The following is a 56,788-nucleotide window of genomic DNA, read 5'->3' as shown; positions in this document are numbered from 1 at the left end:
TGCCATGTTGAGGATGGCGGCAACGGTGTGCGCATTATGCGTAGCGAATTGCGGATAGATGCGGTCCGTCATGCCGAGCAGCTTGCGTGCACAGGCAATGTAGGAAGCGTCGGTGTTGGCCTTGCGCGTAAAGACCGGATAGCCCGGCAGGCCCAGAACCTGCGCACGCTTGATCTCGGTGTCCCAGTAGGCGCCCTTCACCAGACGCACCATGATGCGGCGGTCTAGCTTTTCGGCAAGCGCATGCAGCCAGTCGATGACGAACGCCGCGCGCGGACCGTAGGCCTGCACGACAACGCCGAAACCCGCCCAGTCCGCAAACTCCTCGTCGGACAGAACCTGCTCGATCACGTCCAGCGAAAGGTCAAGCCGGTCGGCTTCTTCGGCGTCGATATTGAGTCCCATGCGCGCATTGTGGGCGGCATGGCAAAGCGACCTCAGCCGTTTGACCATGACCGGCAGCATGGTCTCCTTCTGCGCCAGCTCATAGCGCGGATGCAGCGCCGAGAGCTTGACCGAAATGCCCGGATTTTTGCGGATGTCGTTGCCTTCTGAGCCGCTGTCGAGTTCGGCAATGGCGTCGGCATAGGCCTTCCAGTAGCGCTTGGCATCAGCCTCGGTGCGCGCCGCCTCACCCAGCATGTCGTATGAATAGAGATAGCCCTTGGCGCGCGCCGACGCACCGTTCTTGCGCGCCTCCTTGATGTTGCGGCCAAGCACGAACTGCTCGCCCAATTCGCGCATCGCGGTCGCGACCGCGCGGCGGATGACCGGTTCGCCGAGACGCCGCACAAGCGAGCGCAGCGTGCCTTCGATGCCGGCTTCACCCTCTTCCAGCACGCGGCCGGTCAGCATCAGCGCCCAGGTCGATGCGTTGACGAAAATCGACCCGGAATCGCCAATATGCTCCGACCAGTCGTGTGGCGCGATCTTGTCCCGGATGAGCTCGTCCACCGTCTCCGCATCAGGCACGCGCAGCAGCGCTTCGGCCAGGCACATCAGCGCCACGCCCTCACGGGTGGAAAGGCCATATTCGGCAAGGAACGCCTCCATGAGCTGCGGGTTGGTCGAACCGCGCACCGCGCGCACAAGGCCTGCGGCATCGGCCGAAATCGCTGCTCTGTCCTCGGCTGAGAGCGCGGCCATTGCGGCGAGCCGTGCCACGGCCTCCGTCTCGTCGGGCAGCGTGTTAGCGCGGATTGTCTTGCGCAGCTCGTTCAGGGCGGCAGTCATGGTGCGAAGGCTCCGGATTTGGGACTGACGTAATCTACCACGAAGCAGGCAAGCCATATGAACCGAAGCTCTGGTACCATGGCGCGTTTCGCGCTAAATATTCCCGCCCATCCGGAGCAAATGAACTATGAAGCTGTCTGAGGCAGTCCATCTGGATCGCATCGACCGGAATATCCTTGCCGCTCTGTCTGCCGACGGCCGCCTCTCCATGGCCGAACTGGCCAACCGGGTCGGCTTGACCAAAACGCCAGTGCAGGCGCGCGTGCGGCGGCTGGAGCGCGACGGCATCATCCGCGGCTACACCGCCCTGATCGACCATGAACGCATGGGTGAAGGCCACGTCGCGTTCGTGCAGGTCACGCTGTCCGACACACGCTCAGCCGCCCTTTCCGCCTTCAACGATGCAGCTGCGGCAATTCCCGAGGTCGAGCAATGCCACATGATCGCGGCGAGTTTCGATTATCTGCTCAAGGTACGCACCAGCGACATTGCCGCTTACCGGCGCGTGCTGGGCGAGCGCATTTCGTCGCTGCCGCATGTCGAGCACACATCGACTTTCGTGGCGATGGAGACGGTAAAGGACGGCTAGGGTCCGAGCGTTTTCAGAAAAGCGATCAGCGCGGCGCGACCCCGGTCGGTGAGGTCGAGCGGCCGCAGCTCGCTTTGGCCGGACGGCGCGTCCGGCGCGTTGCGGTAATGGTCGACCGCATCTTCGAGCGTCAGAATCTGCCCGGCATGCATGAACGGCGCGCGATCGGCCACACCACGCAGCGAAGGCGTCTTGAAGGCCCGCTCCAGCGCCTCCCCCGCTGGCACCATAAACTCAAGCTCCTCACAATCGGCTTGAGACCCGTCGCTGTAAGGCCCGAGACAGTTGAACGGATCCGAAATCACCTGCCTGACCGCACCGGCGCGCCCCCGGTCGCCGGGATTCGCAAGATCGGCCGGCACACCGGTGTTGTGAAACTGACCGTCTGTTAAAAGCGGTCCGTTGTGGCAGTCGATGCAGCCTGCGCTGCCGATGAAAAGCTTCAGCCCCTCGCTTTCCAGCGCGGAAAATACGGCATCGCCGGCTGGATCTTCTCCTGCCGCAAGTGCGGACACATGGCGGTCGAACCGCGTTTCGGACGGCAGCAGCGTGCGCTCGAAGGCAGCAATCGCTTTTCCGATATTGGCGAAGGCGGTGTTGATCGCCTCCTGCTGCCCGGCCGGAATCGCGCGCCAGGCTGCTTTTTCCGCCAGTGTGCCCAGCGGCCCGGCATGCTCTGGCAGGCCGGTCAAATCCGGTAGTGGCCCGAATATGCCCTCATAACGCTCCCGGTACCGCTCGGCGATCAGGCGCACATAGAAGAGCCGATTGCCGCCATGTTCGCGAATATCCTCAAGTGGCGTGATCGCCTGCGCCCACAGGCTGTCACGCCGGCCGTCCCAGAATTGCCAGGAATTGTATGCGATGCCGGCCAGCGGCATGGTGCGCCGGTCTGTAATGCCGATCGCGTGGCCACGCGGCAGGTCGTCCTGAAACTGGCGGTCGATCTTGTGGCAGGTGCCGCACGAGACCTCGCCATTGATACTCAAGGCCGGATCGAAAAACAGTGATGCGCCGAATGCAGCGGCACGCGGCTCGCCTGCAACACGGTTCGTCGGATCGGATGGCAGTGGCGGCAATGACGCGAGCGTCAGCGATACGGCTTTGGTTGTCTCATCGGGGCCGAGTTCGGAAGGATCGCAGGCGCCAAGCACCAGGGCCGCCACCGAAGAGATAGCGGCTTTTGCAATCCGGCCGCGGAAGTGGCTAGAGTTCGATATTGAAGACAACCTCATCCTCGCCGGCGGGCCCGTCGATTGAAAGACGCAGTTCCCACAATCCGCCCATGTTGAAGCGCACGCCCTCGATCCGGTAGACGCCATCGCCCGCATGCGAGGCTTTCGGCGCGGTCGGCAGCCCATGTCCGTGCGCCGGCATGCCGCCGTCGACACCGATCCGAGCATTCACGACCGGCGTACCATCGGGCAGCTTCACGCTGGCCAGCCAGGTGTGAAGCGGACCCTGTTCCACCGGCTCGGCCTCAGGCTCGACGCTCACCACATACGCACCGCCCGCACTTGATTTGCTGCGCATAAGATCGGCGCCGTCGGGCGGCGTATGACGGCCGGCCATAACCAGCCAGCCGGCGACGACGACAACCACGATTGCGGCAAGTACCGCATAGCGCCCAAGCGAATGTTTCAAGCTGCTTCTCCGGAATCGAATTGGCCGCAGCATCGCGCAGGCCGCGTCGGAGCCGCAAGTTACAATTCGCTCATCCGTGCCGATGGGCGCGCGCGCCCGTCTGTGCTATGCGGCCCTCCGCAGAAAAGGAGAGCGCATTGATCAAACAGATCGGGCTGGCCGCAATCGGTGAGTGCATGCTGGAATTGTCGGCATCACAAAACGACGCGTGGCGTATGGGAATTGCGGGCGATACGCTTAACACTCTGTGGGCCCTGCGCGCGCTCCTGCCGGACGCGCGATGCGATTACGTTACCGCTTTCGGGGACGACCATTTCTCGCAGCGGCAGAAGGCGTTTCTCGACGAGAACGGCATCGGCACGGCATCCAGCCCCGTGATTCCCGGAGCCAGGCCCGGCCTCTACGCAATCACGCTCGACGGGGTGGAGCGCTCCTTCACCTACTGGCGTTCCGATTCTGCCGCCAGGCAACTCGCATCGAGCCCTGCCGCACTCGAAAAAAGCCTTTCGGGTCTGCGGCTTGCCTACGTTTCCGGAATCACTTTGGCAATTCTGGATGAGCCCGCACGGCGGACTTTGATCGACGCGCTGGGCAAGGCCCGTGACGGCGGCACGGTGATCGCCTTCGACCCGAACTACCGGGCCCGGCTTTGGACCTCGCGCGACTATGCGCAGCAGGAAATCAGCGCCGCGCTCGCGGTGTCTGACATCGTTCTTCCGACCTTCCCGGACGAGCAGGAGCTATTTGGCGACACAACGCCGGAAGCGACCATGCAGCGCATCGCCGGTGCCGGCGTTGCCGAAATCGTTGTGAAGAACGGCACCGAGGACGCACTCATCCTGTTCGACGGAAAGGTCGGAACCTCACCGGCGTCGCGCGCCGAAGGCGCCGTCGACACCACTGGTGCCGGCGATGCCTTCAATGGCGGATATCTTGCTGCGCGCATGAAGGGCACCGAAGCGCCTGCCGCGGCGCGGCACGCGCACAACACCGCAGCTGCTGTTGTATGCGTGCGCGGTGCACTTGCGCCCTTCGACCTGCTCCGCACCGCCTTTGGCGGCGGGGCAGCGACCTCAGTCGCCTAGGCCGCCGATGCAGACATATTTGGTGTCGAGGTAGTCCTCGATACCCTGATGTCCGCCTTCGCGGCCAAGGCCCGATTCCTTCACACCGCCGAACGGCGCCTCCGGCGTGGTGATGAGACCTTCATTGACGCCGACCATGCCGTATTTGAGCTCGCCCATCACCCGGAACGCACGACGAAGATCGTTGGTGTAGAAATAACAGGCCAGCCCGTAGTCGGTGTCGTTCGCGAGCGCGATCGCTTCCTCCTCGGTCTCGAAGCGGAAGACAGGCGCCACCGGGCCGAAAATCTCTTCCTTCATGAATTTCATCTTCGGCGTCGCTTCCGCGATCACGGTCGGTTCGAAGAACGAACCGCCGAGCGCGTGACGTTTGCCGCCGACCACGACCTTGCCGCCCTTCGCGGTCGCGTCGGTTACGAACTCTTCCACCTTGGCGAGCGCGGTTTCGTCGATCAGCGGACCCTGCTGAACGCCATCCTCTACGCCGGGGCCGACTTTGAGCGCACTCGATGCCTTGGCCAGTTTCTCGACAAACGCATCATATACGCCGGCCTGAACAAAGAAGCGGTTGGTGCATACGCAGGTTTGCCCGGAATTGCGGTATTTCGCGACCATCGCGCCTTCGACGGCTCGGTCGAGATCGGCATCGTCGAACACCAGGAATGGCGCGTTGCCGCCAAGCTCCATCGAGACCTTCTTGACGGTCGCCGCGGCTTTGCTGAGAAGCAGCTTGCCGACGCGCGTCGACCCCGTAAACGTGATCTTGCGCACCAAGGGGTTGGCGCAAAGCTCATCGCCGATCTCGCTTGCCGTTCCTGTTACGATATTGATGACACCGGGCGGAATGCCGGCCTCTTCCGCGAGCAGACCCCAGGCAAGGCCGGAATATGGCGTCAGTTCTGCGGGTTTTGCGACGCTGGTACAGCCGGCAGCGATTGCCGGTGCTATCTTGCGGGCAAGCATCGAAGACGGAAAATTCCACGGCGTGATTGCCGCGACGACACCAACCGGCTCCTTGTTTACCATCACGCGCCGGTCTGCCCACGGCGAAGGAATGACATCACCATAGGTGCGTCGGGCTTCCTCCGCGAACCACAAGACATTGGCAGCGGAGGCACCGATCTCGCCCTTGGCCTCCGCCAGCGACTTGCCCTGCTCAAGCGTCAGAAGTTCGGCCAGCGCGTCCTGGTTGTCCATAAGCGCGGCATGCAACCTGCGCAGCATGTTGGACCGTTCCAGTGCGGTCGTCTTGCGGAAGCTCTCAAACGCCTTCTGCGCAGCATCGATCGCGCGCGCTGTCTCGGCCTGTCCGCTTTTCGGCACAGTGCCCAGCACCTGACCATTGGCCGGATTGACAACATCGATGGTCTCGCCGGAGTCAGCCGCAACCCACTCGCCGCCAATCAGGTTTGCCTGTTTCATGAACGGGTTGGATTGCTTGAGCATTTCGGACACCTCCACTTTGCGCACGTCGAGAAGACATGGTTCTGAAATTTCGGACCGCGACATTGGCCGGGGCCGGTTGGCGCCTGTCTATAACCTGCAATCCCGCGCCGCAATGGCGCAGGTGGACGCGCGCCGCTGGCCAGACCTAATTTGCGGCCTCGGCAAACTTCATCGTGATGCGGTTGCTTTTTTCAGGCGCTGCTGGACCTATATTGCCATCAGTCCGAGGTGTTTGATGTTTCGTATTTTTGCATTCCTGCTCGCCCTTCTCTTTGCTGCGCCCGCGGCGGCGACGGAAGCCGGCTGGGCGCTGCTCAGAACCGGCGGTCAGGTTGTGCTGCTGCGCCACGCATATGCGCCGGGTGTTGGCGACCCGGCCAGTTTCGACATCGAAAATTGTGCCACGCAGCGAAATCTCTCCAGCCGCGGCCAACAGCAGGCGCGCGAAATCGGCGCTCTGTTTGGCGCCCGAGCCGCCCCGATCGATCATGTAGAGACAAGCCGCTTCTGCCGTTGCCGCGACACGGCCAACATAGCCTTTCGCGACGAAGAGTTACGCGATAACGAAGCGCTCGACTGGCTGCCCGATGAGGAGAACCACGAAAGCCTCCTTACAGTACTTCGCGAGCAAATCGCGGCCTATAGCGGATCTCGCAATCTGATCCTCGTCACCCATGAAGAAATCATCATGGAACTGTTGGGAGCGAAAGCCCGCGAGGGTGAAGCCGTCATCGTGTCGCGAGGCGGCGACACACTCGGCGTTGCGGGCCGTATCCGCTTCAATTGAACGGTATCTAGCGGTAGTAGTTCATCACCGCATGCCGCGCTTCGGCAAAAAACAGCCAGCGCTCGACCAGCATGCCCACCATCAGCGACAGCACCGCCATAAGCGCGACCAGGACCGAAGCAACGCCCGCGGGCTCAGGAAACACTGCCAGTCCGGCAAGCAGAGCAGCTGGCACGCCGCACCCCATGACCAGCGCGATCAGCCACAGCTTGCGAGCATGTTTGCGGGCGACACGAAATCCCATCTCGCGGATCAGATAATTGTCGGTCATATGCGGCGGCTCGAGCTGCCTGACCTTGCCGATATGCCCGAGGCCCGTCGCGCTCTCAGGCGTCGACAGCGGCGGACGCACGGCCTGCTTCCGCCATCCATGCTTGATCGCCCAGGCAATAAGAACGAGCACAGCCGCGCCACCCGCAAGCGGCCACAGCGGCGAAGCTCCCCCCGCCGCGCCAAAAGCGGCCAACGCAGCCAGGCCGGAGGCAGCGGCAAATCCCAGATATGATGCGGGCGTCCAGGGCGTGTGCCAGCTGTCCACCGACTTAAGCGAGGCATAGATCATCGAGGTGGAAAAGACGGTGACCGCACAAAGCGCCGTCCCGATAATGCCGATAACCGGATCCCACCGGCTTTCGAAAACAGCCAGATAGGCCGACCAGGTCAGCGGCATGAACGTGACTATCGCCAGAACCCCTTCCCGCGAGAGCCAGCTGGAGCGCCACTGCGAGAACGCACGCCAGGCGCGCTGCGGATTGCCGAGATGAAGCGTCGATGAAACGAGCCCGCCGGCGATCAGGGCCAGCGCCGCGACATGCGCCACCTTTGTCGCCGGTTGAGCCGGGTCGAGAAGCCCAAGTCCCAACCAAGCCGCAAGCCCGTATCCGAGGCCGGAAAGCGTTGTGAAGATGATAATCGAGAACGCCGGATGCATGGGATCAGATACGGTCCAGCATACGGTCGACCCAGCCGAAGAAGCCGGTGGCATCGGTCGTGTCGTCCGCAGCTGGCGCCATGCTTGCGGCCAGCGGCGTGCGAGGGCGCGGCGGCAGATATTTGTTGACCGGGCGGGTGCCCTGCTCCGGCATCAGGTCGAACCCACCGCGTTCCGCGACCATGCGCGAAACCTCCGACGCTGGATCTGCAAGATCGCCGAAATGCCGCGCATTGGTCGGACATGTGCGTACGCAGGAGGGAACCCGGTCCACTTCCTCCAGCGTCTCGTTGTAGATGCGGTCGACGCAGAGCGTGCATTTCTTCATCACGCCGGCGGCGAGGTCCATCTCGCGTGCGCCGTATGGGCACGACCAGGCACACAGGCCGCAGCCGATGCACTTGTCCTCATCGACAAGGACGATGCCGTCTTCCTCGCGCTTGTAGGACGCACCCGTCGGGCAAACGGTCACGCAAGGCGCATCGTCGCAATGCAGACAGGATTTCGGGAAATGGACGACACGCGCATCACCGGCCTCGCCGATTACAACGCCGTCACGACGATCCGGCGTAACTTCGTAGCTGTGCACCCTGTTGAGCCACGCACCCGAAACCTCGGCGCCATATGGCTGCTGGTCGGACAGTGCAGCGCCGTAGCCGCCGGTATTCCATTCCTTGCAGGCGACAACGCAGGCGTGACAGCCGACACAGACATCGAGATCGATGACGAGACCCAGCTTTTTCCCGGTAGGTTCGGATGGCAGGCTCGTCAACGCGACCACTCCTGTCCATAGCGCAACTCCGCGGGGGCGGCTTGATTTTGGCCGCCGACTGGACCGAATTGCGGCTCGCTGTGAGCGCCAGGCTCCGCTTTTTCGATACGCACGCGCAGATCGTACCAGGCCGCCTGCCCCGTCACCGGGTCGGAGTTCGACCAGCGGCGGCCATCGCCTTTCGGCGGCAGCAATTCATGAATCAGATGGTTGAGCAGAAAGCCGCGTTCGGCTTCCGGAGCATCCTTGTCGAGCCCCCAGCTCCCCTTGCGTTTGCCGATCGCGTTCCATGTCCACATTGTAAGCGGGTTCACGGCTTCGGTACGCTCAACCTCTACCTTGATGCGGCCATGATGCGAAATCACCCATGCCCAGTCGCCGGTTTCAAGGCCGTGCGCATCGCAGATCGCGCCCGGCACCTGCAGCCGGTTGCGGGTGTGGATCTGGCGCAGCCAGGCATTCATCGACCCCCACGAATGATACATCGCCATCGGGCGCTGGGTGATCGCGTGGTAGGGGAATTCATCCCTGTCCACGGCCGCCTCTTCCAACGGACGGTACCATTCGGGCAGCGGCGTGAAAGCGGAGCGGATGCGCTCGCGATGTTGTTCCGGCGCAACCGGCTCGCGCAGTCCCTCGGCCGACAGCCGGAACTTCTGCAGCGGCTCCGAATAGAGCTGGAAGGTCACTGGCTGCGGCGTATCGAAAAAGCCCATCGAAACCGCGAAATCCTGATAGGCGCGGTTGGCGTGTTTGAAAAACTGCGCCTGAGGCGGAATGTGCACGCTGAAGAATGAGCCGTTTTCGATATACCGCTCAAGCTGGTCGGCATTTGCCGCACCGCGACCAGTGCGCTTTCCATCCGTGCCGCGAAACCCTGCCAGCGGGCCGATCCCCGGCCGCCTTTCGTGGTTGACGATGTAGTCGGCATAATCGCGGTAGAGCGGCTGGCCGCGGCTGTCGGCGAAACCCGGCAATCTCAGCCTTGCGCCGAGATCGAGCAGCACCGACTGGAAACCGCGCACATCGCGGTCCGGTTCCACCACCGGCCACCGGATCGCGTCATTGACACTGTCAGGCTCCGAAATCGGCCGGTCGAGCAGCGAGATGCAATCATGCCGTTCGAGATAGGTGGTGTCAGGCAGCACCAGATCGGCATAGGCGACCATCTCCGAGGCATACGCATCCGAATAGATGATTTTCGGGACACGGTATTCGCCGGTTTCGGGATCCTTGTCCTCCAGCATGCGGATCGTGCCGGCGCTGTTCATGGCCGAGTTCCAGGCCATATTGGCCATGTACATGAAGAGCACATCGATCGGGTAAGGATCGCCGGCGTGTGCGTTGGCGATCACCATGTGCATCAGCCCATGCGCGGCGATGGGCGCATCCCAGGAAAACGCCTTGTCGAGCCGCGCTGGATTGCCTTCATCGTCGACAAGCAGATCCTCCGGCCCGAGCGGAAAGCCGAGATGCGGACCGGCGAGCGGCTGATTGGAGCCGAAATGCTCCGCCTTGCCATGCGGACGCGGGTGCGCTGCAAGCGGTTTCGGGTAAGGCGGCTCGAAGCGGAAACCGCCGGGGCAGTCAATAGCGCCGATCAGCACCTGCAGAAGATGCAATGCCCTCGCGGTCTGAAAACCGTTGGAGTGAGCCGAGATGCCGCGCATGGCATGAAACGAAACCGGCCTGCCGACGAAAGATGAATGCTCTTCGCCGTGCATATCGGTCCAGCGTTCGAAAATCTCGATCGTCTCATCGAACGCGACCCGGCCGATCTCGGCGGCGAGGCCTTTGATCGTTGCGGCATCCACGCCTGTCTCCGCCGACACGGCGTCGGGCGAATACTGTGCATCGAGATACTTATCCGCGAGCAACTGGAACACTGGCACCGCACTGCGGCCGTCGGCAAGCTCGGCCCGGCCCGACAGCGCCGGTCGCGCGCCCTTCGTACCTTCCGGCACGACGCGCTCGGTAACACTCTCGAAGATCTGCGCCTTGCCGCTCTCGTCACGCGCAAAAAGCCCGTGATCCGAGGTTCCGGGGGCATCGATCACGAGCCAGGCCGCGTTGGTGTAGCGGACGAGATAGTCGATATCGATGCGCCGCGCCTTCAGAAGCTCGTGAATGACCGCGAGGATCAGCAGCCCGTCCGTACCCGGCCGGATACCGATCCAGTTGTCGGCGATTGCCGAATAGCCGGTTCGAACGGGATTGACCGAGACGAAACGCGCACCGCGCTTCTTGAGCTTCGATATGCCCATCTTGATCGGGTTGGAATCGTGATCTTCCGCCACCCCGAACAGGACGAAAAGCTTGGTACGGTCCCAGTCCGGCGCGCCGAACTCCCAGAACGCGCCGCCGATCGTCATGATCCCGGCTGCCGCCATGTTCACCGAACAAAAGCCGCCATGCGCGGCATAGTTCGGCGTACCGAACTGCTGCGACCAGAAACTGGTCAGCGACTGCGACTGGTCGCGGCCCGTAAAGAAGGCAAGCTTCTTGGGGTCGTCGCGCCGCACCTCGCTCAACCATTCGGTGGCCAGCGCCAGTGCCTCGTCCCAACTGATTGTCTTGAACTCGCCGGAGCCGCGCGGTCCGGTACGCAGCAGCGGTGCACTAAGCCGGGCCGGCGCGTAATGCTGCATGATTCCGGCGGAACCCTTGGCGCACAGCACGCCCCGGTTCACCGGGTGGTCGCGGTTGCCCTCGATGTAGCGAACCTTGCCGTCTCTGATATGGACGTTGATCCCGCAACGGCAGGCGCACATGTAGCATGTCGTCTTGCGAACCGTGTCACCGACAGGCTGGCTCAACGCTTCGGCTGAAAGGCGGGACATTGAAACCTCCGGCTCACTTCATAGGAGCCGGGTCCGGAAATGAAAATACCCCTGAACCGCTATTCAGGGGTATGATGTTCTATGCCGCATCTATTGCCGGCAATTCGATGCCAACAAGTGAGCGGCGTCAGTTTCTGACGACCACCTTCATATTGCCCGGCCCGACCTCACGCGCGAGCGAAAAGAGTGTCGCTGCGTTGGGCGTATCGAGCCGGATGCAGCCATGTGAGGCTGGCCGGCCAAGTCGGCTGACGGCGTTGGTGCCGTGAATTGCATAGCCGCCATCGTAGAAGATCGAATACGGCATCGGCGACATGTCGTATTTGCGCGAGTACCACATCTTGTGCATTCGCTTGGGCCGCCAGGTGCCTGTGGGTGTTATGTAGCCGGAGCGGGCCGTGGAAACACGCCACGTATGGATCACCTTGCCATAATGGATGACCTGCATGGTCTGTGTCGGCAGATCGACTTCCGCGACCAGAACGGCCGCGTGAGCGGCAGCTGCCATGCAGCTTGCGAATATCGAACCCAGAACAGCTGTAACAACTCGTCTCATACGCCCAAACCCCGAGATAGCCCTTCGCGGACAGGGTAAAACGCATTTCGTGAACGCGCAATGAACGCGGGCCGCCGGGCAAACGTCGCTGCGCCCATCTGGCCGCTTGCCAACAGGTCGGCTGCTCTGCTCAATACCGCAATGAACGATGCGCTCTATAAAAACGTGGAAGGCCGAACCGAGGAGCTCGTTGCGCTTACGGTCGACCTGATCCGCTTCCCCACCGTAAACCCGCCTGGCGATGCCTATACGCCCTGCGCCGAGTTCATCGCCGGCCTGCTTGCCAAGCGCGGATTCGAAACCAGGCTCATTCGCGGCGAAGGCGCCCCGGGCGACAGCGATACATATCCGCGAACCAACGTCGTGGCGCGGCGCGAAGGCCGCGGACCGGGCCCCACGGTACATTTCAATTCGCACATCGACGTTGTAGAGGCGGGCGAAGGCTGGACGCTCGACCCGTTTGCCGGCGTCGTGCGCGACGGTCGGGTCTATGGTCGCGGCGCCTGCGACATGAAAGGCGGTATGGCTGCGTCAATCGTAGCCGCCGACGCTTTCATGGCCGTCTATCCCGATTTTCCGGGCGCAATCGAGATTTCCGGCACGGTTGACGAGGAATCCGGCGGCTTCGGTGGCGTTGCGCATCTCGCCAAGATGGGCCTCTTTTCGAAGCCCCGCGTCGATCACGTGATTATACCCGAACCGCTGAACAAGGACCGTATCTGCCTCGGCCATCGCGGCGTATGGTGGGCGGAAATCGAAACCAAGGGCCGCATCGCTCACGGCTCTATGCCGTTTCTCGGCGATTCCGCGATCCGCCACATGGGCGCGGTGCTGCACGCCTTCGAGGAGGAGCTGTTTCCCGCCCTCGACCGCAAACAGACCGCGATGCCTGTGGTACCGGAAGGCGCGCGGCGTTCAACCATGAACATCAATTCAGTCCATGGCGGACAGACCGAGGACTTCTTTCCCGGTCTCCCCTCGCCCAATGTGGCAGACGCCTGCCGAATGGTGATCGACCGGCGCTTCCTCATCGAAGAGGACATTTCGGAAGTCAAAGGCGAGGTGCGCTCGATATTGGAGCGGCTGAAACGCGAACGCCCGCGCTTCGACTACGCGATGCGCGACCTGATGGAAGTGTTGCCGCTGATGACGCAGGAGGATGCGCCGGTCCCGAAGGCCGTCGCGGAAGGCATTCGCAATGTGTTCGGAAGGGAGCCCGAATACGTCATTTCACCCGGCACATACGACCAGAAGCACATTGCCCGCCTTGGCCACTTGCATGATTGCGTTGCCTATGGGCCGGGCATTCTCGATCTTGCCCATCAGCCGGACGAATGGGTCGGCATCGACGACATGGTGGAGTCTGCCAAAGTGATGGCAACCGGTCTCGACGTGCTGCTGCGCGGCGGTACCGGAACATAAACACAATTTACTCGCGCGGCATTTCGCGCTTTGATCGCAAAAAACCTCAACCGCTGGGAGAGTGAGCATGAAAATGTGGAAATCCGTATTGGCCGCCACGGTCATTGCGCTGTCGGCAAGCGCTGCACATGCAGCCCGTACCGATCTGGTGCTGGGTGTCGTTCTGGAGCCGCCGCATCTCGATCCGACGGCGGGCGCAGCAGCGGCCATCGACGAGGTTGTTTATGCAAATGTGTTCGAGGGCCTGACCCGCATTGGTTCCGGCGGCGAGGTGCTGCCCGCGCTCGCCAAGAGCTGGGAGATATCCGACGACGGCAAGACCTACACCTTCCATCTCCAGGACGGCGTGAAATTCCATGACGGCAGCGACCTTACGTCTGAGGATGTCGTCTTCTCGCTCGACCGCGCGCGCGCCGACGATTCCACAAACGCCCAGAAGGCGCTTTTCGCGGCAATCAGCAGCGTTGAAGCCGTGGACGCCACCACCGTGAAGGTGACGTTGAATAGCCCGCAGGGATCTTTCCTCTACAATATGGGTTGGGGCGACGCGGTTATCGTTGCGCCGGAGACCGCCGACGGCAACAAGGAAAACCCGGTCGGCACCGGCCCGTTCAAATTCGCCAACTGGGCCAAGGGGTCTTCGATCACAATCGAGAAGAACCCGGATTACTGGGGTGAAGCGGTAGCGCTCGACAAGGCGGAGTTCCGCATCATCCCTGATGCCGCAGCCGCGATTCCGGCGCTGCTGTCAGGCGACGTCCAGGCCTTTGCAAACATGCCGGCTGGCGACGCACTGGCACAGATCCAGGCGGATTCGCGCTTTGAGGTGGTGATCGGCTCGACCGAGGGCGAGACGATCCTGTCGACCAACAACAAGAAAGCGCCATTCGACAATCTGAAGGTGCGCCAGGCAATTGCGCACGCGCTGAACCGCGAAGAAATCATCGCCGGCAACGGTTCGGGCCTCGGCACGCCGATCGGCTCGCATTTCTCGCCGGGCAATGCTGCCTATGTCGATCTCACGGGCACCTATCCCTTCGATCCTGACAAGGCGAAGGCACTTCTCGCCGAAGCCGGCTTCCCGGATGGCTTCAACGCAACGATCAAACTGCCCCCGCCACCTTACGCCCGCGACGGCGGCCAGGTAGTGGCCTCGCAGCTGCGCAATGTCGGCATCAATCTGGAGATCGTTCCGGTGGAATGGGCCGATTGGCTGGATCAGGTGTTCAAGAACAAGGACTACGACCTGACGATCGTCTCGCATACCGAGCCAAACGACATCGGCATCTATGCCCGCAAGGATTATTATTTCCAGTACGACAATCCCGACTTCGACGCGGTAATTGCGGAACTCGATGTCTCGTCTGACGAAGCCAAGCGCACCGAACTCTACCAGAAGGCGCAGCGCATTCTCGCGGAAGATGCAGTCAACGGCTTCATGTTCCAGCTGCCGAAAGTCGGCGTGTGGGACGCGAAACTGGAAGGCATGTGGGCCAATTCGCCTGTACAGGCGACAGATCTGACCGGCGTGCACTGGGAAGACTGACCTGATCTACAGCTCCAGACGGAGCTAACGGGGGCGGCGCAAAAGTGCCGCCCCTCTTCCAGGGGCGCTGAAGACGTGCCGGCTGCAGCAACACGGAATTCATGACCGCCTTCATCCTCAAGCGTCTCGGCATTGGACTGGCCACACTGGTGCTGGCGTCGATCGTCGTATTCGCGGTGATGGAAATCCTGCCCGGCGATCCCGCCCAGCTGATGCTCGGCCTGAATGCCACCGACGATGCGCTACAGGCTCTGCGCAACCAGATGGGCCTGAACGATCCCGTATTGTGGCGCTATTTCAGCTGGGCCGGCGGCATGTTGGTCGGCGATTTCGGCAATTCCTACACCTACTCCTCGCCGGTCATCGAACTGATCGGCGAGCGCGCGATTGTCTCGCTCCCACTCGCGGTCATCTCGCTGCTTTTGTCGACGCTGATCGCAATTCCCGTCGGCATGTTCGCTGCTGCGCGTCGCGGACGCATGGCCGATACGTCGGTCATGGGCGTCACACAGCTCGGCGTCGCGATCCCGAATTTCTGGTTTGCGCTGCTGCTCATCTACGTTTTTGCGGTCTGGCTGCGGCTTGTGCCTGCGGGCGGCTTTCCGGGCTGGAGCGGCGGCATCTGGCCGGGAGTACGCTCACTGCTCTTGCCTGCAGTTGCTCTGGCCCTGCCGCAGGCGGCGATCCTGGCGCGTGTTACCCGGTCGGCCATGCTGGAGGTTCTGGGCGAGGACTACATTCGCACGGCGCGCGCCAAGGGCATGCCACGCAGGGTCGTGCTTTGGCGGCACGCGCTGCGCAATGCGCTCATTCCCGTTCTGACCATCATGGGCCTGCAATTCGCCTTCCTGCTTGCGGGCACAATCATCATCGAGAACGTGTTTTACCTGCCCGGGCTCGGGCGGCTCGTTTTTCAGGCGATCACCCAGCGCGACCTGATCGTGGTCGAGGGCGTGGTAATGCTGCTCGTTGCGAGCGTCGTCATAGTCAATCTCGCGGTCGACCTGACTTATGCGCTTGTCGACCCCAGGCTGAGGGCGCGGGCATGAGCATCGAGGCCCCGCTGCCCGAAAATGCACCGGAGCACTGGCTGCGGCTGGCGCTCAAGAACCGCTCATTTCTCACCGGCCTTCTCATCACGGCCCTCATCGCGGCGATGGCGCTGATTTCCTACGTCTGGACACCCTACGACGTAACCGATCTGATCGTCGCCGACCGCATGAAGACAATGTCGTCGGAACACCTGTTCGGCACCGACCATTTCGGCCGCGACATATTTTCGATGATCATGGTCGGCGCCCGCAATTCGATTGCCGTCGCCATCGTCGCCGTCGGCGTCGGCATGGGTATCGGCGTGCCGCTCGGCTGCTGGGCGGCCGCGCGCGGCGGCTTTGTCGACGAGGCGCTGATGCGCTTCAACGATCTCATTTTCGCCTTCCCCGCCCTGCTCTCGGCGGTGATGATCACCGCCATCTTCGGCCCGGGCGCCATCAACGCCATCATCGCCATTGGCATTTTCAACGTACCGGTTTTCGCCCGCGTGGCGCGCGCCGGCGCGCTGGCATTGTGGCCGCGCGAATATGTGCTTGCCGCACGCGCGGCGGGCAAAGGCAAGGCGCTGATCACGCTGCAACACATTTTGCCGAACATCGCTTCAATGCTTCTCGTTCAGGGCACGATCCAGTTCGCGCTTGGCATTCTGGCGGAGGCCGGCCTCTCCTATCTCGGCCTTGGCGCGCAACCGCCCATGCCGAGCTGGGGACGCATGCTGTTCGACGCGCAGACCCGCATGATGGTCGCGCCGCACCTGGCAATTTTCCCCGGTCTGGCCATCGTCATTACGGTGCTTGGGCTCAACCTTCTTGGCGACGGGCTGCGCGACGTGCTCGACCCGCGGCTCAGGCGCGAACGATGAGCCTGCTTGAGATAGAAAACCTGCAACTGTCGATCGGCGGCACGCCGATCCTGAAGGATATCGACCTGACGCTGGAAACCGGCGAGGTGATGGGACTTGTCGGCGAGTCGGGCTCCGGCAAGTCGATGACGGCTCTGACCGTGATGCAGCTCCTGCCGCATGCCGCAAAAGCGTCGGGACGCGTCACCTTCGACGGCATCGATATTCTGGCCGCGCCGGAAGATGCCATGAACAGCTTGCGCGGCGACGATATCGGCATGGTCTTTCAGGAACCTATGACCGCGCTGAACCCGGTCAAGACGATCGGCGAACAGGTCGCCGAGGGCATTCGCTGGCACACGGGCGCAAACCGGGCGGACGCGGAGGCACGCGCCCGCGCCATCCTCGACCGCGTTGGCCTGCCGGAAAAGCAGTTTCCCCTCACCCGCTACCCGCACGAACTCTCGGGCGGCCAGCGCCAGCGCGTAGTGATCGCCATCGCCTGTGCGCTCAAACCCAAACTGTTGATCGCCGACGAGCCGACCACGGCCCTGGACGTTGTGCTGCAGGCTCAGATCCTCGAACTCCTGCGCGATCTCGTGCAGGAAGACCGCATGGGCCTGCTGCTGATCTCGCACGATCTGGCGGTGGTTACCGACATGGCCGACCGCGTGACGATCATGCGCCATGGCGAGGTCATGGAAACAGGCGAGACGGCGCGCACCCTCTCGCAACAGAAGCACCCCTACACCCGCCAGTTAGCTGAAGCATCCGTGCACATACCGGAGCGTCGGACGAAAGCAGGAGCCGACGACGACGCCCTCCTTAAGGTCGAAGGCGTGGTGAAAGACTACCCGATCCGGAGGGCTTCGCTTTTCGGTCCGCCCCGGCACTTCAGGGCAGTCGATGGCGTCAGCTTTTCGCTCGCGAAAGGCCAGTCCAAGGCTCTGGTGGGCCGTTCGGGATGCGGCAAGTCAACACTCGCCCGCATGATACTGGCGCTCGATCGTCCGACAGAAGGCTCGATCCTGTTCGACGGCACGGAGCTGACCGGCAAGACGGAGGCTGAGCTGAAGGCTTCCCGCCGTAACATGCAGGTTGTGTTTCAGGACCCCTACGGCTCCTTCAATCCGCGGCATAAGGTCGAGCGGCTTGTCGCCGAACCGCTGCACCTCGTCGAACCGCAGCCCCCGCCAGCGGAGCGGCGCGAACGCGTGGCACAGGCGCTAGTCGATGTAGGCATGAGCCCGTCGGACATGGACAAATATCCGCACGAATTTTCCGGCGGGCAGCGCCAGAGACTGTCCATTGCGCGCTCCGTCATCACCCGCCCCCGGCTTATCGTGGCCGACGAGCCGGTGTCGGCGCTCGACGTTTCGATCCGCGCTCAAATTCTCGACCTGTTTGCAGACCTCAACCAGCGACTTGGCGTGGCCTATCTGTTCATTACGCATGACCTGACGGTCGCCCGCGCGATCACCGACCAGGTGCTGGTCATGCACGAGGGGCGGATCGTCGAAGAGGGCGAGACCGATCGGGTTTTCGACCACCCGCGGTCGGATGCCGCCCGTGCGCTGGTGGACGCTGCGCCCGATCTGGAACGCGCGATTTCACGAAAGCTTGCTGCCGCGCAATAGCGCCTGACCTATTGTGGCCTGTCGGTCGGCTGCGCCGTCACGATGCGCTGCGGATCGATCTCCAATATCTCCACAACCCGGGCCAGAAGACGCACCTCGTGGCGACTGAGCTCACCATCGGCTTTTGCCAGGGCCGCCATATTCCGTGCGAGTGTTTCGCGGCGGTCCATTTCCAGCTCGCGAAATACGGATATCGCCTGCACCGGCGTGATTTCGTATCCAAACGCACTCAGGTGATCGAGAACTAGGTCGAGGTCACCGCCATCGATGCCCAGGCTGTTGGTCGCAATTCGCCGCAGCGCCTCGAGCTCGCGCCCATGCGCCTCGCCGTCTGCAAGCACCATACGCACCAGCAATAGCAGTTCGGCGGTCAGCGCCGGATCGTCGGCGACCTTTCTCACGGAGGGGTTCCCTTGCAGCAGCTGCCGAATCTGTGCCAGCAGATTTTGCGGCATTCTCATACCCTCGCCCCTATGACCAAACATTTTACCCCCAAATGCCGCTTGTGCAAAAGTCGGCCATATGGATGATGTGGCGGCTGTTCACCCTAACCCATTAATTCTCATGCAGGAATTCGGCTTCGATCTCATTTTGATACTGGTTCTTGTGGCCTTCCTTGCAGGCTTCATGGACTCAATTGCCGGCGGCGGCGGCCTCATAGTGATTCCCGTTTTGCTGATCGCTGGCTTCTCACCCGTCGAGGCACTGGGCACAAACAAGTTGCAAGGGCTGTTCGGCTCAGGCTCCGCAACCATCGCCTTCGCGGCCAAGGGGCATGTCGATCTGAAGCGCCAGTTGCCATGGGCGCTACTGGCATTTGTCGGCGCTGTGCTCGGCGCAGCGCTGGCAACCGTTCTGCCGGGTGACTGGCTGGCCGCGGTGATGCCATTCCTGCTGGTCGCCATCGCGGTCTATTTTCTGATGAAGCCGAACCTGGACGATGTCGATCGGGCAAGCCGGATCACGCCGTTTATGTTCGGCCTGACTGTGCCGCCGTTGATCGGCTTTTACGATGGCGTATTCGGGCCAGGCGCCGGATCCTTCTTCATGCTCGCCTTCGTCGCGCTCGCCGGTTACGGCGTGCTGAAAGCGACAGCCCACACGAAACTCCTCAATTTCGCATCGAACTGCGGCGGCTTCATCGCCTTCGCGATTGCGGGGGTTGTTGTCTGGAAGATCGGCTTGCTGATGGGCCTCGCTCAGTTCTTCGGGGCGCGGCTGGGTGCCTATCTCGCCATGCGGGTCGGCGCCAGGGTCATAAAACCGCTTCTGATATCGGTATCGCTGATACTGGCGGTGCGCTTGTTGTTCGGAGAATTAAATTCGCTCCGCGAATTCATCGGCCTGTAATACAATGCGGCCAGGTGTTGAATCGCACCTGTAGCCAAGGAGGCCAACATGAATCTCAGTGCACCGACGCAGATCGTGTTCATTATTGCCGTTGTCATCGCGATTATCGCATTGCTGATGGTCTTCAATGTAATTGGCTTTATTCCGATCGCGGCATTCTGGGTGATGACGATTGCATTCGTGATCCTTGCGGCTGGCTGCTTGTTCAAGGGTGCCTGACAAGCCGCTTTGCGGATGATTTGAGCCAATAGCCGCGGGAGCGACCTGCGGCTATTGTGCAGGGATGAGCGCGGACGCTTCAATGTCTGACATTAGCGCGGACGGCCTCGCTGAAGGGCCTCGCTTTGTTCAGCGCGCATTCCCGCACGATCTTGCCGGCTCGGTGGAACGCATCACCGGCTACCAGGAAAACGGCCAGGCGCTGCACCTCGCAGCGGAGATAGCGGCGATGGTGGTGCCGCTTGTCATCAGCTTCTCCGACCCGTTCGAAATCGCGCTCGGTCGCGATCCGACTGCCGACGATCGTTATGCCAGCTTCACCTCAGGCCTCTATCCCGGTTTCGTGCTGATCAACTCGACCGGCGCCTCGCAATGCGTGCAAATCGATTTCACCCCGCTCGGCGCCTACAGGTTCTTCGGCATGCCGATGTCGGAGATCGCCGGCTCGATGGTCACGCTCGAAGACCTGAATGACCGCGGCATCCTCGAACTTCGAGATCGCATTGCGGCGCTCAACAACTGGAGCGCCCGCCTCGACATTGTCGAGGAGTTCGTGCGCCAGCGCATACGCAGTTCCGACGCCGTTACCTCGCCCATTCTCAGTGCCTACGAAACAATCGTCCGGCGCGGCGGCAACATCCGCGTCGCGGAAATCGCGGCTTCGCTGGATTGGAGCCGTAAACATCTCAACGAGCGTTTCCGCGAATTGGTGGGCGTTGGCCCGAAGACCGTATCGCGCATGATACGCTTCAACAACGCGGTCGGGATTGCGAGGTCAGGCACGAGGCATAGCTGGGCCGATGTCGCTTATGCCGCGGGTTATGCCGACCAGGCCCATTTGACGCGAGAGTTCGTGGAATTTTCAGGCAGCACTCCTGGGCGTTTGTCCGAGCCGCACCACAGGTAACATTCATTCAAGCCAGCCACCCGGCGATCAGGCAGGATCGGTTCGTTGCTTGTTACGGAGATCACGCCATGTCCGAAGACCATCGCATCGAAGCACCTCGCATCTACCCCACCTTCCGCTATCGCAATTCCGATGCGATGCTGACCTGGCTGACAGAAATCGCCGGCTTCCGCGAAATCGCCTGCTATCGCGCCAGCGATGGCTCGGTCGCCCACGCCGAGCTCGCTTATGGGTCGTCGATGATCATGATCGGCCACACCAATGACGACGATTACGGTGCCATGGTTGGAACCAGTGGCGAAACCGGCGGCAAGTCGATCTATATCGCCGTGGATGATGTCGACGAGCTTTTTGCCCGTGTCAGCGGCGCCGGAACAACCATCGAACAGGGCATTACGGAGCGCGACTATGGCAGCCGCGAATTCATCTGCCGCGATGCCGAAGGCAATCTATGGTGTTTCGGCACCTATTGGCCGAAGGCGAATGGCTGACCCGGCAAACATTCAACGGCGCACAACCGTTGTGCGCCCAACGGCACCTGGGTAACCAGCCAACACGTTTGCGTGGCATTGGCGATGATCTAAACTGAAAGGCGTCGCGGCCCGGCCATCGGGACGACCGCCGGGAGGTTTGCATGGATGCCATCGCCGATACGGACACCCAGTTCGACCTGAACGCCGACCAGCGCGCCATCAAGGAGATGAGCGATGCCTTCGCCGCCGAGAAGGTCGCCCCATATGCGCTCGAATGGGATCGCGAGAAGCACTTCCCCGAAGAGGTGATCCGCGAGACCGGGCAGCTCGGATTTGGCGGCATCTACGTCAATGACGATGTCGGCGGCTCCGGTCTCGGGCGCATGGACGCTGTGCTGATATTCGAGGCGCTGGCGGCCGCCTGCCCCGCATTCTCATCATTCATATCCATCCACAACATGGCAGCGTGGATGATCGACAAGTTCGGCGACGATGCGCAGCGCCAGCGGCTTTTGCCACCGGTCACCTCGATGGAGCAGCTTGCAAGCTACTGCCTCACCGAACCGGGCGCAGGTTCCGATGCCGCCGCACTGAAAACAAAGGCTGTCCGTGGCACCGGCAATGGTGCGGACTACACGCTGAACGGCGCCAAGCAGTTTATCTCGGGTGCCGGCACCTCTGACGTTTATGTCGTGATGGCGCGCACCGGCGAGGATGGCCCCAACGGCATTTCGACGCTGGTCGTTCCCAAGGACGCGCCAGGCCTTTCTTTCGGGCCGCTCGAAAACAAGATGGGCTGGCACATGCAGCCCACGCGGCAGGTGATATTCGAGGACTGTAAAGTACCCGCCGAAAACCTCCTGTCGGGCGAAGGCATGGGCTTCCGCATCGCGATGGCCGGCCTCGACGGCGGCCGGCTGAACATTGCCGCCTGCTCGCTGGGCGGAGCGCAGTCGGCGCTCGACAAGGCGCTGGCCTATTCCGGCGACCGCAAGGCGTTCGGCAAGGCGATCAACCAGTTTCAGGCGCTGCAGTTCAAGCTGGCCGACATGGAAACCGAGCTGCAGGCCTCACGCATGTTCCTCTACGCAGCAGCCTCGCGCCTTGATCGCAAGGCCCCCGACGCGTCCAAATGGTCGGCGATGGCCAAGCGCTTTGTTACCGACACCTGCTTCGACATCGCCAACGAAGCACTGCAGGTTCATGGCGGCTACGGATACCTGCACGACTACGGAATGGAAAAGCTGGTGCGCGATCTGCGTGTTCATCAGATCCTGGAAGGCACCAACGAGATCATGCGCGTCATCATCGCCCGTCATCTGATCGGGCGTTGAGAAGCGACAAAACGGAGGAATATAGCGGCATGAGCATTATCGGCTTCATCGGCCTCGGCAACATGGGCAACCCCATGGCCGCAAACCTCGTGAAGGCGGGCCACACCGTAAAGGGTTTCGATCTCGTGGCCGCCAATCTGGAAACCGCCAAGGCCAACGGCGTGACGGTCGCGGATGACGCAGCGGCCGCAATCGACGGCGCAGATGTGGTCATCACCATGCTGCCCGCCGGCAAGCATGTGCTGGCCGTTCATGGCGACATCGCACCGGCAATGAAGAAGGGCGCGCTGCTGATCGACTGTTCGACCATCGACGTCGATTCCGCCCGCGCCGCACACGCAATTGCCGAAAAGCATGGCCTGCTTTCTGTCGACGCACCGGTGTCCGGCGGCGTCGGCGGCGCGGCCGCAGGCACCCTCACCTTCATGGCGGGCGGATCGAAGGATGCGTTTGCAGCTGCCGCCCCGGTCCTGGAACCTATGGCCGGCAAGGTCGTGCATTGCGGCGACGCCGGCAACGGCCAAGCCGCGAAGATCTGCAACAACATGATCCTCGGGATCTCGATGATCGGCGTCGGCGAGGCATTTGTGCTCGCCGAAAAGCTTGGACTTTCGCACCAGGCGCTGTTCGACGTCGCATCCACCTCATCCGGCCAGTGCTGGTCGCTGACGACCTATTGCCCGGTGCCTGGCCCCGTGCCCACCTCGCCGGCCAACAAGGATTACGCGCCGGGCTTCGCCGCTGCCCTCATGCTGAAGGACCTCAAGCTTGCGCAGTCGGCCGCGCAGTCCGCGGGCGCGGCAACCCCGCTCGGCGCCGAGGCGGCGCAGCTTTATGGCCTCTTCGACAATGCCGGCCATGGCGGCAAGGACTTCTCCGCCATCGTCAAATTCCTGCGCGGCGAGAAACTTACCTAGAGTAATCTGGCAAGGCGCGTTTTTTCGCCAGATTCACCATTGCTTAAGCGCTCGATAACCGCGCGGTAACGATGTGCGGCTAAAACTGCGGATGTGGCGGGCGACAAACCCACCACACCGCTCCGGATCAGGTCACGCGTACCGGAGCTGTAATCTTCGCCGCGTATTTCCTTGCGAAGAGCCAGGCGTATGTTGGCAAGACCGCGTCCTCCCCGCCCGGAGAGCGCGGTTTTTGCTTTTCGGCTTCGTGCTAGAGATCAATGGCCGACCGATCGAGTGCATAACGAATGCGCTCGCAGGCCATGTCGATCGTCTCCTTCGTCCAGATCAGCGGCGGTGACAGGATCATCGTGTCGCCAACGGCGCGCAGCATCATGCCGTTGGCTATCGCGTGATCGCGCACCGTGGCACCGGCGACGCCAACATTCGGATAGCGCTCGCGGGTCGAGTTGTCTTTGACGATCTCGATTGCCGCCATGAGGCCGATCGAACGCACTTCACCGACAATGTCGTGATCGCCAATCGCTTCCTTGAGAGCCTTTGCCAGATATGGTCCGGTCTCGTCCCTGACCCGCTCGATCAGCCCTTCCCGCTCGATAATGTCGAGATTGGCGAGTGCGACCGCACACGCCACCGGGTGGCCGGAATAGGTGTAGCCGTGGAAGAACTCGCCGCCTTTTTCCACCAGCGTGGACGAAATGCGATCGCCTACGAGCAGCGCCGAAAGCGGCTGATATCCCGACGTGAGCGCCTTGGCCGTGGTGATGGTGTCAGGCTCAAGCCCGAAGGTCTGCGCGGCAAACCACTGGCCGGTGCGGCCATAACCGGTGATAACCTCGTCGAGCATCAAGAGCACGTCATACTTGCGGCAGATGCGCTGGATCTCGGGCCAGTAGCTGTCCGGCGCGATCTTCACACCGCCCGCCCCCATCACCGGCTCGCCTATGAAGGCGGCAACGTTTTCAGCGCCGGCATCCAATATGGCGTCTTCGACCGCCTTTGCGGCGCGCAGGCCGAAAGCCTCGTCGCTCTCGCCATCGTGCCTCAGTTCGAATGCGTATGGCGGCATCACATGTACGATGTCCGGCACAGCGCCGTTGAGCTGGCCGTGCATCGCCGCCATGCCGCCCAGCGAGGCGCCGGCAATCGTGGAACCATGATAGGCCCAGTTGCGGGAGATCACCTTGCGCTTGTGCGGTTTGCCCTCAAGCGCCCAGTAGTGTCGCACGAGCCGCAAGGCCGTGTCGTTCGCCTCCGAACCGGAGGATCCGTAGAATACCTGGCTCACACCGTCCGGCGCGATCTGCGCCAGCTTTTCGGCCAGAAGCGCCGGCGTTGGTGTCGTACATCGGAAGAACGAGTTGTAGTAAGGCAGTTCCTTCATCTGGGCATAGGCGGCCTCGGCCAGCTCGTTGCGGCCATAACCGACATTCACGCACCACAGGCCGGCCATGCCGTCGAGGATTTCCCTGCCTTCCGCGTCATAGACAAACGGCCCGTCGGCGCGCGTGATGATGCGGGTGCCGGCGGCACGCAGGTCCTTGTGGTCGGTAAAAGGGTGCAGATGATGAGCGGCGTCCATCTCCTGCAACCGCTCCAGGGAAAAATTCTGATAAGTCATAGGCTTGTCACCTCCGATTGAATCAATCCGGCAAGCGCCGGAGCGCAATTCAGTCGGCTGCCGGCGGCGAATAGCCGATGCGCGCGCAAAGCCGCAGCAGCTCGGTATGGCGCGTGCGCCGCGACGGCGTTGATGCAATCCGCAATATGAAAGCGCTGCGTGACATAGTGCCAATGTAGCGGATGAAATTCCGAAACGACAAGCGCAACCCACCGCCTCCGGGCACCCCGCTTACATCCGCTTTGATCGCCTGCGAGCGACATCGGCATGTCGATTCTCTCGCCCTTTTGGTCGCCGCTCACCTAACCGCCTCATCTTGCCGGGTCCAATATGTACGGAACGGCGTCTGTATTGGGGGACCGAATGACCGAAGCGAGCCTTCCGCAAGAAGCAGCACCCGAACGCGGCCGCCGCGGCGGCAGGGCCGGGAAACGCGCCGCGGATACGGCGAGCTTCGTTCAACCGCCCTTCCGCCGGCTCAAAATACCGTTTCAGCCGACGAACCTGGTGTCGGACGACGAACTGGAATCGATTCACCTCGCCTCGCTGCGTGTGCTTAAGGAAATCGGCATGGACGTGCTTCATGACGAAGCACGCAGGCTGATGAAAGAGCATGGCGCCGACGTAACCGAGGGATCTGAAAAAGTCCGCTTCGATCCGGAGATGATCCTTGATCTTGTGGCGCAGTGCCCGGCGGAATTCACACTGCACGCCCGTAACCCCGCCCACGACGTTCGTTTCGGCGGCAACAACCTCATCATCTCGCAGATGGGTTCCGCGCCCAACTCCTCCGACCTCGACCGCGGCCGGCGGCCCGGCAACCAGGAGGACTATCGCAATTTCATCAGGCTCGCGCAGACCCACAACATCATCAATGTCACGGGGGGGTATCCCGTCGAGCCGACCGACATCCACCCTTCGGTCCGCCACCTCGAATGCATTCGCGATCTGGTCACGCTGACCGACAAGCCGTTCCACGCCTATTCGCTGGGCAAAGAGCGCAACACGGACGGCATCGAGATGGCGCGCATCGCGCGCGGCATCTCGCGCGAGCAGCTGGAGCGCGAGCCGTCGCTCTACACGATCATCAACACCAATTCGCCGCTGAAGCTCGACATCCCGATGATGGAAGGCATCATCCAGATGGCGTCAGCAGGGCAGATCGTGATCGTGACGCCGTTCACGCTCGCAGGCGCGATGGCACCTGTCACCATGGCAGGCGCTCTCGTCGAACAGAATGCGGAAGCGCTGGTCGGCCTCGCCTTTGCGCAAATGGTGAAAAAGGGCGCACCCGTCGTCTATGGCGGCTTCACCTCCAATGTCGACATGAAGTCCGGCGCGCCTGCCTTCGGCACCCCCGAATACATGAAGGCGCAGATGGTCGGCGGCCAGCTCGCGCGGCGCTATGGTGTGCCCTACCGCACCTCCAACACTTGCGCCGCCAACACGGTCGACGCCCAGGCCGCCTATGAAAGCGTCTTCTCGCTGTGGGGCGCGATACAGGGCGGCGGCAATTTCCTCATGCACGGTGCCGGCTGGCTGGAAGGCGGACTGCGCTGCTCCTACGAGAAGATGATCCTCGACTTCGACCTCCTGCAGATGGTTGCCGAGTTCCTCGCCCCGCTCGAAATGTCCGAGGATGCGCTGGCGGTCGATGCCATCCGCGACGTCGGCCCCGGCGGACATTTCTTCGGCACGGAGCATACGCAGCAGCGCTACAAGACGGCCTTTTATGCGCCCATCCTGTCGGACTGGCGAAATTTCGAATCCTGGATGAACGCAGGCGCCCCCACGGTGATGGAAAACGCCAACCGCATCTGGAAGGAGCGGCTGGCAGCCTACGAAAAGCCGCCGATCGACCCGGCGATCGAAGAGGAACTCAACGAGTTCGTGGCAAGGCGCATCGCCGAAGGCGGCGCTCCCACGGATTTCTGAACCGCTGACGGCCTGACCGTTCAGTCTGAATCAAATTACGAAGCTTCGGAAGCATTGCCATGAAATCCCACACAAAAGCGGTTGTCATCGGCGGCGGTGTCGTCGGTTGTTCGGTGCTCTACCATCTGGCGAAGGCCGGCTGGACGGACGTGATGCTGATCGAGCGATCCGAGCTCACCTCCGGCTCGACATGGCACGCCGCGGGTGGCTTCCACACGTTGAACGGCGATCCGAACGTCGCCAAGCTGCAGGCCTACACGATCGGGCTTTATGACGAGCTAGAAGAGCTCACAGGCCAGTCCTGCTCGCTGCATCTGGTTGGCGGCTTCCAGATGGCCGACACGCCCGAGCGCATGGACTTCCTGCGCCTCGTCCACGCCAAGTGCCGCTATCTTGGCATGGAAACCGAACTCGTCACGCCGTCGGAGGCCAAGGCGATGTTTCCGATCATGGACGAAACCAAATTCGTCGGTGCCCTGTGGGACCCGATCGAGGGCCATCTCGACCCTTCCGGCACCACGCATGCCTACGCGAAGGCCGCACGGAAGCTTGGCGCCGAGATCGTGTTGCGCAACCCGGTCAAGGAACTCACGCAGGACCCGGACGGCACCTGGAACGTGGTTACCGAACAGGGAACGGTGCGCGCCGAGCATGTCGTCAACTGCGGCGGCCTGTGGGCCCGCGAGATCGGCCGCATGGTCGGCCTCGAACTGCCGGTGCTTGCAATGGAGCACATGTATCTTCTGACGGAAGATATGCCGGAGGTGATCGAGTACAACCAGTCGTCCGGACGCGAACTCTGCCATGTCATCGACTTCAAAGGCGAGATCTACACCCGGCAGGAACGCCAGGGCATGCTGCTCGGCACCTACGAAAAGGCCTGCGTGCCATGGTCGCCGGTAAACACGCCGTGGGACTTCGGCCACGAATTGCTGCAGCCCGATATCGACCGCATCGCACCGTCGCTTGAAGTCGGCTTCCGCCACTTCCCGCCGATCGAGCGCGCCGGCATCAAGCAGATCATCAACGGCCCCTTCACCTTCGCACCCGACGGCAACCCGCTCGTCGGCCCGGTGCAAGGTCTGACCAACTTCTGGTCTGCGTGCGCCGTCATGGCCGGCTTCAGCCAGGGTGGCGGTGTCGGCCTTGCCCTGTCGAACTGGATGGTCAACGGCGATCCGGGCTTCGATGTCTGGGGCATGGATGTGAGCCGCTTCGGCGAGTGGGCAAGCTTGCGCTACACCAACGCCAAGGTGCGCGAAAACTACTCGCGCCGCTTCTCGATCCGCTTCCCGAACGAGGAATTGCCCGCCGCAAGGCCGGCACAGACCACACCGCTCTACGACACGATGGTCGCGCAAAACGCCGTGATGGGTGACTCATGGGGCCTTGAAACGCCGCTCTGGTTCGCGCCGAAGGGAACGGAAGCCAAGGACATCGTCTCCTTCCACCGCTCGAACGATTTCGAGCATGTCGGCAACGAAGTGCGGGCGGTGCGCGAGCGCGTCGGCGTCACCGAGATCGCCAACTTCGCCAAATACGAGGTCACAGGCCCTGGTGCGGAAGATTTCCTCAACCGGCTGATGACCAACCGCATGCCGAAGACCGGGCGCATCGTGCTGACCCCGATGCTCAACGAAACCGGCAAGCTGATCGGCGATTTCACCATCGCCAAGGCGGGTGACGAGCGCTTCATGGTGTTCGGTTCGTCGGCTGCCCAGCGATATCACATGCGCTGGTTCGAACAGCACAGGCCGGCGGACGGCTCCGTTTCGATCCACCGTTTCGACCAGACGCTGGTCGGTCTCTCCATCGCCGGCCCGAAAAGCCGTGACGTGCTGCAAAAGCTGGTCGACGAGGATGTGTCCTCCGCTGCCTTCCGCTTTATGGATTTCCGCGAGATGGCCGTTGGCGGCGCACCCTGCATGGTCAACCGCCTAACCTATACCGGCGACCTTGGCTACGAAATCTGGATGCCGCCTGCTTACGAGCGCAAGGTTTACGCCGCGATCAAGGAAGCTGGCGAGGAATTCGGCATCGCCGATTTCGGCATGCGCGCGCTGCTGTCGATGCGGCTTGAAAAGAACTTCCCCACCTGGTTCCGCGAGCTGCGGCCGATCTACGGGCCTTTCGAAGGTTCGATGGACCGCTTCATCAAGATGGAGAAGAACGACTTCATCGGCCGTGAGGCTGCCGCGAAGGAACTTGCTGACGGCCCGAAGCTGCGCCGCGTTTCGATGATCATCGACGCGATCGACGCCGATGTGATGGGCGACGAGCCGATCTGGGCCAAGGTGAACGGCAAGGATTTCGGTACCGTGGAAGACCCGCACGGCCACGGGCCAAGCAGGTACGATGCCGACGGCAATGTGGCGGAAGGCTCGGCGGCCGACTTCGGCGCTGCCTCGGTGCGCGGCATCCACGATGGCGAGTGGAGCGTCGTCGGCTGGGTGACATCCGGCGGCTACGCCCACTTTGTCGAGAAATCGATGGCCCAGTGTTACGTGCCGGCGGAGCTTGCCGAGGACGAAAGCGAAGGCCTGTTCGAGATCGAAATCCTGGGCCACCGTTGTGCGGCGCGTATCAACGTCGAGCCGCCCTTCGATCCCAAAGGCGAGAAGATGCGGGCGTGATCAGCCAAGGCGGCAGGGTTTCAGCCAGGCGGCTCGATGCGGAAGATGATGTCACCTTCCTGAGCGCCGAACAGCTTGATCGTGCCGAACTGCGGCGTCTGGCTGTCGCCCCGGTCCTGGATGACCTTGCCTTTCAGGAAGTGCGAGAGCTGATTGCCAGTGAGCAACCCGTTGTCGCCGCCTGCCTGCAGGCTGCCATCGAGGGCAGCGACGAAATAGCTAGCAAAGACGCTGCGATCGGGCACCAGCTGGTCCGCCGAACCAGAAGTGATGACACGGCGCACCTTGCCGGTTTGAAGGAAGGTTTCCCACTTGTCCGGCGCCTCCCCGCCCCTCAGCGTCTCGATGAGCTGACCCGAAAAGCAGCTGTCGAAGACCCAGAGCACATGCTTGGCGTTGATCAGCAGCGAGTATTTGCTGATCTGGTCCATCGACAGCGCGGTACGGAAAAAGCCGCTCGGATCCTTGTTGGGGTCCGGCGCATCGACCGGCACCACCCAGCCGGTTCTGAGCGGCGGAACGCCAAGCGTGTAGCCATGCCCGGCATAATAGACGACGAGCCGCGCGTTTTCGTCCGAGCCGTTTTTCGCCGCGAACTCGGCCAATGCTGTCTCAAGGTCCTCCTTGGTCGGGTCCATCACTGTGGTGACTTCGAAACCATGCCTTTCGGCGAGCACCTTGCCGACCGCCGCGACGTCCTTCTCGACCCCCGGCAGGTCAAACCAGGTCGCATTGGCCTGATAGTGGCTGGCGCCGATCAGAAGCGCATGGCTCGTTGTGTAGGTCGGAACGAGGCTGCCGTCGGCTTGCGGCACGATCACATGCGCAGCGCGCAGGTCGGCAGTCTCGGCGGAGATGGTGCCGCGATCCTCCTCCGGGAAGAAATAGAACGGACGCGGCAGAAAACCCATCAGGCGCGGCCAGGTGCGTCCCTCGGTTTCGTTGCGAACGTCGGCGGCGATGCCGCGATAGAAGTCGCTGAGCTCGAGACCCGGCTTGCGCAGCTCTTTGACGATCGCACGTGCAAACGGGCTGTTGTGCTCGTCGTCCCCAGCGTCAGTTACATCGGGACGAAACGAGAAAATAAGCGCCGTGCGACTGACCGTCTTGGCGCTCAAATCGAATTCGAGGAAGGACGCGCTGCGGCTTCTGGAAGGCGCCTGGCCGACATCCAGAAGAAGCACACTCGCGCCCCTGTCGGTCTGATGCGCATTGAGCGCCTCGAACAGCTCGCGAAAGCTTGGGTAGATGAAAGGCGGATAGTCTTCGTCGTAATCGACCGGCAGAAAGCGCTGCTCAGCCCCATCCGCCTTGGCATGGCCGGAAAAATAGAACACGCAGTCGCTGCAAGCCTGCTGCGCCATGGTGCGCTTGACGTCGAGCCACACGACCGAGAGCTCGCTCTCGTCCAGCTCGTAAGCGTCACGAACCTCATAACCGGCAAGCCGCAGCGCCTCAGCAACAGTTCGCGCATCATTGACCGCATGCGCCACGCTCGGCAATTGCTGATAAGTCGCGTTGCCGACGACCCAGGCGATCCGGTCGGTGTCGGCGGCACGCGCCGTACCGCCGGCGACAATCGCCATTATGGCGAAGCACATAAGCGAAATCGCGCGCTGCATCTTACCTCCGGTTTGGTCTCACCGTGGCCGCGCCGCAATTCTACTCTCAGTCGGCAAGTGACGCAAAAACGTTCGGTCGCATTGACCTCGGCATCGCACGCACGAAACCAATGCGCCTTGCGCGTTCCCTGCATTGGATAGCCAACGTAAAATACGGGAGGAATGCATGACGACCACTGAGCCGGCTGCGAGGTTCGGAAAACACCGCAAAATCATGCCGTTTCTTCCCGGCACCGCAGGGCCCGACGAGATCGAGCTGACACGGTTTTCAAGATCGAAGGCCGCGTCGCTCAACCAGCACCTTCTGGGCTATGGTGCGCTCGCGGAAAGCGAATGGGCGGCGGCTGGCCTGCCTGCTCCCGATCTGCCGGCGATGCGCCAGCGCAGGCTTGCCCGCATCCGATCCGAACTGGCGCGACGCGACCTGGCCGGCATTCTTCTCTACGACCCCCTCAACATCCGTTACGCGGCGGACCACACCAACATGCAGCTTTGGACCGCGCACGACGCGAGCCGCTATCTGTTTGTCGCAACGAACGGCCCGGTCGTGCTGTTCGAGTTCCAGAATTGCTTTCACCTGTCCGACCACACCGGCATCGTGGACGAGGTGCGCCCTGCCCGCAGCTGGATCTACATGTTCGCTGCCGAACGCATCGATGACGCGATAGGCCCATGGGCGGCCGAGATCGCCGATCTGGTGCAGACACATGGCGGCGGCAACCGGCGCATCGCGGTCGATCATCTCGACGCCGAGGGTGTTGCCGGCCTCACCGCCGCCGGTCTCCAGATTCACAATGGCGAATCCGTCATGGAGCTCGCCCGCGTCATCAAAGGCCCCGACGAGCTGAAATGCATGCGCCGCGCCATCCATGCCTGCGAACAGGCGATGCACGAGATGGAAAGCGCCATGCGGCCGGGCATGAGCGAAAACGACCTCTGGGCGCTGCTCCACAAAGGTAACATCATCCGCGGCGGCGAGTGGATCGAGACGCGTCTTCTGGCGTCGGGCCCGCGCACCAACCCCTGGTTCCAAGAGTGCTCGGCGCGCGTGATCGAGGATGGCGATATCGTCTCCTTCGATACCGACCTCATCGGGCCTTATGGCTATTGCTGCGATATCTCGCGTACCTGGCTCGCGGGCGACGGCCAGCCGACCAACGAACAGCGCGACCTTTATCAGCTCGCTGCCGAACAGGTGGCCCACAACATGACGCTGCTGAAGCCGGGCGTGACACTGCACGAGCTCTCGCATTCGTGCCTGCTTGCGCCGCCCGACTGTCTGCCCAACCGCTACGGCGTGCTGATGCATGGCGTCGGCCTGTGCGATGAATACCCCTCCGTCTTCCACCCGCAGGAACTCACACCCGAAACCTTCGATGCGGTGCTCGAACCCGGCATGGTGATCTGCGTGGAGAGCTATATCGGCCGTCTTGGCGGTCATGAGGGCGTGAAGCTCGAAGAGCAGGTTCTCATCACCGAAACCGGATATGAGAAAATGTCGAACTATCCGCTCGACGCGCGCCTCGGCGGTTAGGCCCTAACCATCGACGATGATGCCGGCGCTGCGCAAAGCGCTGCGCATGGCCGCCACGGTGGCTTGCGGAACCGTCCGCGCGCAGATGTAGGGCAGCCCCCGGCGGCGTGCCGTCCAGCCAATCACGGACACCTTCGACGCATTGTCGTCGAAGCGTCGCGCAAGCTGCCACGACCGGCAGTCGATGGTGCAGATATCGGCCTCGCCGCTCGCCACCGCGGCGATCGACGCGCGATGCGCGCCGGTCTGGAGCCGCTCGGAAAAGACGCTGAGGTTTTCACCGGCAGTTTCCAAATCGCGGGTAAGCGCGATGATGCCCGACATGGAATCCGGTCCGTTGAAGGCAAAGCGTGCACCGCGCATTGCTTCGAGCGGCAGCGATGCCGCGCCGTCTGCCGGGGCTGCGACGTCGACACTGCCGCGGCGCGCCAGAATGGCGCTTGAATAGAATGCGCCTTTGCCGCCCTCGCAGTCGGAATAGTCCGGCTGGCCGATGAGCTGTACGTCGTCGCGAAGTCCATGCTCCATCGGCCCCCAACAGGTCTGGGCAAATAGCAGTGCCGGATGCCGCCACATTGCGTGAGCGTCGAGGTCGTCCGGCGGCAGTGAGGCCGGATCAGGCGAAACAACGGCGCCGCTGGCGTCCCTGATTCCACCGGGCACTGCCGGCAACTCTGCATTGTGCCGCGTAAGCCTGTCCGGCGCGTCCACACCCGCGGCATTGAGAGCATCGCGAATTGCCGCCCATTGCGCGTCGGTGTCGGCCCGAACCTCGGGCCAGTCATACATGGTGAGAGCAGCGAATTCGTTCATGAAATCTGGTTAGCGCCGGTTGGCGTGGCGCGCCAGTGCCGGCCGTCAATCGTCGGACGGTTTCGCCGGCGCTGGTGCGGTGCCAAGGCCGTGAATGTTCTGTGAGCGCACGCGCGGACGAAACGCCCGGCCGGGCTCAGCCTCGCGCCGCAGCACCGGGTGCGCGACTGTTTGCTTCGGCCGGAAGGCGAAGTCGCGCACCAATGAAAGATAGTTCGCGTAATAATAACCGTCATTGGCCTTCAGCCACTCCTCACGCCGTTCGCGGAAGAGCTTCGGCAGCGTGTACCAGGGGGCCGTGGGCAGCTTGTGATGCACATAGTGCAGATTGTTGTTCAGGAAGAGCAGCGCCAGCGGCGTGTGCTCCACGATCAGCGTGCGCCCGTCCGGCCGTTCCGACCAGCGATGCTCGGCATAAGTGCGGATCGAGATCAGGGACTGCCCGAGATAAACCGGAATCAGGTAAGCCCAGAGCGGCATGTCGAACGCGAAGAGCACGATCGGGATGACGATGGCCAACCCTGCGGCATGGTGCAGCCATGCACGCCAGACTGCACGGTCGCCCGCGGCCAGCAGCTTGAAATCGGCGGCTACGAACCCGGCATTCGACAAAAGCGGCCCGAGGAAGAAGCGCCCCACCATCGTGTTGTTGACAACGAGCAGCCGCTGCAGCCAGCCCGGCATTGCCTGATATTGCCAAAGCGCCTTGTAGTAGCTCTCCGGGTCGTCGAACGGGTCGGTCAGCCGTTCATCCGCGTGGTGGCGCAGGTGGATCGACTTGAAGCGGCGATAGGGCCAGACCAGCCCGATCGGCAAGCCGACAAGAAATTCGTTGATTAGCGCATTGCGGGTGGGATGGCCGTGCGAGGCTTCGTGCATCAGCGACGATTGCAGGCCGACAATCAGCGTGAGGATCGCAAGGGTGGTGATCGGCAGCGAATGCCACAGTACGAACCCGGCCCCGAACCAGGTCAGGTAGCAGCCGGCAATCAGGGCCAGCGTCGGCCATTCGATGCGGACAACCCGGTCCGCACGCCCCTTTGCTTGCGCGCTCATACGACTCCTTTTCAGAGGTGTGGCGCGCGACTCGCGCGCCCTGTACTGACATCCCCTGACACTGAGATGTCAGCAGCAGCCCGGCCCGACAACGCGACAATGCACAGAATCTGTTGATTTTGCGACGCAAGTGCGGCAGTTGTTTTACAATGTAAACATTCGAGGCAGCCGGAAACGCCAAAATGGACAAACGCGACCTCTCGACCCTGTTTCGCGAGCGGCTCCGCGCCCTGCTTGCGCGCTCTGGCGACAATCAATCTGCCTTCGCGTCGGCGGTCGGCATCGACCGCTCGGCGCTTTCCCAGCTTCTGTCGGGCACCTCGACGCGGCTGCCCCGCGCCGAGACGCTTCTGAATATCGCCAGCGAATACAAGGTCTCACTCGACTGGCTTCTGGGGCTCAGCCAGGACGAGGGTGTCACGGGCGAAATCCGCGCCAGCCTGGAGATCGAGGAAGGCTCCGGCGACATCGAGCGTACACTCCTGGCCCGCTGGCACGCGGAAGCTGTCGGCACGAAGATCCGTTACGTTCCGGCGGGCTTTCCGGATCTGCTGCGCACGCCCGAGCTGATCGACTACGAGGCAGGCATCACCAACCGCAGCCCCGAGGCACAGACCAAAGAAGCCAAATACCGGCTGGAATATAACCGCATGCCCGAGACCGACATGGAGGTCTGTATGCCGGTCCACATGATGGAGATTTTCGCACAGGGAAACGGTATCTGGTCAGGCCTGCCGGCGGCTGCGCGCCAGCGCCAGCTTGTGCATATGGCGCATCTGCTCGACGACCTCTACCCTACTTTCCGGCTCTACCTCTATGACGGCCGGCAACGCTATTCGATCCCCTACACGATCTTCGGACTGCAGCGCGCAGCGATCTATGTCGGCGACATCTACCTCGTGCTCAACGCGACAGAACCCGTGCGCACGCTGACCCGTCATTTCGACAATCTGATACGCGGCGCGGTGGTGAACGCCCATGAGGCAGCGGATCATGCCCGCGCATTGGCGCGGTCGGTTTAGGGCTTCTCACGCCGACAATTCCCAGCCTCAAGCGCATTGACAGATATAAAGACTTCTTTATATCGTTATCCGATCCAAGCTTGAGAGTTCGCATGATGCACAATCCGATCGACGCGCTTCTGGAGAAGAAGGGTGTTCTCCTCGCTGATGGCGCCACCGGCACCAATCTATTCGCCATGGGGCTGGAATCCGGCGAAGCGCCCGAATTGTGGAACGAGAGCGCACCGGAAAAGGTAACCTCGCTGCATCAGGGTTTTGTCGACGCGGGATCGGATATCATCCTTACCAACTCATTCGGTGGCACCCGCCACCGGCTAAAGCTGCATCATGCGCAAGACCGCGTCTTCGAGCTCAACAAAAAGGCGGCCGAAATCGCCTGCGCGGTTGTCGCCGCCACCGACCGCGAGGTGATCGTCGCGGGTTCGGTGGGCCCGACGGGTGAACTTCTGGTGCCGCTCGGCGCCCTCACCTTCGAGGAAGCCGTCGAGGCATTCGCCGAGCAGATCGAAGGCTTGAAGGCCGGTGGCGCGGAAGTTGCCTGGATCGAGACCATGTCGTCGCCCGACGAGATCAAGGCCGCCGCACAGGCCGCCATACAGGTCGGTATGCCATACACGTTCACAGCGTCCTTCGACACTGCCGGGCGCACCATGATGGGGCTGCACCCGAAAGACATCCATGGGGTCACAGCCGGCTTCGACGACGCACCGGTTGCGGTCGGAGCGAACTGCGGCGTCGGTGCATCCGATATACTGGCCTCGTTGATCGACATGAGCGCCGCCAATGCGGACGCAACGATCATCGTGAAAGGCAATTGCGGTATCCCGGAGTTCCGCGGCACCGAAATCCACTATTCCGGCACCCCCGAACTTATGGCCGATTATGTGCGGCTCGCTATCGATTCCGGCGCCAAGATCATCGGCGGCTGCTGCGGTACGTCCTTCGAGCACCTGAAGGCGATGCGCGTCGCCCTCGACGAACATAGCCGCGCCACACGACCGTCCGTGGCCGACATCACCAGCCGCATCGGACCGATGCGCAACAAGCTGGCCGACGAAAGCGGAGCAGACAGCGCCGGCGCGCCGCGTCGCGAGCGCCGCCGCGCGCGCGGCTAGCGGGACCCGTCAGGCAGAATACCGCTGCCTCACTTATAGCGAGCGTTTGTCTCGATCGTCGCTGCTCAGCCACCCGCCGCGCGCGGGCTGTCACGTCGGCTTGAATGACCGTGAGTCGCGAATGCAGCATCGATCATCTGAACCACACGAGTTTGGCCGACATTCATAGGCGTCACCAGATGCGGCGCGGTTTCCTTCGGCCAGCATTTGGCCAAATCGCGTCCGAGATGATCGAACATCTCGTAGTCCGGGTAATCTTCTTCACGGATTTCGGAAATCAACGCGTTGAGAGCCGATTCAAGCGTCATGCGCCCGGCCTCCGAGCGCGCCAGCCTTTCTGCATCGGCAAACGACCCCGACCGGAACGACTTAAAGCGCTCCTTCCACTCCGCAATCGCTTCACGCTGACGAGCAAGGTTCATGTCATCGGGCTCCGACTCGCCCTCTCCATACCCACAACTAGTGCTTGTCGCTCTAGGTACAAGCTGAACGGGTTGAAGCGCTGGCGGCATCAAACTAGTCGCCATAGAATTCTGGAAAGAGGTTAAGAATCCCATACTTCCCGAATTCCGCGGATGCGTTCTCCAGGTGTTGTGGCGACCGTCCGCAATCTCGTCCGTATCTGCCGGAGTTGTTGTTGATTTCCCATCCAGCGGGATTCTTCGAGCTTGGTTCATAGATGATCTCTCCGCCAATTCGCGCTGGTCGACAGGCGACCAGCGACGGGTGACCCAGCTTCAAACGGGACTTTACGCCAATTGGATTTCGCAACAACGGGACTACCGGCCTGTTGTCCGGTGAACTTGGTGGCCAGGCTGATTCTTCGAGCGCATAGAATAGATCGCCATTTTGCGCCACGACCCAAAGCAAAGCCACCTGTCGCATGGTAGCGTACAGTGCGGCTCCCGGACGCAGGCTCAACTCTGTCAAACAACGAAGATCTTCATTCTGCCCATCCTGCAGACGGACAAGCGTATCCGGCGATTCAGTTTCCCAATCGTCCCAGCCATTCGGTCGATAGGATGTGGCCTTTGGCGAAAGAACCGGCCCAAACCTCTCATCGAGATTGTCCGGCATATCCCCTCGCCAACCGAATCACTCAAGAAGAGATTTATCATTTCAAATATTTGACCTCAATCAATCTTCCCGCGAAAATAAAATGTGGCCGGGAGAAAATAGACACTGAATATTGCACGTAAAAAGGCCGGCGGGACGAACCCGCCGGCCTGCCTCACCCGCCCAGTAAGCGGGAGCGCGGTGTCAGAGCCAGAGGAGCCCGCGCGCCCGCATCGTTGCCACTACCGCCTTTCGCCGAGCGCCGAGGCAAGGCGCACCATCGAAAGGAACTCCGCCCGATAGCCAAACGGGTCGGTCCCGCGGGCGGCAGTGGCAATTCGCATGATCTCGTCATAGCTGAGGCCGGCAGTGGCATCCGCCTTGCGCAGCTTCTGGCCGAAGGCAGCGACAGCGACCGAAAAACGCTGGTCTGTGCTGGCGCTGTCGAACGAGGCGATCTCGTTTTCCGCCGTCACCGGCGTGGTGATCAGCTTCGAGGTGTCGCCGTCCGGCGCCTTGTAGCGCAGCTTCAGGAACGCATATTCGCCATCCTGGGCGGTGCCTGCCGGCGCGGCGGGACGTTCCTCGCCATAGCGCAGATCATCGATCATTTCGGCCGGGCTGCCTTTCGGCGTGATCTCGTAAATCGCAGTCACCGAATGGCCGGAACCGATCTCGCCGGCATCCACGCGGTCATTGTTGAAGTCCTCGCGATTGAGCGCCCGCGTCTCGTAGCCGATCAGCCTGTATTCGGAGACCATCTGCGGGTTGAACTCGACCTGTATCTTCACGTCCTTGGCGATCGGGAAGAGGGTCGAACCCGCCTCCTCCACCAGCGTCTTTTCGGCTTCCGCCAGCGTATCGATATAGGCCGCAGTGCCGTTGCCGTTTTGGGCGATCGTCTGCATCATCTGATCGTTGAGGTTGCCGCGGCCGAAACCGAACACTGACAGAAACACGCCGCTCTCGCGCTTGTCTTCGATCAGCGCCTTCAGATCCTCGTCGCTGGTCTGGCCGACATTGAAATCACCGTCCGTCGCCAGCATCACGCGGTTGACGCCGCCTTCCACGAAGGACTGCTCGGCAAGCCGGTAAGCCTCGCGAATGCCCTCTTCGCCCGCGGTGCGCCCGCCAGCGTCGAGATTGTCGAGAGCGGCCAGTATCTTACTGCGTTCGCTTCCGCTGGTGGGTTCGAGCACGGTGCCGGCGCTTCCCGCATAGGTGACGATCGAAACCGTGTCATCGGCGCCCAGTTGGTTGACGAGCAGCCGGAAGGCCGATTTGAGCAGCGGCAGCTTGTCCGGCGCATTCATGGAGCCCGACGTGTCGATGAGGAACACCAGGTTCGATTGCGGCTTCTCGGCCGGCTGCACGTCATAGCCCTTGATGGCGACATGCATGAGCTTGGTGTGTTCGTTCCAGGGCGACGGCATAACCGTGACCGTGGTGTTGAACGGCGTCGAAGCGTCTTCCGGCCCGGCCCAGTCATAGGGGAAATAATTGATCATCTCCTCCACCCGCACATTGTCGGGCTGGGGCAGAAAACCTTCCTTCAGCGAACGCCGCACGAATGCGTAGGACGCGGTGTCGACATCGATGGAGAAGGTCGAGACCGGGCTTTCGAGTGCGGAGCGCACCGGGTTGGTCTCGAAACTCTGGAACCTGTCGCGGTTCTCTTCGAGTTCCGGCGCGGGCTCGGGTGCAGGCGGAAGAACCATCATCTTGGATTCGCCACCGGCGGGCGAGCGCAGCAGCCGTGACGGCTGCGCCGGTCGCGGGGAGGACGCGACTTGCCCGCTCAAATCCTGGACGGCTTCTTCCGCCTGTGTGAGCGTGTCGTAGAACGAGCGCTCGCGCTCTTCGGTCTGAGTTGCTGCAAGCTCCTGCGGTTGCTCGCTCTTGCCGGAAGCAGGCGCCGTGGTTTCCACAATCGGCTTTTCCGCTGCCACGTCGCGATCGATGCCGAATGTTCCATCGGACATGAGCTGCCAGGTCGCATAACCGGCAATCGGAAGCACCAGCAGCCCGGCAACCGCCGGCGTCGCACTCAGTTTCATTTGCATCATCGCGCTCCAAAGCTTGTTCATTCGACCGCTTTGACGATGCGCGTCGGCCGATCCTTGGGGTGCGGTGGAAAAATTTTGGTCGAACGCGCCAAGCGCGCTGCGCAGCGCTGCTTCCCGGGCCTCCGTGCGGGGCGCGGGAACGCCTGCGTTTCTCAGGATGTCGAATTCGTCTTTCTCAGACATGGTCATTCATCCCCGGCCGCTGCGAGATGCGCCTTCAGCCGTTTCTTTGCTTCATGGATGTGCCAGGAGACGGTCGGTTCGGCGACCGCCATCAGTTCCGCCGCCTCGGCGTGGCTGAGCCCTTCGCCGTAAACAAGCGTCACCGCCTCGCATTGTTTGTCGGGCAGCTGCCGCACCGCCGCCCACAGCGCTTCAGCCGGGTCTTCATCGGCAGCGCCAGCCTCGTTTTCAAGCAGCGCGAAGCTGCGATAGGCCTTCGCCTTGTCTGCCTCGCGCGAGCGGCCGCGCAGAAAATCGCGCGCCGCATTCGCCACGATGGCATAAAGCCAGGTGGTGAAGGCCGAGCCGCCCTGATAGCCGCGGATCGCCCTGCCGAGACGCGCACAGACCTCCTGTGCCAGATCTTCGGCGTCCTCGCGGCGGCCTGTGAAACGGAAAGCGACGCGATAGACAAAATCGTAGTGCCGTCCGACAAGTTCGCTGAACGCGCCCCTGTCGCCTTCGCTTGCCCGCGCCGCCAGTTCGCCGTCGGCGGGCTCTTTCGCTTGCAGCATCATCGCCGTCATTTGTCCCTTAGACGGTGCCTTGTGGGCAATCCTTGGGGTCGTGTGAAGATTTTTTCCAGGTGACTGAACGGAGCCCACCGCGCCGCACTTGCAGGAACGCACGAAAGCGCCGACATACGGGTGATGGCAAGACGGCGCTCCTCCTTAGGCTTTCTCGGCGTTTTCGGGCGCTCTTCCGACCTTCGGCAACTCGATGCTGCACTTCGCGCCGCCGACCTGCACCCGGCCACGGTGCCTGAGCCGGCAAAACTCACCATCGTCAATTTGATGAAAGATCATTTCGGCGAAACGGAACCGCCAGTGGAAGCCTACGGCCTGGTGGCGGCCTTCTTCGCCTACTGCCTGTCAGGTCCCGAAGCGTTCGAACGCGCGAACGGCCCTGAGGCCCGCAAGCTTATCGAAGAGCGCATGGAAACCGCATTGGCGGAGGGCGATGGACCAGACGCGCAGCTTGTGCTGCTTGCCGTCCACGCAAACCTCATCCACCCGGACGTGCTGTCGCGCTACGATATCGACGTCGAGGACTGAGTATCAGGCGCTGATCGGGCTGCGGCTGTCGGCAATGATCTTGCCGCCGATCGCAACGAAGCACACGCCAGCGGTGCGCTCGATCCAATGCCGTACGCGCCCGAAAGAGCGGACCACCGGCGCGGACGACATGCAAAGGCTGACGAAGGAGTACCAAACGAGCGAGCTCACAATCACGATGCCGACCATCAGCGCCATCAGCCAGCCGGGCGTTGCCGCATTCACTGACGTGGCGAACACGCTGGCGAAAAGCACGATTGCCTTCGGATTGGTCAGCGTGACGAGAAATCCGAACACCAGCGGATGCGGACCGCGCCGCCGTTCATCCTCGCCGATCTCGATCGCTTCCGGTTTGGACAGCACCAGGCGCACCCCGAGATAGATCAGATAGGCGCCGCCCAGTACGCGGACTGCCCAGGCAAGCCATTGAAACTCCGAGAGGATCGCCGACAGGCCAAGCATCGAGAGCGTGGCGTACATACCGAGCCCTGCCGATACGCCGAGCGTGGTGAACAGGCCGGCCGCCGTGCCCCGCGTCATCGACGAGCGTACCACGGCAACAAAATCCGGACCCGGCAGGATCAATGCGGGAATGAATACGGCGAAGATGCCAACGAGCACGACGATCGGTTCCATAGATTGAAGGAACCATGCTGGCGAAACGCTTGCAAGCGCCTAGAACGGCCCCGCGAAAGCGCGTTGCAGAAAGGCCTGAGTTTCGGGCCGGAAACGCCAGTTGGTACCGACCGGACAGGCATTGCGGCTGAAGCAGCCTTGTGTGCGGCAGTCGCCTCCCTGCCCGCCGCGAACATGCCCAAGGCACGCAGCGTGGTCGAAGCCGCTCAACGAATGAGCGTCCACCGGACAGGCATTCAGGCAAGGTTTTCCGATACATGCATCACAGGGGTGAATCGGTTTCTCAACCTGTTGATTCACCTTCTCAGGCAGCGGCGCGTCGAACAGAAGCGCTGCGCGATAGCTGTGCCATAGGCCATATTCGAGGTGGATCAGGACACCGATCGGCGAAGCCCTCAAACCTTCCGCCCGCATCGCCCATTGCTGGAACGGCGCATATGGCCGGTCGTTGGGCATGACAAGCCTCGCGCCGTAAGCATCGGAGAGCGCGCCGACAATCTCGCGCGTCCAGCTGTCGAGCGGGTTCTCGATCGACCCGCCCTGCTCCAAAATCCAGTCCTGGAAAGGTTGCCACCAGCCGTCACCGGCAGAACCGACCAGAACGATGGTTCCCGATAGCGCATCCTCTGAGCCGAGTTCGAAGCTTCCCCGCATCATGAGCCCGTGTGGCGCAAGCGCCGCCGAAAGCTCGTTCGCGGGGATAGCAGGCATTGCGCCTACCCTTCCGGCTTCCGGATCGCCGAGCGCCAGACTTCCTTGTGAATGATATCGGCCACTTTAGCCCGGCCTGTAACGGGCTCCCTTCATGTGAAGGCGTCGGGCATCGATTCCTTCTTCTTCGCGATGAAGTCCTGCAAGCCTTCTTCGATGCCGCGGTCGAGCCCTGGCGCCTCGTAGCTCGCGAGCCACTGTCGCGCGATCTCGTTGGCGCGCTGGCGCGCCGTCTTGCCACCTTCGGCCTGCCACTGCTCGAACGAATTGTTGTCGGCAATGTTGGAGCGGTAGAATGCTGTCTGGAAGTTGGCCTGCGTGTGGGCGCAGCCGAGATAATGGCTGCCGGGCCCGACTTCGCGAATGGCATCCAGCGCTTGTCCGTTCTCCGACAGATCAAGCGGCTCGGAAATCCGCTGCTGCATGCCGAGTTGGTCGATATCCATCATGAATTTCTCGAAGCATGAGACGAGCCCGCCCTCCAGCCAACCGGCCGAGTGCAGCACAAAGTTCGTGCCTGCAAGCAGCGTCGAGTTCAGCGTGTTGGCGCTCTCATATGCTGCCTGCGCGTCGGCAACCTTTGAGGCCGTCAGCGAACCGCCGGTACGGAACGGCAGCCCGAGGCGCCGCGCCAGCTGCCCTGCCCCGTAAGACACCAGCGAAGGTTCCGGCGTGCCGAAGGTCGGCGCACCCGACTGCATCGAGATCGAGGAAGCGAAAGTGCCGAACACAACCGGCGCTCCGGGCCGCACGAGCTGCGTGAAGGCGGCACCCGCAAGCACCTCGGCGAGCACCTGCGTCAGCGTGCCGGCAACTGTAACCGGGCTCATGGCGCCAGCCAGAATGAACGGCGTGATGATGGTTGCCTGATTGGCGCGCGCATATACCTTGGCGGCACCCAGCATCGTCTCGTCGAACACCATCGGCGAGTTGGCGTTGATCAGGTTGATGACGACCGTGTTTTCGTCAACGAACTGATCACCAAACAATATGCGGCACATCGCGACAGTGTCTTCAGCACGCTCGGGCGCGGTCACCGAGCCCATGAACGGCTTGTCGGAATAGCGCATATGCGAAAACACCATGTCGAGATGGCGTTTGTTGACCGGTATATCGACCGGTTCGCACACAGTGCCGCCCGAATGGTGGATCGACGGCGCCATGTAGGCGAGCTTCACGAAATTGCGGAAATCCTCGATGGTGGCGTAGCGCCGCTGATGGTCGAGGTCGCGCACGAAGGGCGGACCGTAAACCGGCGCGAATACGGTTGCATTACCGCCAATCTCGACGGAACGCTCGGGATTGCGTGCATGCTGGGTAAAGGTAGACGGCGCAGTCTTCAGCAGTTCGCGGCAAAGCCCTTTCGGGAAATGCACGCGCTCGCCCTGCACGTCCGCGCCTGCTTCCTTCCACAGCGCCAGCGCCTCGGCGTCATCGCGAAACTCGATGCCGATCTCCTCCAGCACCGTGTCGGCGTTCTTCTCGATAAGTGCGAGGCCTTCCTCGTCCAGCACTTCATAGGGCGGGCGGGCGCGCCGGATATAGGACAGTTGCACACGCTGGCCGCTGGTGCGTGCCGCCCTGCGGGCCGAAGCACCGCCACGTTCGCCGCGGCCGCGCCGCCCGGCGGCTGAGCCCGCTTCCTGCATCTGCACGAGTTCGTCTTCCATGGCCGTATCCCGGTGCCGCAACCGCCGCCTGGCGGCATTTCGGCGATCTTGTAACCGACAAAGATGGCCGAAACGGCCCGCAAGCGCCAGAAGGTGTCGCAAACCAGCCAAGCCCGCCCGGCAACGAATTATCACACTGGATCAGTCGCTTTCCTTTTGCGTCAAGTCGCAAATCGGCTATGGCAGGGCCAGCGGCGAAGACTATGAAGCTGTTGTGCTTTATGTTGCGGTGACCTGAAGTCAGAACCTCCGGGGAGTTGATATGTCCGACGACGAGATCATCCTGTCCGAACTGAACGACGAAGATCTCGTTCTGCAAATGCACGACGATCTCTATGACGGTCTCAAGGAAGAGATCGAAGAAGGGACCAATATCCTGCTTGGCCGCGGCTGGGTACCCTATGACGTGCTGACCAAAGCGCTCGTCGAGGGCATGCGCATCGTCGGCGAGGATTTCCGCGACGGCATCCTCTTCGTGCCGGAGGTGCTGCTCTCCGCCAACGCGATGAAGGCCGGAATGGCGATCCTGCGCCCGCTGCTCGCCGAAACCGGCGCTCCGAAGCAGGGCACGATGGTCATCGGCACCGTAAAAGGCGATATCCACGATATCGGCAAAAACCTCGTCGGCATGATGATGGAAGGCGCCGGCTTCGAAGTCATCGATCTGGGCATCAACAACCCGGTCGAGAACTATCTGGAAGCGATAGAGAAGCATAATCCCGACATTGTCGGCATGTCGGCGCTGCTCACCACCACCATGCCCTACATGAAGGTCGTTATCGACACGCTCAAGGAAAAGGGTATTCGCGAGGACCTGGTCGTTCTCGTCGGCGGCGCGCCGCTGAACGAGGAGTTCGGCAAGGCCGTCGGGGCCGACGCCTACTGCCGCGATGCTGCCGTAGCGGTCGAAACCGCCAAGGATTTCATGAAACGCAAGCACAACCAGGTGGCTTAGCGCCTACTGTTGCTGTAAGGCGGGCCGTTCCGGCGGCTCCGGTCGCTCATTGGAAGACCCGCCTTGATGACAATGCCCCCCGCACAATCCGGCACCGGCGACGACCGTTACCAGCGCCTCGCAATTGCGGTCATTCTTTCACTGCTGGTGGTGCGGCTGGTGCTGTCGGCCAGTTTCCCGATATTCGCCGACGAGGCCTACACGCTCGTCGTGACCCGCTTCCCGAGCCTCTCCTATTACGATCACCCGACCATCGCCTTCGGGCTGCCGCGGCTCGCGGCATGGATGGCGGGCAGTGAGGCTTCGTTTTTCGTGCGCCTGCCGCATGTGCTGTTGGGTGCGGCTTCGGCCTGGTTGATCTTCCTCATCACCCGGCGGATCTTCGGTGCAGAGGCAGGTTTCTGGGCGGCTGTACTCTATTCGACGGCTCCGTTCTTTCTCTTCGCCGCATCGCATTTCGCGTTGCCGGAAGGCCCGCTCTATTTTTTCCTGCTTCTCACCCTGTGGATCGTGCTCCCCGAATTCCTCGGCGACGAAAAGCCGAATACCGGCCGCTGGGCACTCGCCGGGCTGACGCTGGGCGCTGCCATGCTGTCGAAATACACCGCGGCGCTGTTTGCGGTTTCGGTGTTTGCGTGGATGGTCTGGGAGCCGCGCGGGCGGCGCATCCTGGCAACGCCGGCACCCTGGATTGCCGCGCTCATCGCGCTTGCATGCACCGCGCCGATTTTCATCTGGAACATCCAGAACGACTGGGTCACGCTGCACTTTCAGTCGAGCCGTACACACGGCGGCGGGTTCAGCATCACCCGGTTCCTTGTTCTGCAAGCCGGCCAGATTGGTTTCCTGTGGCCTTGGATCTGGGCATTCGCGCTGTTGACGACATTTCGTGCGGTGGTCTGGCCGCGTTTCCCGGTCGAGCGCATGCTCGGGCTGATGGCAGCGCTGCCGATCGTTCTTTTTGATGTCGTGGCGCTGGTCGCCAGCGAGATGCTGCCGCACTGGTCGATGCCGGGTTTCGTGTTCGCATTTCCGCTGGTCGGCGCCTGGTTTGCGACCAAACGCGCGACATGGCCGCGCCTGCTGCCGCGTCTTGCCGTCATTCCGGCCGCAATCCTGCTGATCCTGGCTCCGCTAGCCACGCTGCAGGCAAATACTGCCGCGGTAACGCGCTGGCTTGGCCTGCCCTCCGATTCCGACTTCAGCTGGACCTCGCTGTCATGGGATGCGCTGCGCCAGGATTTCGAGCAGCGCGACATCTACGACGACCCGGACGCGTTCATCATACCGGCAAGCTGGGTCATCGGCGGGATGGCAGGCTACGCGCTCGGCCCCGAAATGCCCGTGGCGCCGGCGCTCGCGCGCCCGCTGCATCTCGCCTACATTCCCGACGACAGGCTTCCGGCCCGCAAACATGGTTATGTCATTTCGGCGGCGCATCTGAATTCGACGGACGCCGAACTCAACTGGATGAGGCAAGTGGCAGCCGGAAAATACGATGAAATAGGCGATCCCTGGTTCGTGGTTCAATCGCGCGCCGACGCGCCGGCATTCACGATAATCGTTCTCCCGGTCACAGGCCGCTGAGATGGAATTTCTTCGGTTGCAGTGTCATCGCGGCTAAGATGGAGTCATGAACGAATTCGCCCCACCGCAGCAGATCGAACCGGAAAAGCTTCTGGTCATCGCCTGCGGCATGATCGCGCGCGAAGTACTTGCGGTGCGTGACCGACACGGCTTCGAGCATCTGGAACTGCGTTGCCTGCCGGCCGAATATCATTATTACCCAGACAGGATCCCGCCGGCCATGGATGCCGCCATCGCAGAGGCGCGCGCGGAGGGCTACAGCCACATCTATGTCGGATACGGCGATTGCGGCACCGGTGGAATGCTGGACAAGGTCTGCGAAAAGCACGGTGTCGAGCGCATCGCCGGCCCGCACTGCTTCGCATTCTACCAGGGCATCGACGCATTCGAGAAAATCGCCGACGACGATTTCACCTCGTTTTATGTGACCGACTTCCTGTGCCGCCAGTTCGACGCCTTCTTCATGCGTCCGCTCGGGCTCGACCGTCATCCCGAGCTCGCAAAGGATTATTTCGGACATTACGAAAAGGTCGTTTATCTGGCCCAGACCGACGATCCCGAGCTGGACAAGGTGGCCGAAGGTGCCGCGCGCATGCTTGGCTTGGCCTATGAGAAGAGGCGCACCGGATATGGCGACCTCGATCAGGCGCTTGCGGGTGCTGCCCGCGCGAGCCGTGCCTGAGCGCCGACGCGGCTGCGAGCCGACTTGCGCCGCTATAGATGCGGCACTAACACCAGCGTAAGCTGGAGTGCGATTCCGCATGTGTGAAACCGTTGGCAATTGCTGACACTGCCGGATCGGACCGAGCATGACCGGCACAAATCTCGTTTACCGCAAGCCGCCCCGGCGATTGTCGCAGGTGCTGCGCCAACTGGCTGATTCGTCAGACGGCCCGGTAACGGTGGCGATGATCCGCGATGCGCTCGGCGACCGTAGCTATGCAGCGCTTCTTGTGTTCTGCGCCTCGCTCAACCTTCTGCCTCTTCCGCCCGGCTCGACCCTGCTCTTCGGCCCCCCTCTGATACTGCTCACGGTTCAGATGGTGGCCGGCTACGAAACGGTATGGCTGCCTCGCTCGTGGCTGAACCGCTCGGTGGGCCATGAGCGGTTTCGCGGCATGATCGACCGGCTATTGCCAAAGCTCGAGCGCCTCGAACGGCTCGTCAAACCGCGGCGCTGGCCATTCGTGTCCGCCAAGACATCCGATCGCGTGATCGGGGCCCTCGGTTTGGTCCTTTCGATCGCCGTCACATTGCCGATACCGCTCGGCAACTGGCTGCCTGCATTTGCAGTCGCAATCATCGGCCTTTCCCTGTCGGAGCGGGACGGCGTGTTTCTGGCTTTAGGAACAGCGGTCGGCATTGTTTCGCTGCTGATCATTGCCACCGTCATAGGCGCTGCGGGCGCCATGGCAGCGCTGTTTTTCAGCGGATTGTAATCGCGCGAGATGCATATCTGACGAGGCACTTGCGCGTCGTTTTTGAAAGCTCGCGCGTCGCCTCACAACAAGCGGGACCGAAGCGCTTGCGTCAATTCTCGCAAACATCAAGGAGACAGGCTGAATGGCCGATCTGATCGTCGTCTACTGGAGAGACATACCCGCGCAGGTGATCGTGCGCAAAGGAAGGCAGAACGCCAAGCGCGAACTGCCTTTGCGCTTCACCGAGGCGATCGACATGTGCGCCATGCGGACCGGCGCCGGCGACACAGACGCCTATCTGGCGGAATGGCGCAAGGCCGATCCCGTACCGGTGAGCGACGAGCTGGAGGCCGAGGCCGACAAGGCGCTTGCCGCAATCGACAGTGAGTACGACAAAGACAGGCTTGTCGCCCTGGTGAAAGCAGGTGGGAGGGACGATGGCTGAGCGGCCGCACCCAACCCAGGCCGCGCTTGTTCGCCAGGCGCAGGCAAAAAGCGACTACAAGCCGGCCGATGTGTCGCCGCAAAGGCGCGTACAGGGCCGCTACACCATGCGCCTCTGGTCCGTGCGCCATTCGCGCGGCCTTGAGTGGTTGTACAAGCACTTCGCAAGTGTTTTTTTGACCCTTCACCCTGTCTGGAAAACGCTTGGCTACGGCCGCGTCGAAAGACCGGTCAAATTCGTCGAGCGCAACGTGAAGGGCCTGCTCTTCGACTGCCGCATGTGCGGCCAGTGCGTGCTGTCCTCAACGGGAATGTCGTGTCCCATGAACTGCCCCAAGCAGCTCCGCAATGGTCCCTGCGGCGGCGTGCGGGCCAACGGCAATTGCGAAGTCGAGCCGGACATGCCGTGCGTGTGGGTGAAGGCGTGGGAGGGATCGCGAACCATGCGAGAAGGCGACGCGATCCTGAGTGTTCAGAAACCGGTCGATCAGTCGCTGCGCGAAACCTCTTCCTGGCTGCGTGTCACCGCGCAGGCGGCGGCCGAGCGCGATCATGCGAAGGTTGCGCAGCCATGACCAAGCGCCCGCCGCAGGCCGACGAAAACCCCGCCGGCATCGACCTGCCGCTGGAGCCTCTGCCCGGCCATTCCTCGCTCGGGCGGCTGGAGCGCGTTCTGCGGCGCGGCGAATTTGCGGTCACCGCGGAGCTCAATCCGCCCGACAGCGCCAACCCGGCCGATGTCTACGAACGCGCCGCGATCTTCGACGGCTGGGTCGACGGCATAAATGCAGTCGATGCGTCGGGCGCCAACTGCCACATGTCCTCGGTCGGTATCTGCGCCCTGCTCACGCGCATGGGATATGCCCCGATTATGCAGATCGCCTGCCGCGACCGGAACCGTATTGCGATTCAGGGCGACGTGCTGGGCGCGTCGGCAATGGGCGTGGCGAATATTCTTTGCCTTACCGGCGACGGCGTGCAGGCTGGCGACCAGCCGGGTGCGAAGCCGGTTTTCGACCTCGACTGCATGTCGCTGCTGGAAACCATCCGCACCATGCGTGACGAGAGCAAATTCCTGTCTGGCCGCAAGCTGACCACACCGCCTGCAGTTTTCATTGGCGCGGCGATCAATCCGTTTGCGCCGCCGGTTGACTTTCGTCCGTACAGGCTGGCGAAAAAGATCGCCGCCGGCGCGCAGTTCGTACAGAGCCAGTATTGCTACGACGTTCCGATGTTCCGCGAATACATGAAGCGCGTGCGCGACATGGGGCTCACCGAGCAATGTTTCGTCATGTGCGGTGTCGGTCCCCTCGCCTCGGCCCGCACTGCCCGCTGGATGCGGTCCAACGTGCCGGGCGTGCACATCCCCGACGCCGTCATCGAGCGGCTGGAGGGCGCCGAAAATCAGAAACTGGAAGGCAAACGCCTTTGCATCGACATCATCAATGAGGTCAAGGAAATCGAAGGCGTCTCCGGCGTTCACATGATGGCTTACCGCCAGGAGGAGCTGGTTGCCGAGATCGTTCATGACGCCGGCGTGCTCAAGGGCCGCAGGCCGTGGCGCAAGGAGCCGCGCGCCGACGATATGCAGGTCGCGGAGCGGCTCGAACAGATCCTTGGCGAAGAGACCACCGAACGCCAGCAGGAAATGGCGAAAGACGCGGCGAACTGACCCGCTCGGTTGCCACACAACAGATAACGATATAAAGAAATCTTTATATCCCTTGGAGACCAGACATGACCCGTACCATCGTTGCCTCGGCAACCCGCGAGATCGTCATCGGCTTTGACCAGCCTTTCTGCGTCATCGGCGAGCGCATCAATCCGACTGGGCGCAAGAAACTCGCGGCGGAGATGGTCGAGGGAAATTTCGATACGGTGAAGAAGGACGCGCTCGAGCAGGTTGCCGCAGGCGCAACGATGCTCGACGTGAACGCGGGCGTGACGGCTGTCGACCCGAACGCCACCGAACCTGCGCTGCTGGTCAAGACGCTTGAGATCGTACAAGACCTCGTCAACGTGCCGCTGTCGATCGACTCGTCTGTCTCCGCCGCAATCGAAGCCGCGCTCAAGGTCGCCAAGGGCCGCCCGCTGATCAACTCCGTCACCGGCGAGGAGGAAAAACTTGAGGCGATCCTGCCGCTGGTGAAGAAATACGACGTGCCGGTTGTTGCCATTTCGAATGACGAAACCGGAATCTCCGAAGACCCGGATGTGCGCTTCGAGGTCGCCAGGAAGATTGTCGAGCGCGCCGCCGATTTTGGCATCCCCGCGCATGACATCGTGGTGGACCCGCTGGTCATGCCGATCGGCGCCATGGGCACCGCCGGCAAGCAGGTTTTTGCGCTGCTGCGCCGCCTGCGCGAAGAGCTCAAGGTCAACACCACGTGCGGCCTCTCCAACATCTCCTTCGGCCTGCCACACCGTCACGGCATCAATGCCGGCTTCATCCCGATGGTGATCGGCGCCGGCATGACCTCGGCAATCATGAACCCCTGCCGCCCGCAGGAAATGGAAGCCGTGCGCGCCGCAAACGTGCTGAACGGAACCGACCCGGACTGCATGACCTGGATCCGCACCTACAAGGACTACCAGCCGCATGCGCCGGGCGCTCCGGCTGCGGCACCTGTCGCTGCGCCAGCATCTGATGGCGGCCGCCGTCGCGGTGGCCGCGAGGCACGCAGGGCAAGGGCATAAGCTGTTGGTGCATCCTTCGAGGCACTGAATTGAACCCGCCGCCAATCATCACCGACCCACTCGTGCTCTTCATGCCCTCGGGCAAGCGCGGGCGCTTTCCGAAAGGGACGCCCGTGCTCGACGCCGCGCGTCAGCTCGGTGTCTATGTAGAGAGCGTGTGCGGCGGACGCGCCACCTGCGGCCGTTGCCAGATCGAGGTGCAGGAAGGCCAGTTCGCAAAGCACAAGATCACTTCCTCGCTTGATCACATTTCCCCCATTGGCCCGAAGGAGGAGCGCTACGACCGCGTGCGCGGACTGCCGGAGGGCCGGCGCCTGTCATGCTCGGCAACCATCGAGGGCGACCTGGTGGTTGATGTGCCGCAGGACACGGTGATCAATGCCCAGGTGGTGCGCAAGGATGCCGACACACGCCATATCGAACGCATGCCGGCTATTCAGCTGTGTTACGTCGACGTCGAAGAGCCTGACATGCACAAGCCGCTCGGCGATCTCGACAGGCTGAAAGCCGCGCTCGTTCGCGAATGGGGTTTTGGCGCTCTCGACGCCGATTTCCACCTCCATGCCGACATTCAGCGCATCCTGCGTGAAGGCAATTGGGCGGTAACGGCTGCAATCCACCGCGACCGCGACACGGAACGTGCGCGTATCATCGCAGTATGGCCCGGCCTGAAAAACGAAGCCTACGGGCTTGCCTGCGATATCGGCTCGACGACCATCGCCATGCATATGGTGTCGCTGCTTTCGGGCCGCGTCGCGGCATCCGCCGGTATATCCAACCCGCAGATCCGCTTTGGCGAAGACCTGATGAGCCGGGTGTCCTATGTGATGATGAATCCGGACGGCCGCGAGGCGATGACCAAGGCCGTTCGTCAGGCGGTTTCGGAACTCGTCGATAAGGTATGCGCCCAGGGAAATGCGCAGCGCGAAGACATTCTGGATTCGGTGTTTGTCGGCAATCCGATCATGCACCATCTGTTTCTCGGCATCGACCCGACGGAGCTCGGCGGCGCGCCCTTTGCGCTTGCGGTCTCCGATGCCGTTTCGTGCTGTGCAAGCGACATCGGCATTGAGCTCAATCGCGGCGCCCGCACCTACCTGTTGCCCTGCATTGCCGGTCATGTCGGCGCAGACGCAGCGGCCGTGACGCTGGCCGAGGGTCCGCACCGGCAGGACCGCATGATGCTGATCGTCGATGTGGGCACCAATGCCGAAATCGTGTTTGGCAGCAGCAAACGCGTCGTTGCCGCCTCCTCGCCCACCGGCCCGGCCTTCGAAGGCGCCGAGATTTCCGGCGGCCAGCGCGCGGCACCCGGTGCGATCGAGCGCGTGCGTATCGACCCGCAGACACTCGAGCCCCGCTTTCGTGTAATCGGTTCCGAACTGTGGTCGGACGAACCGGGTTTCGCCGAGGCGGTCAGCGGCACAGGCGTCTCCGGCATTTGCGGCTCCGGCATTATCGAAGTAATCGCCGAAATGTTCCTTGCCGGCATCATTTCCGAAGATGGCGTCGTGGATGGAGCGCTGGCTGCCAAGAGCACGCGCATCGTCCAGACGGGCCGCACCTTCGGCTATGTGCTCAGCGACGGCGAACCGCGTATCACCATCACGCAGAACGACGTCCGCGCCATCCAGCTTGCCAAGTCGGCGCTTTATGCCGGCACACGGCTTTTGATGGAAAAGATGGGCACCGACCATGTCGACGCCATCCGCTTCGCCGGCGCGTTCGGTTCGTTCATCGACCCCAAATACGCAATGGTTTTGGGCCTAATACCGGACTGCGATCTCGACGCCGTCAGCGCCGTCGGCAATGCGGCGGGCACGGGCGCACGCATGGCGCTTCTCAACCGCTCCTACCGCCGTGAGATCGAAGACACCGTGCGCCGCATCGAAAAAATCGAAACGGCTATCGAACCCCGCTTCCAGGAGCATTTCGTCAACGCAATGGCGTTGCCCAACAAGGTGGATGCGTTCCCCAATCTGCAAAAACAGGTCGCGCTACCGGAACGGCAGGCATCCGCAGGCGCAGAAACGGGTGGCCCGCCGCGCCGCCGCTCGCGCGAAGAACGTGCGGCGCGCCGCAACCGGACCTGAACCTCAGGCCGCTGCTTCGTGTAGCGTCTCCATTGTCGCGCGGAGATGCTCGGCTGCCGCCCGGGCAGGTGCCGAGGCCTCGGACACAAGCTGCATGCAGAGATTGTAGCAGGAAAGCTGCGGCAACCCATGTTCGGGTCCAAGCGCAACGATGTCGTCGCCAACGAATGACCGCGGCAAGGGAGCAACAGCCAGATCGGCCAATATCGCAGCGCGCTGCCCGGCCGTGTGCGCGCTCATATAGGCGATGCGGTATTCAAGCCCGGATTCGCCGAGCGCCTCGAGTGCGTCGGCCCTCCAGGCACAGCCCTCCTCCCACACCGAAATCGGCAACGGCTTGCGCATGAAGGCGTTGCCGCCCTTTGCGCCTGCCCACACGATGGGTTCGTTGAGGATCACATCAGCGTCCTGCGGCACGTTTCTGCAGGCCGTGTACAACGCGATGTCGAGCTCGCCCCGCCGCATCCGCTCTCGCAGATTGGAACTCTGATCGATGACGACATCGACAGCGACTGACGGGTGCGATTTCGCAAACCGCTTCAGGACCTTCGGCAGTATGCGCTCGCCGAAATCGTCCGGCGAACCAAGTCGAACGACACCGGAGACATCCGGCACCACGAACTTCGACACCGCATCGCGGTTGATCGCCAGCAGACGCCGCGCGTAGCCGAGTAGCATCTCGCCGTCCGTCGTCAGCGTGACCGAACGCGCATCGCGGGTAAACACAGTGCAGCGAAGAGTGTCCTCAAGCTTCTTGATCTGCATGGAGACGGCCGATGGAGTTCGAAACACCGCCGACGCGGCGGCCGTAAAGCTCCCTGTTTCGGCGATGGCCACAAAAGTACGCAGCACATCGAGCTCCAGAAGCGGCAGCGGGTGATTGAGCGGTGCGGTCATTCGGCGTCCTCATGGATCAAATTATCTGAATAGATCAGTCATTCTATTTCGTTTGATTGAATGACAGCCGTCGCCGATAGTCAAGCCATCAAATCAGCCCCGGTTGGGAACTTCAGGGCCGAAACGCCCGGCAACGACGAAAACCGACCGGCCGATACGACAGGAGACGAGACAATGAGCATCTTTTCGCCGATCCGCAGCATCGTGACCCGCTACGGCGCTCACCGGCGCCGGCACAACACGGAACGCATCATCCGCGGACTTCCGTCCGATGTGCAAAAGGACATCGGCTGGCCCGACATTGCCGACGGTCTTGCACGGGCCGACGATCGCCTCCGCGCAAACGGCAGCTGGCACAGGTGAAATCGGTATGCGGATTTTGCATACCAGGCATCGCCGCACAGCCAGCCCCCGCAATTAGCTGAAACTTAAGGGAATTTTCGGCGTGTTGCATATCCGTGGCGGCGATGTCGTTTTTTAAATACAGCGCTTCGTTTTTGTTTCGTCAGGCGGCTTCCAGCAAACCTATATGGGCAACAGACGAGCCGCCCCACTCCATCATGCGAAGGCGCTCCGGGTGACAGACCCAGCAACTGCATGGAGAATTGAAATGAAGCTATTTGCACGCATCATCGGTGGCAGCCGCAAGATCAACCCGACCACCGTCCACGAACGCGACCGCCTGCTGCGCACGATGCCCGGCCAGACGGCAGCCCTGGCAGCCGCGCGTTTCGGCTACGTGATCAGCTGACTCCCAATACGCGCGACCTCCCCTGATACCGCCGCACCGGGGCTTCCGATGCGGCGGTTTCATTATGTATGAGATGCGCGATTGCGAAGCGACAACCCATTGACTCCAAACCTTTTTTCTGTTGACGCTTTGCTTTCAGCGACATCACGCCGCTGATTTGCGATCCAGCGGGAGGGAACCGTCCATGATGCCGCCGCCCAAGCGGTCGATTGTGTTTTTCCTCATCGAAGACTTCACGATGATGGCATTCGCCACCGCGCTCGAGCCGCTTCGTGCGGCCAACCGCATGCTCGGTTACGAGGCCTACAGATGGCGGCTCTCAAGCGCGCAGGGCAAGCCCGTGCACGCATCGAACGGTGTGGAATGCGCCGTCAACACATCGCTGGATCAGGAACGGCGTATGATGACGGGCCCCGATCGCCCGACCATGGTCGTCGTATGCAGCGGTGTCGGAATCGAGAGTTTCGACAACCGTACCGTCCTGGCCTGGCTGCGCGAGGAGTTTAATCGCGGTGTCGCTATCGGCGGCTTGTGTACCGCCGCTCACGTTCTGGCCCGGGCAGGATTGCTGGCCAACCGCCGCTGCGCAATTCACTGGGAAAATCTGCCTGGCTTCCAGGAAGCTTTTCCGAAGGTGAATGTTTTCGCCGACCTGTTCGAGGTCGATTCCAACATCTACACCTGCGCCGGCGGCACCGCGTCGCTCGACATGATGTTGAAGCTGATCGGCGACGATTTCGACGATTCCCTCGTCAACCGTATCTGCGAGCAGTTTCTCACCGACAGGGTGCGCAACCCGACCGACCGCCAGCGCCTACCGCTGCGCGCGCGGCTGGGTGTTCAGAATTCGAAGGTGCTGACCATCATCGAGCTGATGGAGGCAAACCTCACCGAACCGCTGTCGCTGGTCGAGATTGCCGATCATGTCGGCCTGTCGCGGCGCCAGATCGAACGGCTGTTCCGCCAGGAAATGGGGCGCTCGCCTGCCCGCTATTACCTCGAAATCCGGCTGGACCGCGCACGCCACCTGCTTCTGCAATCCTCGCTGCCGGTGGTGGAAGTGGCGGTTGCCTGCGGCTTCGTGTCGGCTTCGCACTTCTCCAAATGCTACCGGGAGCTCTATGCCCGGTCGCCGCAGCAGGAACGCGCGGAGCGAAAGCAGCTCAACGCCGCTTGAGGGCCGCTACCTGGTTTCGTCCCAGAACTGGGTGCGCCCGCGCCATCGTTTCTCCCCGACCTGACAATCGTATGCCGCTTGTTCGGCTACCAGCACAACCGGCAAACCGCCGGACTGCTGCGGCACATAGCCGTTGGACGCAATTTCAAGCACGAGCTTGCGGCGCACCGCTTCGGGGAAGAATGTCCAGTCATGTACCGGAATGACGAACGAACCCGGACCCCCGGTGACGCATTTTTCGTAATAGACATCGAGATCGGGGATATTGAATGCGGCCATGTACTCGAAATCGGCCATGATCGGCAGCCCGTTGATGACGATGCCGCGCGACACCAGTTCGTCGCGCACGACATTGACCCATTCGCCCTGATTGTTCGGCCCGTCGCCGGACACGTCGACCACACGCTTCAGGCTGCG

General features: G+C 62.1%; 54 protein-coding genes (2 of these 54 only partly in view). 32 read left to right on the top strand and 22 right to left on the bottom strand.

The genetic code is table 11. The annotated features are described in order from the left end of the window. A protein-coding gene (gene putA / locus EP165_RS13880; RefSeq protein ID WP_127523397.1) for a bifunctional proline dehydrogenase/L-glutamate gamma-semialdehyde dehydrogenase PutA crosses the window boundary here: on the bottom strand, positions 1-1,233 show its beginning. The gene continues 2,397 nt to the left of window position 1, outside the view; only the first 1,233 of its 3,630 coding nucleotides appear in the window; the start codon lies at positions 1,231-1,233; its stop codon lies off the left edge, out of view. Positions 1,234-1,360: 127 nt separating this feature from the next. On the opposite strand from putA, the gene EP165_RS13875 reads away from it, so the two are divergent. Then, a complete protein-coding gene (locus tag EP165_RS13875; protein WP_164743039.1) occupies positions 1,361-1,822 on the top strand; it encodes an Lrp/AsnC family transcriptional regulator in 462 nt (153 codons plus the stop codon). Here EP165_RS13875 and EP165_RS13870 read toward each other — a convergent pair. Then, positions 1,819-3,057 (bottom strand): cytochrome c peroxidase, encoded by a 1,239-nt coding sequence (locus EP165_RS13870; protein WP_127523396.1) that lies wholly within the window; start codon positions 3,055-3,057, stop codon positions 1,819-1,821. The genes EP165_RS13875 and EP165_RS13870 overlap by 4 nt on opposite strands. Continuing rightward, entirely contained in the window at positions 3,029-3,466 is a 438-nt protein-coding gene (locus EP165_RS13865; protein WP_245440143.1) for a FixH family protein, read from the bottom strand. Before EP165_RS13865 ends, EP165_RS13870 begins: the two co-directional genes overlap by 29 nt. 140 nt (positions 3,467-3,606) lie before the next feature. Between EP165_RS13865 and EP165_RS13860 the strand changes: the two genes are divergently transcribed. Next, positions 3,607-4,551: a sugar kinase gene (locus EP165_RS13860; protein WP_127523545.1), complete on the top strand. Its 945-nt coding sequence runs from the start codon at positions 3,607-3,609 to the stop codon at positions 4,549-4,551. Here EP165_RS13860 and EP165_RS13855 read toward each other — a convergent pair. Further along, a complete protein-coding gene (locus tag EP165_RS13855) occupies positions 4,540-5,997 on the bottom strand; it encodes an NAD-dependent succinate-semialdehyde dehydrogenase (protein ID WP_127523394.1) in 1,458 nt (485 codons plus the stop codon). The two genes, EP165_RS13860 and EP165_RS13855, sit on opposite strands and share 12 nt — an antisense overlap. Positions 5,998-6,232: 235 nt before the next feature. On the opposite strand from EP165_RS13855, the gene EP165_RS13850 reads away from it, so the two are divergent. After that, the gene (locus EP165_RS13850; protein WP_127523544.1) at positions 6,233-6,784 is read left to right on the top strand and encodes a histidine phosphatase family protein; all 552 of its coding nucleotides are present in this window, start codon (positions 6,233-6,235) and stop codon (positions 6,782-6,784) included. Positions 6,785-6,791: 7 nt separating this feature from the next. Here EP165_RS13850 and EP165_RS13845 read toward each other — a convergent pair whose 3' ends face one another. From EP165_RS13845 to EP165_RS13830, 4 genes are all read right to left on the bottom strand, one after another. Continuing rightward, on the bottom strand, positions 6,792-7,715 hold the full coding sequence (locus EP165_RS13845) for a dimethyl sulfoxide reductase anchor subunit family protein (protein WP_127523393.1): 924 nt from the start codon (positions 7,713-7,715) through the stop codon (positions 6,792-6,794). Positions 7,716-7,719: 4 nt separating this feature from the next. Continuing rightward, positions 7,720-8,487, bottom strand: coding sequence for a 4Fe-4S dicluster domain-containing protein (locus tag EP165_RS13840; protein WP_127523392.1), 768 nt, complete (start codon positions 8,485-8,487; stop codon positions 7,720-7,722). Next, a complete protein-coding gene (locus EP165_RS13835) occupies positions 8,484-11,327 on the bottom strand; it encodes a molybdopterin oxidoreductase family protein (RefSeq protein WP_127523391.1) in 2,844 nt (947 codons plus the stop codon). The genes EP165_RS13840 and EP165_RS13835 overlap by 4 nt, the downstream gene beginning before the upstream one ends. Positions 11,328-11,454: 127 nt before the next feature. After that, complete coding sequence (locus EP165_RS13830) at positions 11,455-11,883, bottom strand: L,D-transpeptidase (protein ID WP_127523390.1); 429 nt, start codon at positions 11,881-11,883, stop codon at positions 11,455-11,457. Between the two features lie 141 nt (positions 11,884-12,024). On the opposite strand from EP165_RS13830, the gene EP165_RS13825 reads away from it, so the two are divergent. The 5 genes from EP165_RS13825 (at position 12,025) to EP165_RS13805 (ending at position 18,382) form a co-directional block, all read left to right on the top strand. Further along, positions 12,025-13,305, top strand: a complete 1,281-nt coding sequence (locus EP165_RS13825; RefSeq protein ID WP_127523543.1) for an acetylornithine deacetylase/succinyl-diaminopimelate desuccinylase family protein — start codon at positions 12,025-12,027, stop codon at positions 13,303-13,305. A 67-nt stretch (positions 13,306-13,372) separates the two neighbouring features. Further along, on the top strand, positions 13,373-14,851 hold the full coding sequence (locus tag EP165_RS13820; RefSeq protein WP_127523389.1) for an ABC transporter substrate-binding protein: 1,479 nt from the start codon (positions 13,373-13,375) through the stop codon (positions 14,849-14,851). A 101-nt stretch (positions 14,852-14,952) separates the two neighbouring features. After that, on the top strand, positions 14,953-15,900 hold the full coding sequence (locus tag EP165_RS13815) for an ABC transporter permease (RefSeq protein ID WP_127523388.1): 948 nt from the start codon (positions 14,953-14,955) through the stop codon (positions 15,898-15,900). Next, positions 15,897-16,766: an ABC transporter permease gene (locus EP165_RS13810; RefSeq protein WP_127523387.1), complete on the top strand. Its 870-nt coding sequence runs from the start codon at positions 15,897-15,899 to the stop codon at positions 16,764-16,766. The genes EP165_RS13815 and EP165_RS13810 overlap by 4 nt, the downstream gene beginning before the upstream one ends. Beyond that, on the top strand, positions 16,763-18,382 hold the full coding sequence (locus EP165_RS13805) for an ABC transporter ATP-binding protein (RefSeq protein ID WP_127523386.1): 1,620 nt from the start codon (positions 16,763-16,765) through the stop codon (positions 18,380-18,382). The genes EP165_RS13810 and EP165_RS13805 overlap by 4 nt, the downstream gene beginning before the upstream one ends. A gap of 8 nt (positions 18,383-18,390) precedes the next feature. Here the strand turns inward: EP165_RS13805 and EP165_RS13800 are convergent, their stop codons facing one another. Further along, positions 18,391-18,783 carry a TerB family tellurite resistance protein gene (locus tag EP165_RS13800; protein WP_245440142.1) on the bottom strand — a complete coding sequence of 131 codons (393 nt, stop codon included), beginning with the start codon at positions 18,781-18,783 and terminating at the stop codon, positions 18,391-18,393. 163 nt (positions 18,784-18,946) lie between these two features. Here EP165_RS13800 and EP165_RS13795 point away from each other — a divergent pair, with 163 nt between their 5' ends. The 6 genes from EP165_RS13795 (at position 18,947) to mmsB (ending at position 23,582) form a co-directional block, all read left to right on the top strand. Beyond that, on the top strand, positions 18,947-19,732 hold the full coding sequence (locus tag EP165_RS13795) for a TSUP family transporter (protein ID WP_127523384.1): 786 nt from the start codon (positions 18,947-18,949) through the stop codon (positions 19,730-19,732). A 48-nt stretch (positions 19,733-19,780) separates the two neighbouring features. Beyond that, positions 19,781-19,951, top strand: a complete 171-nt coding sequence (locus EP165_RS20410; RefSeq protein ID WP_164743038.1) for a hypothetical protein — start codon at positions 19,781-19,783, stop codon at positions 19,949-19,951. A gap of 82 nt (positions 19,952-20,033) precedes the next feature. Further along, positions 20,034-20,858 carry a helix-turn-helix domain-containing protein gene (locus EP165_RS13790; RefSeq protein WP_164743037.1) on the top strand — a complete coding sequence of 275 codons (825 nt, stop codon included), beginning with the start codon at positions 20,034-20,036 and terminating at the stop codon, positions 20,856-20,858. A gap of 68 nt (positions 20,859-20,926) precedes the next feature. Beyond that, a complete protein-coding gene (locus EP165_RS13785; RefSeq protein ID WP_127523382.1) occupies positions 20,927-21,349 on the top strand; it encodes a VOC family protein in 423 nt (140 codons plus the stop codon). A gap of 143 nt (positions 21,350-21,492) precedes the next feature. After that, positions 21,493-22,665, top strand: coding sequence for an isobutyryl-CoA dehydrogenase (locus EP165_RS13780; RefSeq protein ID WP_127523381.1), 1,173 nt, complete (start codon positions 21,493-21,495; stop codon positions 22,663-22,665). Continuing rightward, positions 22,662-23,582, top strand: a complete 921-nt coding sequence (gene mmsB / locus EP165_RS13775) for a 3-hydroxyisobutyrate dehydrogenase (protein ID WP_501981680.1) — start codon at positions 22,662-22,664, stop codon at positions 23,580-23,582. Before EP165_RS13780 ends, mmsB begins: the two co-directional genes overlap by 4 nt. A gap of 250 nt (positions 23,583-23,832) precedes the next feature. Here the strand turns inward: mmsB and EP165_RS13770 are convergent, their stop codons facing one another. Beyond that, positions 23,833-25,203 (bottom strand): aspartate aminotransferase family protein, encoded by a 1,371-nt coding sequence (locus EP165_RS13770; RefSeq protein ID WP_127523379.1) that lies wholly within the window; start codon positions 25,201-25,203, stop codon positions 23,833-23,835. Positions 25,204-25,566: 363 nt separating this feature from the next. On the opposite strand from EP165_RS13770, the gene EP165_RS13760 reads away from it, so the two are divergent. Further along, positions 25,567-27,138, top strand: coding sequence for a trimethylamine methyltransferase family protein (locus EP165_RS13760; RefSeq protein ID WP_127523377.1), 1,572 nt, complete (start codon positions 25,567-25,569; stop codon positions 27,136-27,138). A gap of 59 nt (positions 27,139-27,197) precedes the next feature. Beyond that, positions 27,198-29,771 carry a GcvT family protein gene (locus tag EP165_RS13755; protein WP_127523376.1) on the top strand — a complete coding sequence of 858 codons (2,574 nt, stop codon included), beginning with the start codon at positions 27,198-27,200 and terminating at the stop codon, positions 29,769-29,771. Between the two features lie 20 nt (positions 29,772-29,791). On the opposite strand, the gene EP165_RS13750 is transcribed toward EP165_RS13755, so the two are convergent. After that, positions 29,792-31,393 (bottom strand): caspase family protein, encoded by a 1,602-nt coding sequence (locus EP165_RS13750; RefSeq protein ID WP_127523375.1) that lies wholly within the window; start codon positions 31,391-31,393, stop codon positions 29,792-29,794. A 166-nt stretch (positions 31,394-31,559) separates the two neighbouring features. Between EP165_RS13750 and EP165_RS13745 the strand changes: the two genes are divergently transcribed. Beyond that, on the top strand, positions 31,560-32,927 hold the full coding sequence (locus tag EP165_RS13745) for a M24 family metallopeptidase (protein ID WP_127523374.1): 1,368 nt from the start codon (positions 31,560-31,562) through the stop codon (positions 32,925-32,927). A gap of 3 nt (positions 32,928-32,930) precedes the next feature. On the opposite strand, the gene EP165_RS13740 is transcribed toward EP165_RS13745, so the two are convergent. Together EP165_RS13740 and EP165_RS13735 are read right to left on the bottom strand one after the other, a co-directional pair. Next, a complete protein-coding gene (locus tag EP165_RS13740) occupies positions 32,931-33,740 on the bottom strand; it encodes a phosphate/phosphite/phosphonate ABC transporter substrate-binding protein (RefSeq protein ID WP_127523373.1) in 810 nt (269 codons plus the stop codon). A 45-nt stretch (positions 33,741-33,785) separates the two neighbouring features. Further along, entirely contained in the window at positions 33,786-34,796 is a 1,011-nt protein-coding gene (locus EP165_RS13735) for a fatty acid desaturase (RefSeq protein WP_127523372.1), read from the bottom strand. A gap of 182 nt (positions 34,797-34,978) precedes the next feature. On the opposite strand from EP165_RS13735, the gene EP165_RS13730 reads away from it, so the two are divergent. Beyond that, on the top strand, positions 34,979-35,818 hold the full coding sequence (locus tag EP165_RS13730; RefSeq protein ID WP_127523371.1) for a helix-turn-helix domain-containing protein: 840 nt from the start codon (positions 34,979-34,981) through the stop codon (positions 35,816-35,818). Positions 35,819-35,913: 95 nt separating this feature from the next. Then, complete coding sequence (bmt, locus tag EP165_RS13725) at positions 35,914-36,933, top strand: betaine--homocysteine S-methyltransferase (RefSeq protein ID WP_127523542.1); 1,020 nt, start codon at positions 35,914-35,916, stop codon at positions 36,931-36,933. A 65-nt stretch (positions 36,934-36,998) separates the two neighbouring features. Here the strand turns inward: bmt and EP165_RS13720 are convergent, their stop codons facing one another. The 4 genes from EP165_RS13720 to EP165_RS13705 form a co-directional block, all read right to left on the bottom strand. After that, positions 36,999-37,355 carry a hypothetical protein gene (locus tag EP165_RS13720; RefSeq protein ID WP_127523370.1) on the bottom strand — a complete coding sequence of 119 codons (357 nt, stop codon included), beginning with the start codon at positions 37,353-37,355 and terminating at the stop codon, positions 36,999-37,001. Positions 37,356-37,449: 94 nt separating this feature from the next. Beyond that, a complete protein-coding gene (locus tag EP165_RS13715; RefSeq protein WP_127523369.1) occupies positions 37,450-38,010 on the bottom strand; it encodes a hypothetical protein in 561 nt (186 codons plus the stop codon). A 221-nt stretch (positions 38,011-38,231) separates the two neighbouring features. Beyond that, positions 38,232-40,238 (bottom strand): vWA domain-containing protein, encoded by a 2,007-nt coding sequence (locus EP165_RS13710; RefSeq protein WP_127523368.1) that lies wholly within the window; start codon positions 40,236-40,238, stop codon positions 38,232-38,234. Positions 40,239-40,240: 2 nt separating this feature from the next. Beyond that, positions 40,241-40,804: an RNA polymerase sigma factor gene (locus EP165_RS13705; protein ID WP_127523367.1), complete on the bottom strand. Its 564-nt coding sequence runs from the start codon at positions 40,802-40,804 to the stop codon at positions 40,241-40,243. Between the two features lie 123 nt (positions 40,805-40,927). On the opposite strand from EP165_RS13705, the gene EP165_RS13700 reads away from it, so the two are divergent. Then, on the top strand, positions 40,928-41,332 hold the full coding sequence (locus EP165_RS13700; RefSeq protein WP_127523366.1) for a hypothetical protein: 405 nt from the start codon (positions 40,928-40,930) through the stop codon (positions 41,330-41,332). Between the two features lie 3 nt (positions 41,333-41,335). Here the strand turns inward: EP165_RS13700 and EP165_RS13695 are convergent, their stop codons facing one another. From EP165_RS13695 to EP165_RS13685, 3 genes are all read right to left on the bottom strand, one after another. Further along, positions 41,336-41,968, bottom strand: coding sequence for a LysE family translocator (locus EP165_RS13695; RefSeq protein ID WP_127523365.1), 633 nt, complete (start codon positions 41,966-41,968; stop codon positions 41,336-41,338). 39 nt (positions 41,969-42,007) lie between these two features. Further along, positions 42,008-42,679 carry a 4Fe-4S dicluster domain-containing protein gene (locus EP165_RS13690; RefSeq protein WP_127523364.1) on the bottom strand — a complete coding sequence of 224 codons (672 nt, stop codon included), beginning with the start codon at positions 42,677-42,679 and terminating at the stop codon, positions 42,008-42,010. 92 nt (positions 42,680-42,771) lie between these two features. Next, on the bottom strand, positions 42,772-44,349 hold the full coding sequence (locus tag EP165_RS13685) for a trimethylamine methyltransferase family protein (protein ID WP_127523363.1): 1,578 nt from the start codon (positions 44,347-44,349) through the stop codon (positions 42,772-42,774). Between the two features lie 262 nt (positions 44,350-44,611). Here EP165_RS13685 and EP165_RS13680 point away from each other — a divergent pair, with 262 nt between their 5' ends. The 9 genes from EP165_RS13680 to EP165_RS13640 all read left to right on the top strand — a co-directional run bounded on the left by EP165_RS13680 (position 44,612) and on the right by EP165_RS13640 (position 53,546). Then, positions 44,612-45,304 carry a corrinoid protein gene (locus tag EP165_RS13680; RefSeq protein ID WP_127523362.1) on the top strand — a complete coding sequence of 231 codons (693 nt, stop codon included), beginning with the start codon at positions 44,612-44,614 and terminating at the stop codon, positions 45,302-45,304. A gap of 66 nt (positions 45,305-45,370) precedes the next feature. Continuing rightward, the gene (locus EP165_RS13675) at positions 45,371-46,891 is read left to right on the top strand and encodes a glycosyltransferase family 39 protein (protein WP_127523361.1); all 1,521 of its coding nucleotides are present in this window, start codon (positions 45,371-45,373) and stop codon (positions 46,889-46,891) included. A gap of 46 nt (positions 46,892-46,937) precedes the next feature. Beyond that, positions 46,938-47,573 carry a DUF1638 domain-containing protein gene (locus EP165_RS13670; RefSeq protein WP_127523360.1) on the top strand — a complete coding sequence of 212 codons (636 nt, stop codon included), beginning with the start codon at positions 46,938-46,940 and terminating at the stop codon, positions 47,571-47,573. Positions 47,574-47,700: 127 nt separating this feature from the next. After that, positions 47,701-48,330 carry an exopolysaccharide biosynthesis protein gene (locus EP165_RS13665; RefSeq protein ID WP_127523359.1) on the top strand — a complete coding sequence of 210 codons (630 nt, stop codon included), beginning with the start codon at positions 47,701-47,703 and terminating at the stop codon, positions 48,328-48,330. Between the two features lie 124 nt (positions 48,331-48,454). Next, a complete protein-coding gene (locus EP165_RS13660; RefSeq protein WP_127523358.1) occupies positions 48,455-48,757 on the top strand; it encodes a virulence factor in 303 nt (100 codons plus the stop codon). Next, positions 48,750-49,331 carry a methylenetetrahydrofolate reductase C-terminal domain-containing protein gene (locus EP165_RS13655; RefSeq protein ID WP_127523357.1) on the top strand — a complete coding sequence of 194 codons (582 nt, stop codon included), beginning with the start codon at positions 48,750-48,752 and terminating at the stop codon, positions 49,329-49,331. The genes EP165_RS13660 and EP165_RS13655 overlap by 8 nt, the downstream gene beginning before the upstream one ends. Next, positions 49,328-50,428 (top strand): methylenetetrahydrofolate reductase, encoded by a 1,101-nt coding sequence (locus EP165_RS13650; RefSeq protein WP_127523356.1) that lies wholly within the window; start codon positions 49,328-49,330, stop codon positions 50,426-50,428. Before EP165_RS13655 ends, EP165_RS13650 begins: the two co-directional genes overlap by 4 nt. Positions 50,429-50,493: 65 nt before the next feature. Beyond that, complete coding sequence (locus tag EP165_RS13645) at positions 50,494-51,453, top strand: methyltetrahydrofolate cobalamin methyltransferase (protein ID WP_127523355.1); 960 nt, start codon at positions 50,494-50,496, stop codon at positions 51,451-51,453. Positions 51,454-51,482: 29 nt separating this feature from the next. Continuing rightward, the gene (locus EP165_RS13640; protein ID WP_164743036.1) at positions 51,483-53,546 is read left to right on the top strand and encodes an ASKHA domain-containing protein; all 2,064 of its coding nucleotides are present in this window, start codon (positions 51,483-51,485) and stop codon (positions 53,544-53,546) included. Between the two features lie 3 nt (positions 53,547-53,549). On the opposite strand, the gene EP165_RS13635 is transcribed toward EP165_RS13640, so the two are convergent. Then, positions 53,550-54,443, bottom strand: a complete 894-nt coding sequence (locus EP165_RS13635) for a LysR substrate-binding domain-containing protein (RefSeq protein WP_127523354.1) — start codon at positions 54,441-54,443, stop codon at positions 53,550-53,552. Positions 54,444-54,617: 174 nt separating this feature from the next. Here EP165_RS13635 and EP165_RS13630 point away from each other — a divergent pair, with 174 nt between their 5' ends. The 3 genes from EP165_RS13630 (at position 54,618) to EP165_RS13625 (ending at position 56,371) form a co-directional block, all read left to right on the top strand. Next, on the top strand, positions 54,618-54,806 hold the full coding sequence (locus EP165_RS13630; RefSeq protein WP_127523353.1) for a hypothetical protein: 189 nt from the start codon (positions 54,618-54,620) through the stop codon (positions 54,804-54,806). A 247-nt stretch (positions 54,807-55,053) separates the two neighbouring features. After that, complete coding sequence (locus EP165_RS20405; RefSeq protein WP_164743035.1) at positions 55,054-55,194, top strand: hypothetical protein; 141 nt, start codon at positions 55,054-55,056, stop codon at positions 55,192-55,194. Between the two features lie 184 nt (positions 55,195-55,378). Next, positions 55,379-56,371, top strand: coding sequence for a GlxA family transcriptional regulator (locus EP165_RS13625; protein WP_127523352.1), 993 nt, complete (start codon positions 55,379-55,381; stop codon positions 56,369-56,371). Between the two features lie 6 nt (positions 56,372-56,377). Here the strand turns inward: EP165_RS13625 and EP165_RS13620 are convergent, their stop codons facing one another. Then, positions 56,378-56,788: the 3' end of a DUF1194 domain-containing protein gene (locus EP165_RS13620; protein ID WP_127523351.1), read on the bottom strand. 432 nt of this gene lie beyond the right edge of the window; the window shows 411 of its 843 coding nt (coding positions 433-843); the start codon falls outside the window, past its right edge; its stop codon occupies positions 56,378-56,380.

This window comes from Mesorhizobium sp. Z1-4 (genome assembly GCF_004000235.1).
Lineage (GTDB): Bacteria > Pseudomonadota > Alphaproteobacteria > Rhizobiales > Rhizobiaceae > RCIO01.
This window is presented reverse-complemented; position numbering and strand designations above follow the sequence as displayed.

Excerpts from the sequence above, each read along its gene's own strand:
- EP165_RS13685 (WP_127523363.1), bottom strand. The coding sequence starts at position 44,349 with ATGGAAGACGAACTCGTGCAGATGCAGGAAGCGGGCTCAGCCGCCGGG.
- bmt (WP_127523542.1), top strand. The coding sequence starts at position 35,914 with ATGCACAATCCGATCGACGCGCTTCTGGAGAAGAAGGGTGTTCTCCTC.
- EP165_RS13670 (WP_127523360.1), top strand. The coding sequence starts at position 46,938 with ATGAACGAATTCGCCCCACCGCAGCAGATCGAACCGGAAAAGCTTCTG.
- EP165_RS13790 (WP_164743037.1), top strand. The coding sequence starts at position 20,034 with ATGTCTGACATTAGCGCGGACGGCCTCGCTGAAGGGCCTCGCTTTGTT.
- EP165_RS13680 (WP_127523362.1), top strand. The coding sequence starts at position 44,612 with ATGTCCGACGACGAGATCATCCTGTCCGAACTGAACGACGAAGATCTC.
- EP165_RS13820 (WP_127523389.1), top strand. The coding sequence starts at position 13,373 with ATGAAAATGTGGAAATCCGTATTGGCCGCCACGGTCATTGCGCTGTCG.
- EP165_RS13805 (WP_127523386.1), top strand. The coding sequence starts at position 16,763 with ATGAGCCTGCTTGAGATAGAAAACCTGCAACTGTCGATCGGCGGCACG.
- EP165_RS13870 (WP_127523396.1), bottom strand. The coding sequence starts at position 3,057 with ATGAGGTTGTCTTCAATATCGAACTCTAGCCACTTCCGCGGCCGGATT.
- EP165_RS13700 (WP_127523366.1), top strand. The coding sequence starts at position 40,928 with ATGGCAAGACGGCGCTCCTCCTTAGGCTTTCTCGGCGTTTTCGGGCGC.
- EP165_RS13770 (WP_127523379.1), bottom strand. The coding sequence starts at position 25,203 with ATGACTTATCAGAATTTTTCCCTGGAGCGGTTGCAGGAGATGGACGCC.
- EP165_RS20410 (WP_164743038.1), top strand. The coding sequence starts at position 19,781 with ATGAATCTCAGTGCACCGACGCAGATCGTGTTCATTATTGCCGTTGTC.
- EP165_RS13650 (WP_127523356.1), top strand. The coding sequence starts at position 49,328 with ATGACCAAGCGCCCGCCGCAGGCCGACGAAAACCCCGCCGGCATCGAC.
- EP165_RS13760 (WP_127523377.1), top strand. The coding sequence starts at position 25,567 with ATGACCGAAGCGAGCCTTCCGCAAGAAGCAGCACCCGAACGCGGCCGC.
- EP165_RS13740 (WP_127523373.1), bottom strand. The coding sequence starts at position 33,740 with ATGAACGAATTCGCTGCTCTCACCATGTATGACTGGCCCGAGGTTCGG.
- EP165_RS13715 (WP_127523369.1), bottom strand. The coding sequence starts at position 38,010 with ATGCCGGACAATCTCGATGAGAGGTTTGGGCCGGTTCTTTCGCCAAAG.
- EP165_RS13875 (WP_164743039.1), top strand. The coding sequence starts at position 1,361 with ATGAAGCTGTCTGAGGCAGTCCATCTGGATCGCATCGACCGGAATATC.
- EP165_RS13625 (WP_127523352.1), top strand. The coding sequence starts at position 55,379 with ATGATGCCGCCGCCCAAGCGGTCGATTGTGTTTTTCCTCATCGAAGAC.
- EP165_RS13695 (WP_127523365.1), bottom strand. The coding sequence starts at position 41,968 with ATGGAACCGATCGTCGTGCTCGTTGGCATCTTCGCCGTATTCATTCCC.
- EP165_RS13690 (WP_127523364.1), bottom strand. The coding sequence starts at position 42,679 with ATGCCTGCTATCCCCGCGAACGAGCTTTCGGCGGCGCTTGCGCCACAC.
- EP165_RS13830 (WP_127523390.1), bottom strand. The coding sequence starts at position 11,883 with ATGAGACGAGTTGTTACAGCTGTTCTGGGTTCGATATTCGCAAGCTGC.
- EP165_RS13850 (WP_127523544.1), top strand. The coding sequence starts at position 6,233 with ATGTTTCGTATTTTTGCATTCCTGCTCGCCCTTCTCTTTGCTGCGCCC.
- EP165_RS13815 (WP_127523388.1), top strand. The coding sequence starts at position 14,953 with ATGACCGCCTTCATCCTCAAGCGTCTCGGCATTGGACTGGCCACACTG.
- EP165_RS13630 (WP_127523353.1), top strand. The coding sequence starts at position 54,618 with ATGAGCATCTTTTCGCCGATCCGCAGCATCGTGACCCGCTACGGCGCT.
- EP165_RS20405 (WP_164743035.1), top strand. The coding sequence starts at position 55,054 with ATGAAGCTATTTGCACGCATCATCGGTGGCAGCCGCAAGATCAACCCG.
- EP165_RS13835 (WP_127523391.1), bottom strand. The coding sequence starts at position 11,327 with ATGTCCCGCCTTTCAGCCGAAGCGTTGAGCCAGCCTGTCGGTGACACG.
- EP165_RS13755 (WP_127523376.1), top strand. The coding sequence starts at position 27,198 with ATGAAATCCCACACAAAAGCGGTTGTCATCGGCGGCGGTGTCGTCGGT.
- EP165_RS13810 (WP_127523387.1), top strand. The coding sequence starts at position 15,897 with ATGAGCATCGAGGCCCCGCTGCCCGAAAATGCACCGGAGCACTGGCTG.
- EP165_RS13785 (WP_127523382.1), top strand. The coding sequence starts at position 20,927 with ATGTCCGAAGACCATCGCATCGAAGCACCTCGCATCTACCCCACCTTC.
- EP165_RS13795 (WP_127523384.1), top strand. The coding sequence starts at position 18,947 with ATGCAGGAATTCGGCTTCGATCTCATTTTGATACTGGTTCTTGTGGCC.
- EP165_RS13660 (WP_127523358.1), top strand. The coding sequence starts at position 48,455 with ATGGCCGATCTGATCGTCGTCTACTGGAGAGACATACCCGCGCAGGTG.
- EP165_RS13645 (WP_127523355.1), top strand. The coding sequence starts at position 50,494 with ATGACCCGTACCATCGTTGCCTCGGCAACCCGCGAGATCGTCATCGGC.
- EP165_RS13665 (WP_127523359.1), top strand. The coding sequence starts at position 47,701 with ATGACCGGCACAAATCTCGTTTACCGCAAGCCGCCCCGGCGATTGTCG.
- EP165_RS13635 (WP_127523354.1), bottom strand. The coding sequence starts at position 54,443 with ATGACCGCACCGCTCAATCACCCGCTGCCGCTTCTGGAGCTCGATGTG.
- EP165_RS13730 (WP_127523371.1), top strand. The coding sequence starts at position 34,979 with ATGGACAAACGCGACCTCTCGACCCTGTTTCGCGAGCGGCTCCGCGCC.
- EP165_RS13780 (WP_127523381.1), top strand. The coding sequence starts at position 21,493 with ATGGATGCCATCGCCGATACGGACACCCAGTTCGACCTGAACGCCGAC.
- EP165_RS13675 (WP_127523361.1), top strand. The coding sequence starts at position 45,371 with ATGACAATGCCCCCCGCACAATCCGGCACCGGCGACGACCGTTACCAG.
- EP165_RS13750 (WP_127523375.1), bottom strand. The coding sequence starts at position 31,393 with ATGCAGCGCGCGATTTCGCTTATGTGCTTCGCCATAATGGCGATTGTC.
- EP165_RS13825 (WP_127523543.1), top strand. The coding sequence starts at position 12,025 with ATGAACGATGCGCTCTATAAAAACGTGGAAGGCCGAACCGAGGAGCTC.
- EP165_RS13705 (WP_127523367.1), bottom strand. The coding sequence starts at position 40,804 with ATGACGGCGATGATGCTGCAAGCGAAAGAGCCCGCCGACGGCGAACTG.
- EP165_RS13745 (WP_127523374.1), top strand. The coding sequence starts at position 31,560 with ATGACGACCACTGAGCCGGCTGCGAGGTTCGGAAAACACCGCAAAATC.
- EP165_RS13735 (WP_127523372.1), bottom strand. The coding sequence starts at position 34,796 with ATGAGCGCGCAAGCAAAGGGGCGTGCGGACCGGGTTGTCCGCATCGAA.
- EP165_RS13655 (WP_127523357.1), top strand. The coding sequence starts at position 48,750 with ATGGCTGAGCGGCCGCACCCAACCCAGGCCGCGCTTGTTCGCCAGGCG.
- EP165_RS13720 (WP_127523370.1), bottom strand. The coding sequence starts at position 37,355 with ATGAACCTTGCTCGTCAGCGTGAAGCGATTGCGGAGTGGAAGGAGCGC.
- EP165_RS13845 (WP_127523393.1), bottom strand. The coding sequence starts at position 7,715 with ATGCATCCGGCGTTCTCGATTATCATCTTCACAACGCTTTCCGGCCTC.
- EP165_RS13855 (WP_127523394.1), bottom strand. The coding sequence starts at position 5,997 with ATGCTCAAGCAATCCAACCCGTTCATGAAACAGGCAAACCTGATTGGC.
- EP165_RS13710 (WP_127523368.1), bottom strand. The coding sequence starts at position 40,238 with ATGTCTGAGAAAGACGAATTCGACATCCTGAGAAACGCAGGCGTTCCC.